The 56,501-nt window shown below is 65.7% G+C and carries 50 protein-coding genes, 1 tRNA gene and 6 pseudogenes (1 of these 57 running past the window's edge); 28 read left to right on the top strand and 29 right to left on the bottom strand.

The annotated features are described in order from the left end of the window. On the top strand, window positions 1–1,857 hold the 3' portion of the coding sequence (locus CLG96_RS14645; protein ID WP_107968911.1) for a membrane-bound PQQ-dependent dehydrogenase, glucose/quinate/shikimate family. It extends 537 nt beyond the left edge of the window; only the last 1,857 of its 2,394 coding nucleotides appear in the window; its start codon lies beyond the left edge, outside the window; it ends in the stop codon at window positions 1,855–1,857. A gap of 30 nt (window positions 1,858–1,887) precedes the next feature. Here CLG96_RS14645 and CLG96_RS14640 read toward each other — a convergent pair whose 3' ends face one another. Continuing rightward, window positions 1,888–3,237, bottom strand: coding sequence for a sensor histidine kinase (locus CLG96_RS14640; RefSeq protein ID WP_107968909.1), 1,350 nt, complete (start codon window positions 3,235–3,237; stop codon window positions 1,888–1,890). After that, window positions 3,237–3,965 (bottom strand): response regulator, encoded by a 729-nt coding sequence (locus tag CLG96_RS14635; protein ID WP_107968907.1) that lies wholly within the window; start codon window positions 3,963–3,965, stop codon window positions 3,237–3,239. The genes CLG96_RS14640 and CLG96_RS14635 overlap by 1 nt, the downstream gene beginning before the upstream one ends. 163 nt (window positions 3,966–4,128) lie before the next feature. Here CLG96_RS14635 and CLG96_RS14630 point away from each other — a divergent pair, with 163 nt between their 5' ends. The 3 genes from CLG96_RS14630 (at window position 4,129) to CLG96_RS14620 (ending at window position 5,875) form a co-directional block, all read left to right on the top strand. After that, window positions 4,129–4,539, top strand: coding sequence for a hypothetical protein (locus CLG96_RS14630; protein WP_107968905.1), 411 nt, complete (start codon window positions 4,129–4,131; stop codon window positions 4,537–4,539). A gap of 102 nt (window positions 4,540–4,641) precedes the next feature. Next, the gene (locus CLG96_RS14625) at window positions 4,642–5,064 is read left to right on the top strand and encodes an EF-hand domain-containing protein (protein ID WP_243395798.1); all 423 of its coding nucleotides are present in this window, start codon (window positions 4,642–4,644) and stop codon (window positions 5,062–5,064) included. A gap of 1 nt (window position 5,065) precedes the next feature. Then, on the top strand, window positions 5,066–5,875 hold the full coding sequence (locus CLG96_RS14620) for a sterol desaturase family protein (RefSeq protein WP_107968902.1): 810 nt from the start codon (window positions 5,066–5,068) through the stop codon (window positions 5,873–5,875). A gap of 10 nt (window positions 5,876–5,885) precedes the next feature. Here CLG96_RS14620 and CLG96_RS14615 read toward each other — a convergent pair whose 3' ends face one another. Further along, on the bottom strand, window positions 5,886–6,647 hold the full coding sequence (locus CLG96_RS14615; RefSeq protein ID WP_107968900.1) for a VOC family protein: 762 nt from the start codon (window positions 6,645–6,647) through the stop codon (window positions 5,886–5,888). A gap of 456 nt (window positions 6,648–7,103) precedes the next feature. Here CLG96_RS14615 and CLG96_RS14605 point away from each other — a divergent pair, with 456 nt between their 5' ends. The 9 genes and pseudogenes from CLG96_RS14605 to CLG96_RS14565 form a co-directional block, all read left to right on the top strand. Next, entirely contained in the window at window positions 7,104–7,613 is a 510-nt protein-coding gene (locus CLG96_RS14605; RefSeq protein ID WP_107968960.1) for a gluconokinase, read from the top strand. 72 nt (window positions 7,614–7,685) lie between these two features. Then, on the top strand, window positions 7,686–9,020 hold the full coding sequence (locus tag CLG96_RS14600; protein WP_107968896.1) for a GntT/GntP/DsdX family permease: 1,335 nt from the start codon (window positions 7,686–7,688) through the stop codon (window positions 9,018–9,020). Between the two features lie 28 nt (window positions 9,021–9,048). After that, the gene (locus tag CLG96_RS14595; protein ID WP_107968958.1) at window positions 9,049–9,726 is read left to right on the top strand and encodes a FadR/GntR family transcriptional regulator; all 678 of its coding nucleotides are present in this window, start codon (window positions 9,049–9,051) and stop codon (window positions 9,724–9,726) included. 41 nt (window positions 9,727–9,767) lie between these two features. After that, window positions 9,768–10,148: an SMU1112c/YaeR family gloxylase I-like metalloprotein gene (gloA2, locus tag CLG96_RS14590; RefSeq protein ID WP_107968894.1), complete on the top strand. Its 381-nt coding sequence runs from the start codon at window positions 9,768–9,770 to the stop codon at window positions 10,146–10,148. 384 nt (window positions 10,149–10,532) lie between these two features. Beyond that, the gene (locus tag CLG96_RS14585; RefSeq protein ID WP_243395797.1) at window positions 10,533–11,234 is read left to right on the top strand and encodes a fatty acid desaturase family protein; all 702 of its coding nucleotides are present in this window, start codon (window positions 10,533–10,535) and stop codon (window positions 11,232–11,234) included. 220 nt (window positions 11,235–11,454) lie between these two features. Continuing rightward, window positions 11,455–12,447: a KpsF/GutQ family sugar-phosphate isomerase gene (locus CLG96_RS14580; protein WP_243395796.1), complete on the top strand. Its 993-nt coding sequence runs from the start codon at window positions 11,455–11,457 to the stop codon at window positions 12,445–12,447. A gap of 13 nt (window positions 12,448–12,460) precedes the next feature. After that, a complete protein-coding gene (locus CLG96_RS14575; RefSeq protein ID WP_107968888.1) occupies window positions 12,461–13,297 on the top strand; it encodes a 3-deoxy-manno-octulosonate cytidylyltransferase in 837 nt (278 codons plus the stop codon). 6 nt (window positions 13,298–13,303) lie between these two features. Continuing rightward, window positions 13,304–14,164, top strand: a complete 861-nt coding sequence (gene kdsA, locus CLG96_RS14570; RefSeq protein WP_107968956.1) for a 3-deoxy-8-phosphooctulonate synthase — start codon at window positions 13,304–13,306, stop codon at window positions 14,162–14,164. Window positions 14,165–14,321: 157 nt separating this feature from the next. Then, window positions 14,322–15,187 (top strand): annotated as a pseudogene (locus CLG96_RS14565) (IS701 family transposase); the annotation flags it as partial. Between the two features lie 316 nt (window positions 15,188–15,503). Here the strand turns inward: CLG96_RS14565 and CLG96_RS19005 are convergent. Further along, on the bottom strand, window positions 15,504–15,761 hold the full coding sequence (locus CLG96_RS19005) for a hypothetical protein (RefSeq protein WP_207796711.1): 258 nt from the start codon (window positions 15,759–15,761) through the stop codon (window positions 15,504–15,506). Between the two features lie 118 nt (window positions 15,762–15,879). On the opposite strand from CLG96_RS19005, the pseudogene CLG96_RS14555 reads away from it, so the two are divergent. The 3 genes and pseudogenes from CLG96_RS14555 to CLG96_RS14545 form a co-directional block, all read left to right on the top strand. Then, window positions 15,880–16,296: pseudogene (locus CLG96_RS14555) on the top strand (transposase); the annotation flags it as partial. Window positions 16,297–16,336: 40 nt separating this feature from the next. Then, window positions 16,337–17,199 (top strand): annotated as a pseudogene (locus CLG96_RS14550) (IS5 family transposase). 65 nt (window positions 17,200–17,264) lie between these two features. Then, window positions 17,265–17,459: a hypothetical protein gene (locus tag CLG96_RS14545; protein ID WP_207796710.1), complete on the top strand. Its 195-nt coding sequence runs from the start codon at window positions 17,265–17,267 to the stop codon at window positions 17,457–17,459. 96 nt (window positions 17,460–17,555) lie between these two features. Here CLG96_RS14545 and CLG96_RS14540 read toward each other — a convergent pair. After that, window positions 17,556–18,626: pseudogene (locus CLG96_RS14540) on the bottom strand (IS256 family transposase); the annotation flags it as partial. A gap of 62 nt (window positions 18,627–18,688) precedes the next feature. Here CLG96_RS14540 and CLG96_RS14535 point away from each other — a divergent pair. Further along, window positions 18,689–19,306: pseudogene (locus tag CLG96_RS14535) on the top strand (IS630 family transposase); the annotation flags it as partial. Between the two features lie 12 nt (window positions 19,307–19,318). Here the strand turns inward: CLG96_RS14535 and CLG96_RS18820 are convergent. From CLG96_RS18820 to CLG96_RS14480, 12 genes are all read right to left on the bottom strand, one after another. Beyond that, on the bottom strand, window positions 19,319–19,465 hold the full coding sequence (locus tag CLG96_RS18820; RefSeq protein WP_165799663.1) for a hypothetical protein: 147 nt from the start codon (window positions 19,463–19,465) through the stop codon (window positions 19,319–19,321). A gap of 19 nt (window positions 19,466–19,484) precedes the next feature. Next, a complete protein-coding gene (locus CLG96_RS14530) occupies window positions 19,485–20,039 on the bottom strand; it encodes a CHAP domain-containing protein (protein ID WP_243395795.1) in 555 nt (184 codons plus the stop codon). 317 nt (window positions 20,040–20,356) lie between these two features. Beyond that, on the bottom strand, window positions 20,357–24,625 hold the full coding sequence (gene rpoC, locus CLG96_RS14525) for a DNA-directed RNA polymerase subunit beta' (RefSeq protein ID WP_107968884.1): 4,269 nt from the start codon (window positions 24,623–24,625) through the stop codon (window positions 20,357–20,359). A 101-nt stretch (window positions 24,626–24,726) separates the two neighbouring features. Then, complete coding sequence (gene rpoB / locus CLG96_RS14520; protein ID WP_107968882.1) at window positions 24,727–28,893, bottom strand: DNA-directed RNA polymerase subunit beta; 4,167 nt, start codon at window positions 28,891–28,893, stop codon at window positions 24,727–24,729. A 396-nt stretch (window positions 28,894–29,289) separates the two neighbouring features. Continuing rightward, window positions 29,290–29,667 (bottom strand): 50S ribosomal protein L7/L12, encoded by a 378-nt coding sequence (gene rplL, locus CLG96_RS14515; protein WP_107968880.1) that lies wholly within the window; start codon window positions 29,665–29,667, stop codon window positions 29,290–29,292. Window positions 29,668–29,724: 57 nt separating this feature from the next. Next, entirely contained in the window at window positions 29,725–30,240 is a 516-nt protein-coding gene (rplJ, locus tag CLG96_RS14510) for a 50S ribosomal protein L10 (protein ID WP_107968878.1), read from the bottom strand. 298 nt (window positions 30,241–30,538) lie between these two features. Further along, window positions 30,539–31,237 (bottom strand): 50S ribosomal protein L1, encoded by a 699-nt coding sequence (gene rplA / locus CLG96_RS14505; RefSeq protein WP_107968877.1) that lies wholly within the window; start codon window positions 31,235–31,237, stop codon window positions 30,539–30,541. Between the two features lie 3 nt (window positions 31,238–31,240). Continuing rightward, window positions 31,241–31,672 carry a 50S ribosomal protein L11 gene (gene rplK, locus CLG96_RS14500; RefSeq protein WP_107968875.1) on the bottom strand — a complete coding sequence of 144 codons (432 nt, stop codon included), beginning with the start codon at window positions 31,670–31,672 and terminating at the stop codon, window positions 31,241–31,243. A gap of 80 nt (window positions 31,673–31,752) precedes the next feature. Beyond that, window positions 31,753–32,292, bottom strand: coding sequence for a transcription termination/antitermination protein NusG (nusG, locus tag CLG96_RS14495; RefSeq protein ID WP_107968873.1), 540 nt, complete (start codon window positions 32,290–32,292; stop codon window positions 31,753–31,755). Between the two features lie 21 nt (window positions 32,293–32,313). Further along, a complete protein-coding gene (gene secE / locus CLG96_RS14490; RefSeq protein ID WP_107968871.1) occupies window positions 32,314–32,511 on the bottom strand; it encodes a preprotein translocase subunit SecE in 198 nt (65 codons plus the stop codon). 137 nt (window positions 32,512–32,648) lie between these two features. Then, window positions 32,649–32,724 (bottom strand) — tRNA-Trp (locus CLG96_RS14485). 93 nt (window positions 32,725–32,817) lie between these two features. Further along, a complete protein-coding gene (locus CLG96_RS14480) occupies window positions 32,818–34,542 on the bottom strand; it encodes a fatty acyl-AMP ligase (protein ID WP_107968954.1) in 1,725 nt (574 codons plus the stop codon). 202 nt (window positions 34,543–34,744) lie between these two features. On the opposite strand from CLG96_RS14480, the gene CLG96_RS14475 reads away from it, so the two are divergent. From CLG96_RS14475 to CLG96_RS19370, 6 genes and pseudogenes are all read left to right on the top strand, one after another. Then, window positions 34,745–35,266 (top strand): regulatory protein RecX, encoded by a 522-nt coding sequence (locus CLG96_RS14475; RefSeq protein ID WP_107968869.1) that lies wholly within the window; start codon window positions 34,745–34,747, stop codon window positions 35,264–35,266. 231 nt (window positions 35,267–35,497) lie between these two features. Next, window positions 35,498–36,034, top strand: a complete 537-nt coding sequence (locus CLG96_RS14470) for a cold-shock protein (protein WP_107968867.1) — start codon at window positions 35,498–35,500, stop codon at window positions 36,032–36,034. A gap of 24 nt (window positions 36,035–36,058) precedes the next feature. Further along, window positions 36,059–36,526, top strand: coding sequence for a DUF192 domain-containing protein (locus CLG96_RS14465; RefSeq protein WP_107968865.1), 468 nt, complete (start codon window positions 36,059–36,061; stop codon window positions 36,524–36,526). A gap of 93 nt (window positions 36,527–36,619) precedes the next feature. Then, window positions 36,620–37,009, top strand: a complete 390-nt coding sequence (locus CLG96_RS14460; protein WP_107968863.1) for an NADH:ubiquinone oxidoreductase subunit NDUFA12 — start codon at window positions 36,620–36,622, stop codon at window positions 37,007–37,009. A 3-nt stretch (window positions 37,010–37,012) separates the two neighbouring features. Continuing rightward, window positions 37,013–37,513, top strand: coding sequence for an outer membrane lipid asymmetry maintenance protein MlaD (gene mlaD, locus CLG96_RS14455; RefSeq protein ID WP_107968861.1), 501 nt, complete (start codon window positions 37,013–37,015; stop codon window positions 37,511–37,513). Beyond that, window positions 37,513–38,001: pseudogene (locus tag CLG96_RS19370) on the top strand (DUF2155 domain-containing protein); the annotation flags it as partial. The gene mlaD and the pseudogene CLG96_RS19370, both read left to right, overlap by 1 nt. Window positions 38,002–38,036: 35 nt before the next feature. Here CLG96_RS19370 and aat read toward each other — a convergent pair. The 6 genes from aat to aroQ form a co-directional block, all read right to left on the bottom strand. Continuing rightward, window positions 38,037–38,774, bottom strand: coding sequence for a leucyl/phenylalanyl-tRNA--protein transferase (gene aat, locus CLG96_RS14445; RefSeq protein WP_107968859.1), 738 nt, complete (start codon window positions 38,772–38,774; stop codon window positions 38,037–38,039). 82 nt (window positions 38,775–38,856) lie between these two features. Next, window positions 38,857–39,585: a ParA family protein gene (locus CLG96_RS14440; RefSeq protein WP_107968857.1), complete on the bottom strand. Its 729-nt coding sequence runs from the start codon at window positions 39,583–39,585 to the stop codon at window positions 38,857–38,859. Window positions 39,586–39,674: 89 nt separating this feature from the next. Further along, on the bottom strand, window positions 39,675–40,025 hold the full coding sequence (arsC, locus tag CLG96_RS14435) for an arsenate reductase (glutaredoxin) (protein WP_107968855.1): 351 nt from the start codon (window positions 40,023–40,025) through the stop codon (window positions 39,675–39,677). A 63-nt stretch (window positions 40,026–40,088) separates the two neighbouring features. Beyond that, on the bottom strand, window positions 40,089–41,438 hold the full coding sequence (gene accC / locus CLG96_RS14430) for an acetyl-CoA carboxylase biotin carboxylase subunit (protein ID WP_107968853.1): 1,350 nt from the start codon (window positions 41,436–41,438) through the stop codon (window positions 40,089–40,091). 5 nt (window positions 41,439–41,443) lie between these two features. Next, a complete protein-coding gene (gene accB, locus CLG96_RS14425; protein WP_107968851.1) occupies window positions 41,444–41,923 on the bottom strand; it encodes an acetyl-CoA carboxylase biotin carboxyl carrier protein in 480 nt (159 codons plus the stop codon). 55 nt (window positions 41,924–41,978) lie between these two features. After that, window positions 41,979–42,419 carry a type II 3-dehydroquinate dehydratase gene (gene aroQ, locus CLG96_RS14420; RefSeq protein WP_107968849.1) on the bottom strand — a complete coding sequence of 147 codons (441 nt, stop codon included), beginning with the start codon at window positions 42,417–42,419 and terminating at the stop codon, window positions 41,979–41,981. A 139-nt stretch (window positions 42,420–42,558) separates the two neighbouring features. On the opposite strand from aroQ, the gene thiS reads away from it, so the two are divergent. The 5 genes from thiS (at window position 42,559) to CLG96_RS14395 (ending at window position 50,157) form a co-directional block, all read left to right on the top strand. After that, window positions 42,559–43,563: a sulfur carrier protein ThiS gene (gene thiS, locus CLG96_RS14415; protein ID WP_107968847.1), complete on the top strand. Its 1,005-nt coding sequence runs from the start codon at window positions 42,559–42,561 to the stop codon at window positions 43,561–43,563. Between the two features lie 99 nt (window positions 43,564–43,662). Next, the gene (locus CLG96_RS14410) at window positions 43,663–46,491 is read left to right on the top strand and encodes a M16 family metallopeptidase (protein WP_107968845.1); all 2,829 of its coding nucleotides are present in this window, start codon (window positions 43,663–43,665) and stop codon (window positions 46,489–46,491) included. Beyond that, window positions 46,488–46,988 (top strand): 2Fe-2S iron-sulfur cluster-binding protein, encoded by a 501-nt coding sequence (locus tag CLG96_RS14405; RefSeq protein WP_107968844.1) that lies wholly within the window; start codon window positions 46,488–46,490, stop codon window positions 46,986–46,988. The genes CLG96_RS14410 and CLG96_RS14405 overlap by 4 nt, the downstream gene beginning before the upstream one ends. Continuing rightward, window positions 46,985–47,968 (top strand): FAD binding domain-containing protein, encoded by a 984-nt coding sequence (locus CLG96_RS14400; RefSeq protein WP_107968842.1) that lies wholly within the window; start codon window positions 46,985–46,987, stop codon window positions 47,966–47,968. Before CLG96_RS14405 ends, CLG96_RS14400 begins: the two co-directional genes overlap by 4 nt. Further along, window positions 47,965–50,157, top strand: coding sequence for a xanthine dehydrogenase family protein molybdopterin-binding subunit (locus tag CLG96_RS14395; RefSeq protein ID WP_107968840.1), 2,193 nt, complete (start codon window positions 47,965–47,967; stop codon window positions 50,155–50,157). The genes CLG96_RS14400 and CLG96_RS14395 overlap by 4 nt, the downstream gene beginning before the upstream one ends. A 4-nt stretch (window positions 50,158–50,161) precedes the next feature. Here the strand turns inward: CLG96_RS14395 and CLG96_RS14390 are convergent, their stop codons facing one another. The 6 genes from CLG96_RS14390 to CLG96_RS14365 form a co-directional block, all read right to left on the bottom strand. After that, the gene (locus tag CLG96_RS14390) at window positions 50,162–50,431 is read right to left on the bottom strand and encodes a hypothetical protein (protein ID WP_107968838.1); all 270 of its coding nucleotides are present in this window, start codon (window positions 50,429–50,431) and stop codon (window positions 50,162–50,164) included. Window positions 50,432–50,559: 128 nt separating this feature from the next. After that, on the bottom strand, window positions 50,560–51,450 hold the full coding sequence (mmsB, locus tag CLG96_RS14385) for a 3-hydroxyisobutyrate dehydrogenase (protein ID WP_107968952.1): 891 nt from the start codon (window positions 51,448–51,450) through the stop codon (window positions 50,560–50,562). A 33-nt stretch (window positions 51,451–51,483) separates the two neighbouring features. Continuing rightward, window positions 51,484–52,257, bottom strand: a complete 774-nt coding sequence (locus CLG96_RS14380) for an enoyl-CoA hydratase (RefSeq protein WP_107968836.1) — start codon at window positions 52,255–52,257, stop codon at window positions 51,484–51,486. Between the two features lie 58 nt (window positions 52,258–52,315). Beyond that, the gene (locus CLG96_RS14375; RefSeq protein WP_107968950.1) at window positions 52,316–53,362 is read right to left on the bottom strand and encodes an enoyl-CoA hydratase/isomerase family protein; all 1,047 of its coding nucleotides are present in this window, start codon (window positions 53,360–53,362) and stop codon (window positions 52,316–52,318) included. Between the two features lie 20 nt (window positions 53,363–53,382). Further along, window positions 53,383–54,543 (bottom strand): acyl-CoA dehydrogenase family protein, encoded by a 1,161-nt coding sequence (locus tag CLG96_RS14370; protein ID WP_107968834.1) that lies wholly within the window; start codon window positions 54,541–54,543, stop codon window positions 53,383–53,385. A gap of 12 nt (window positions 54,544–54,555) precedes the next feature. Then, a complete protein-coding gene (locus CLG96_RS14365) occupies window positions 54,556–56,055 on the bottom strand; it encodes a CoA-acylating methylmalonate-semialdehyde dehydrogenase (RefSeq protein WP_107968832.1) in 1,500 nt (499 codons plus the stop codon). Window positions 56,056–56,501: the final 446 nt, after the last annotated feature.

Genomic DNA, 56,501 nt, shown 5'->3' with positions numbered 1-56,501 from the left:
GGTCAGCGCTATTCGACGCTGGCGGACATCAGGCCGGAAAATGCCGGGCGGCTGAAGCTCGTCTGGACCTATAATAGCGGCGATCTGCAACGCCCGACCGATCCCAGGGAGACGACGTTCGAGGTCACGCCGCTCAAGATCGGCGACACCCTCTATCTGTGCAGCCCGCACGCGCATGCGATCGCGCTCGACGCGACCACGGGGAAGGAGAAATGGCGCTTCGATCCGCGGGTTTCCGCCAGCCAGGCGAACGAGCATCTGACCTGCCGTGGCCTTTCCTATCATGACGCGGCGCCCGGCGCCGTCCGCGCCCCCGCTGCGGCCATTCCCTTCTGCAGCCGGCGCCTGTTCCTGCCGACGGTCGATGCCCGACTGATCGCGCTCGATGCCGCGACCGGTCGTCCATGCCCGGGCTTCGGCAGGAACGGGACGGTGGATCTCAGCGCGAACATGCCGAACATGCGGCCGGGCTTCTATATGGCCACATCGCCGCCGGTCGTGACCCGCAATCTCGCCATCATCGGTGGCGCGATCAACGACAATGTCAGGACGGCCAATCCCTCGGGCGTGATCCGCGCCTATGACGTGACGACCGGCCGGCTGGTGTGGAACTGGGATCCCGGCAATCCGGACGCGACCGCGCCGATTGCGGCCGGGGCCAAATATAGCGCCGGCGCGCCCAATGCCTGGTCGGTGATGAGTGCCGATGAAGCGCTCGGCCTCGTCTATGCGCCGCTCGGCAACCAGTCGCCCGATCAGTGGGGTGGCCGCCGTAGCCCTGAGGTGGACCGCTTCTCGAGCTCGATCGTCGCGCTCGACATCGCTACGGGGCGGCTGCGCTGGGTAGTCCAGACGGTGCATCATGATCTGTGGGACCGTGATGTGCCTTCGCAGCCGACTTTGGTTGATCTCACCATTGGCGGCGCGCGGGTGCCGGCGCTGATCGGCCCGACAAAGCAGGGCGATATCTTCGTTCTCGACCGTCGCACCGGCCGGCCGATCTTTCCGGTGCGCGAGGTTCCGGTGGGCGGCAGCGCGGGCGAGGGCGACAGGGCATCGCCCACCCAGCCGGTTTCGGCCTTCAGCTACATGCCCTCGCCCTTGCGCGAAGCGGATATGTGGGGTGCCACGCCCTTCGATCAGCTCGCCTGCCGCATAAGCTACCGCCGCCTGCGTTATCATGGGCCCTATACGCCGCCTTCGGTGCAGGGCTCGCTGGTCTATCCGGGCAATACGGGCGTGTTCAACTGGGGCGGGATCGCGGTCGATCCGGTGCGCCAGATCATGATCGGCACGCCCGTCCGGCTCGCCTTCGTCCAGACATTGATCCCGCGCGCGACGACCGACGCGCGCGAGGTGACGAAGGCTACAACAAGCACGATGGGCGCCGATGTGGCGGCATTTGGCGAGAATTATGGCGCGCCCTTCGCGGTCCGCCTGGTGCCCTTCCTGTCCCTGATCGGCCTGCCCTGCCAGGCGCCGCCCTGGGGTTCGATCGTCGCGGCGGACCTGCGGACGGGGCGCACGCTCTGGCGCCACCGCAACGGCACGGCGCGCGACCAGACGCCGATCGTGCCGATTCCGCTCAACCTCGGCACGCCCAGCTTGGGCGGGCCGCTGGTCACGGCAGGGGGTGTCGCCTTCTATAGCGGCACGCTCGATTATTATCTGCGCGCCTATGATGTGGCGACCGGCCGCAAGCTCTGGCAGGCGCGGCTGCCCGCGGGCGGGCAGGCGACCCCCATGACTTATCGCGCGGCGGATGGACGGCAGATGGTGGTGGTTGCGGCGGGCGGCCATGGCACGTTCGGCACCAAGCATGGCGATGCGGTCCTCGCCTTCGCGCTGGAGCCGTGAGGTCGCGGGAAGCGGGCGGTCGGGCCGGCGCTATCCTTGCTGTTGCTGGATCAGGCTGGCCGAGAAACCGGTCGGCTGCCGGTTGGCGAGCAGGAGCTGCATCCCGTTGCGCTCCGCCAGGCCGCGCACGATGGCGAGGCCCAGCCCCGCGCCGCCCTTCTGGCGATCGCGCGACGGCTCGATCCGCTCGAACGGCTCGCCCAGGCGGGAGAGCGCCTCGGGCGGCACGCCGGGGCCGTCGTCCAGCACGCTGAGCCGGATCTCGCCGGCGCGCGCCTCGGCGCAGAGCGTCACATTCATGCCGTAGCGCAGGCCGTTGTCGATCAGATTGTCGATCATCCGGCGGAAGGCGAGCGGGGCGCAGCTCATGTCGATCCCGTCGCCGGAATATCGCGGGTCGAGCGACACGGCCTCGCCCATCTCGCCACGCAGCCGGGCGATCGCGCGAAGCTCCGCTCCGAGGTCGAGCCGCTCGCGGGCGGGGGCGGGCCCCTCATGCTCCCGCGCGAAGAAGATGGTGTCGTCCAGCAATTGCGACATCTCGTCCAGATCGGCGGCGGCGCGCCTGCGCTGATCGGCATCGTCGATGAATTCGGCCCTGAGGCGCAGCCGGGTGAGGTAGGTCCGCATGTCATGCGCGATCGCCGCGAGCAGGCGGGTGCGCTCGGTCATGAGCGTGCCGATCCGCGTCTTCATCTCGTTGAAGGCGGTGGCGAGTTCGCGCATCTCGCGCGATCCCGTCACCGGCACGTCGGGCGCGTCCAGCGCCCGGCCGAACAGCCGCACCCCGCGCGATAGGCTGACGATCGGCCGAGTGGTCTGCCGTACTGCCAGCATCAGGATAATGAGGACGAGGATGCCGCCCATCGCCCCCGTCAGTGCGCGCCGGCGCAGGAATGTGCTCAGCAGCGCGGACGGGCGCCCGTCGATCACCAGCAGCCCGCCGCTGCGCAGGCCGATCGTCAGCGTGACGGGCGCCACGAAGCGGGGCCATGGCCTGTCCCCGATGATCTCCCCCAGCACCGGCCGTTCGCGCGCGAGCCGTATCGGCCGCCCGTCGAGCACCGCCTCATAGCTCGCGTGTAGCGAGGCAAGGGGAGGCGGCTCCGGCGCGGTCCCGTCGATATGCGCCGGGACCAGCCGGACGCTGAACAGCGAGCCGTTGAACGCCTCGACGAGGGTGGGGCGGCGGGCGGACGGCGTCTGCTCGATCGCTTCCGCCATCGCACGGACATGGTCGGGGAGGGGAAGATTATAGGGTCGGTTCGGATCGCCCGTCGTGGGCAGCATCATCAGCAGAACCAGCATGAGCTGCAGTGCCACGAAGCCTGCGACCAGGATCGCGATGATCCTGAGCGAAAGGTTGGACGCCACCGGCATCAGTCGCGCTCGATGATCGACGTGAGCATATAGCCGCCGCCCCGGACGGTCTTGATCAGTGCCTCGCCCGTTGGATGTTCCGCGAGCTTGCGGCGCAGCCGGCTAAGCTGGACGTCGATGCTCCGGTCATAGGGCATGGCATCGCGGCCGCGCGTCCAGTCGAGAAGCTGATCGCGATTGAGCACGCGCTGTGGATGGGTGACGAAGCTCAGCAGCAGATCATATTCGCCGCCGGTCAGGTCGACGGGCATGCCGTCCGGATCGGTGAGGTTGCGGCTGCCGGCGTCGAGCGACCAGCCGTCGAAGCGATAGCGTTCCGGGCGCATCGTGGCCTGCACCCGGTTGGCGCCGCGCGTCCGCCGCAATATGGCCCGCACCCGTGCGATCAGCTCGCGCGGATTGAAGGGCTTGGGCAGATAATCGTCCGCGCCGATCTCCAGCCCGACGATCCGGTCGACATCGTCGCTCTTGGCGGTGACCATCAGCACCGGGATCTCGCCCGTCGCCCGGAGCCTGCGGCAGAGCGAAAGCCCGTCCTCGCCCGGCAGCATTACGTCGAGAATGGCGAGATCGATCCGCTGGCGCTCGCACAGCCGATCAAAATCCGCGGCGGTGCGGCATCCGGCGGCGGCGAAGCCTTCGCGTATCAGAAGCCGTGTCAGGAGCGCGCGGATTTCCGGATCATCCTCGACGACGGCGATGAAGCTGCTGCTACTGCTGCTGGTCATGATGCGCGCTTGTGCCACCGTGGCGGCACCATGGGGAGAGGCGGATGGCCCCGGTTACACTCCGTTACATATCGTTTCGAAGCTGCAGCAAGCCACTTACGCCACGCCGCCATTGGGGATCGGGACGGCCCGACCGTCCGATCAGTGAAGGAGCGTACCCCCAATGTTCAAGCCCATCGTCCCCCTGGTGGCCGGCATCACCCTCTCCGCCCTGGCCGTCGCAAGCGGCGCCGAAGCCCGCCAGTTCAACCGTTCGGCAAGCGTCAGCGGGGCCGACGGACACGGCTATTCCCGATCCCGCCAGGCTTCGCGCCAGTCCGGGAATGTCTCGGCCAGCCGGAACCTCCAGACCAATGACGGCCGTGGCATCAACAGCAGCCGCACGCGGACTTATGCCGATGGCAACTATTCGGCCGGCGCCACCCACAGGCTCAATGACGGACGCAGCTTCGGTCGCTCGCTGGATGTCAATCGCAACGAGGATGGCTCGACGAGCTACACGGGCAGCCGCACCGGGCTGGATGGCGAGACCCACACTATCTCCGGCACGCTCGATCGCGACGCCGGCAAATAACGCTTTCCCTCCCGGTCGCGTCCCACCCCCCGTGATGTGACCGGCGCCGGCCGCTCTTGTCCCCCGCGGGGGCGGCCGGCTATTTTCAGAGGAGTTTGGTCCGTGAAGATTACAGCCCCGCTCGCCGCTATTGCCGCGGCGTTGCTTTGTGCTCCCGCTTATGCCCAGGCCGGCCGCGATCCCGCCGCCCTGCTGGAACAGGCCGATGCCGATGGAAACGGCAAGGTCAGCCGCGCCGAATTCATCGCGGCGCGCAATGCCGAGTTCGGCCGGCTCGATCGCAATGGCGATGGCACCGTTTCCGATGGCGATTTCCCCGCGCTCGCGCGGTTCCGGCCCGAGGCGGCGAAGAAGATGATGGCACGGCTTTCCGTCGCCGATACCAATGGCGACGGCAAGACGACGCGCGCCGAGTTCGCCGCAGCACCCGCGCCGATCTTCGATCGGGCGGATGGCGACAGGGACGGTTTCGTCACCAGGGCCGAAATCAACGCCCTCAAAGCCTCGCTGAGCGCGGTGAACTGAGATGGAACAGCTCGCCCGTTCGCCCATCTTCCTGACCGTGGTCACGATCACGGTGCTTGCCGAGATCGTCTGGCGGCTGCGCACGGGAAGGGGCTATGATCACGCTACTGCGCTCACCTCGCTCGGCCTTGCCGCCGGCAATATTGTCATGGCGGCGCTCAAGGGCTCGATTCTGGGCGGCATTTACGCGGCCATCTGGTCGATCGCGCCGGTGCATCTGCCGATGGACGACTGGCGCGTCTGGGCGGCGGGCTTTCTCGCGGTCGAATTCGCTTATTACGGGTTCCACCGCGCGAGTCATCGGGTCCGTTGGCTCTGGGCCAGCCATGCGGTGCATCACTCGGCCGAGCAACTTACCGTGCTCGCCGCGCTCCGCCTCAGCTGGGCCAATTTCTTTTCGCTCGGCTGGATCTTCTATGTGCCGCTGATCCTGATCGGCTTCGATCCGCGCATGGTGGCGACGCTGCTCGCCGCCAATCTTCACTTCCAATTCTTCCTGCATAGCGAGGCCGTGGGCAGGCTCGGCCCCATCGAGTGGATCTTCAACACGCCCGCGCATCACCGTGCCCACCATGCCTCGAACGAGGCGCTGATCGACAAAAATTATGGCGGCGTGCTGATAATCTTCGACCGGCTGTTCGGGACGTTGGCGCCCGAGACGGACGAGCCGATCCGCTATGGCCTGGCGCACCGGCCGGCGGAGCTCAATCCGGTCAGGCTGGTGCTGCGCGAATGGCGGCTGATGTTCACCGACATGGGACGCCAGCACTCGATCAGGGCGGCGCTGAAGGTCGCGCTCAGCCCACCCTGATCGCGCCCGATCAGCCGCGCTTGCCCACCAGCGCGAACATGGCGCCCTGCGGATCGATGCTCTGGACGATCCAGTCGCCGCCCGGCACCTGCATCGGGCCGTTGAGGATCTGGCCGCCGCCGGCCTTCACCCGTTCGATGGCCGCATCGATATCCCCGATATTGACATAGAAGAGCCAAGCGGGCGCCGGCACCGTGGGGGGCTTGTTGAACATGCCGCCGATCGGCTGTCCGCCGGCGCTGAAGAGCTGGTAGATGCCCATCTCGCCCATATCGATCCCCTCGGCCTTCTGCCAGCCGAACAGCTCGGAATAGAAGGCGAAGGCCTTTTCCCAATCGACGGCGGCCAGCTCGTGCCAGCCGACACGGGCAGGCGCCCCCGGCGCGGCGGGCTGGTCCCTTTCCGGATGGAGCGAGGTGAACAGCGCGAGCACGGCGCCCTGCGGATCGGCGACGATCGAGAAGCGGCCGACATCCGCTATGTCGGTCGGCGGGACATGTACCGAGCCGCCGAGCCGCTTCACCTGCTCGACGGTGCCATCCACATCGTCGACCGCGACATAGCCGGTCCAGCCCGGGCGCGCATTCGGTTCGGGCAGGTCCATCAGCCCGGCCACCGGCGTCCCGTCGATATTGAACATGGTGTAGACCATGCCGGGCATTTGCGTGTCCTCGGCGCCCCAGCCCATCACGTCGCCATAGAAGCGTTTCGACGCCTCCCTGTCGGGCGATATGAGCTCGTACCAGACGAAGCGGCCATGAATGTCAGACATCTTCCCTATCTCCGATCGGATCTCTGTTTATCTGATGTGCCGTGGCCGCCGGGATATCGGCATCATGCCGGGCAATGATCGTGGCGGCCGGGCATCGCGTGGCGACGGCTCGATGGGCCGGACATGCGATCGATCCTCCGATTCCGGCCGCACCGATACGGCGGCGCATCCTCCCATATTTGGCCGCGCCGGACAAATGGCGTGTCGGCTCCGGTGAAACCCGGCGGGAGGTCGGGCCGGCAGGTTCGGCCTTTTCCAATATCTGTCTGACAGCATCCGATGCTGGCCAGGAAGGACGATGCTGTGCCGCTCGCCGCGGCTGCTTTACAGATCACCACAAATAGGCAATGCTTGTGAATAGATGAACCCGGAACCCGTGGCGCAGGCCGAGCGGAGATCCGGGCCAGAACAAAATTGGTCGGACAGAAGTCCGCGAATGAGAGGGAGGGATGGGGCATGATTATCGTCGCCATGGGACCGTCCGGCTCGGGCAAGACGACGGTGGGGCGTGCGGTCGCCGAATCCCTCGGATGGAATTTCCTCGAAGGCGACGAATTCCACCCGCCCGAGAATGTCGCCAAAATGTCCGCGGGCATTCCCCTGACCGATGCGGATCGCATTCCCTGGCTCGAGGCGATCGGCGTGCAGATCGGCAATTGGATCCGGTCCGGCAGTTCCGGCGTCATCACCTGTTCGGCGCTCAAGCGTGCCTATCGCGAGCAGTTGCGGAGGAGCGATCCCGATCTGCTGTTCGCCTTTCTCGATGTGCCGCCTGCGGTGGTGCAAGCGCGGGTGGCGTCGCGGACGGGCCATTTCATGCCCGCCTCCCTTGTCAGCAGCCAATATGCGACGCTCGAAAGGCCCGGCCCGGACGAGAATGTCATTCCCCTCGACGCATCCGACACCGTCGAAAACAATGTCGCGGTGATCCGCCGGGCACTTTCTGCGCGCATGCCGATCCCATGATGCCGCCGCCGGAATGAAGGCGGTGCAAGCAAGACCATAAGATCATCATAAGGAGAGGGTTTCTTGCAGAATATGAGCGACCTGCTGCTGATCGGCTCCGCCTTTCTGTGCGTCGCGATCGCGGTGCTGCTGATCGTCCGCTTCCGGATCCATCCCTTCATCGGCCTGCTGTGCGCGGCCTTCCTGCTGGCCATCATGCGCGGGCTGGGCGTGGAGGGTGCCGTGGGCTCGGTCGAAAAGGGATTCGGCAACATCCTCGGCGGTGCGGGGCTGGTCGTGGCGTTGGGCCTCACCTTGGGGGCGATGATGCAAGTGTCCGGCGCGGCGTCGGTCATCGCCACCGCCACGGTGGGCGCGGTGCGCGAACGCTATCGGCCGTGGAGCTGCCTCGGCGCCGCGATGCTGCTCGGTCTTCCCCTCTTCTTCGAAACCGGCGTCGTGCTGCTCCTGCCGATCATCGCGGCGGTTGCGGCGCAGAGCAGTCAGGGCGCGCATGATGCGCGGCAGAGCCATTTGCCGCTGATGCTGCCGGCGCTGTCCGGCCTGTCCGTGCTGCACGCGCTGCTGCCGCCGCATCCCGGGCCGATGATCGCGGTCGATCAGCTTCAGGCCAATGTCGGGATGACGATGCTCTATGGCCTGCTGGTCGGCATTCCGACCGCGATCGTCGCCGGGCCATTGTTCAGCCGCTATGCCGAGCGCTGGGTTCGGTCCGATCCGATCTTCGAGGATGGCGCTCCGCCGGCGCATCGCGTTCCGCTCGGCATTTCGCTGCTGATTGTGCTGCTGCCGGTGATCCTGATCGCGGCCAAGGCGTTCAACACACTGTTCGTCCTGCCGGCCGGCCCCGCCGCCACGATCGATTTTCTGGGGACGCCGGTGGTGGCGCTGCTGGTCGCGAACCTGCTCGCGCTCCTCCTCTTCTTCGCGCCGCCTGCGCGACGGACCGACGCGCAGGCGCTGTGGAGTGCGGCGATGGTGCCGGCGGGATCGATCCTGCTCAGCATCGGCGCGGGCGGCGCGCTCAAGCAGGTGCTGGTGGATGCCGGCCTTGCCGAGACCCTGTCCCGCATCGCGCGAGACGGCGGCATCTCTCCTATCATCATGGGCTGGACGATCGCGGTGCTGATCCGGCTCGCCACCGGCTCCGCCACGGTCGCGACGATCACTGCCTCGGGCGTCATGTCCACCGTGGCGCTCCAGGGCGGCGTGGCGGTCGAATGGGTCGTGCTCGCGATCGGCGCGGGATCGGTCTTCTTCTCGCACGTCAACGATCCGGGCTTCTGGCTGGTCAAGGGCTATTTGCGGACTTCGACGCTCGACACGTTCAAGAGTTGGTCCGTGCTGGAAACCTTGATTTCGGTGGTCGGCTTCGTGCTTATCCTGGTCGCCAGCCGGATCATCTAGGATCCGGGCAGGGGACATGCCCGTGTCGATGCCGACGGACAATCTGGCGAACAGGATCTATGCGTCGATTCTCCAGCTGATCGTCGAGCGCGACCTGCGCGAGGGAAGCCGCCTCCCGTCCGAATTGCGGATGGCCGAATTGTTCGGCGTGTCGCGCACCGTGATCCGCGAGGCGCTCGTCCGTCTCGCGGCCGACGAGATCGTCATCTCGCGGCGCGGGGCCGGATCCTATGTGAAGCGCCGCCCGGCGGAGCATCTCTCGGCCTATCTGCCCGATGCGAAACTGTCCGAACATCTGGGCACCTATGAGGTCCGCTTCGTGCTGGAGGCGGAAGCGGCCCGGCTGGCGGCGATCCGCCGGTCCGACCGGGATCTCGCCACGATCGAGGCCGCCATGGCCGCGCTTGGCGCCGCGCTCCTATCCGATCAGCCCGCGCATGACGAGGATTGGGCGCTCCATCGCGCGATCATGATCGCCACGCAGACGCCGGCCTTCCTGCTCGTCTTCGATCGCATGGCGGAGGAGATCGGCCTCATCATGAAGGCCGGCGTCCTCATCAGCCGGGCGCGGTCGGCCTCCGATGTCGAGGCGATGATGACCGAGCATGAGCATATCGTCGAGGCGATCCGCTGGCGCGATGCGGAGGGCGCGGCGCTTGCCATGCGCTGGCATCTCACCCAGGGGCGAAAGCGCCTTATGCGCTGATGTCGCTTCAATCGTCTTTCGGCTTCCGATAGGGAGGTTCAATGTTCGATACGCTTCACCATGTCGCGATCATCTGTTCGGATTATGCCCGCTCCAGACGTTTCTATACCGAGATTCTGGGCCTGCCCCTGATCCGTGAAGTCTATCGGGAGGAGCGGGATAGCTGGAAATGCGACCTGGCCGTGGGCGCGGCGCAGATCGAGCTTTTCTCCTTCCCCACGCCGCCAGCGCGGGTTTCGCGTCCCGAGGCGTGCGGCCTGCGCCATCTCGCCTTCAAGGTCGATGATCTCGCCGCCGCCGTGCGCCGGCTGGAGGATCATGGCGTGGAGGTCGAGCCCATCCGGACGGATCCCTATACCGAGAAGCTGTTCACCTTCTTCGCGGATCCGGACGGTCTGCCGCTGGAGCTTTATCAGAGCTAGGCTTCGGTCCGGCATGTGATGGCGGGGCCGCATATCGGCGCGTCCGGAGATGTGTTTCCCTGATCTCTGGCCGCTATCAGCCGATCAAATGCTCAAATTCCTTGCGGCAGTCTGCAGCCCGGCAGCCTTTATCCAAGTCTCGTCTCCGAATTCGAACCGGAATCGAGCCATGATGCCGATCAATAAGCCGTAGCCGGCCATTATCACCAAGCTTCTCGGCCGATCTTGGGATATTCGAGAACGGGTTGCAGCTTGAATTATATGCTGTCGTCCCGTACGAAGCGACCCAGTTGCTTACTGGTCCAGTCCGAATGATGAATCCCGAGATAATGGCCTGTCATCGCGACCTGTCCATGTCGTCTGGCCCCGATGAGGCTGGGACTCATGTGGACTAGGGCCGCTTTCCGTCTATTTCTGGCATCGCTTGCGCTCAACCTATTCTGGCTGATGGCGCCGCTCGATTGGCGCGTGGTGCCGGCGATGGTGGCGGGCTGGTATCTGGCCGATCTGATGTCCGGCATTGTCCACATGTATATGGATTATCGCCCGTGCCGGGCCGGCGTGGGGCTGGATGTCCTTTATTTCTACGAGGGCTCGCGCGAATCCGAGGAATTCCTTCGTCTCCGCGACGAGACGATGCGGCGGATCGGGCCGTTCGAACGGCTCGTCTTCGAATTCAAGAATCACCATCCGCGCCCGCATGCGCTGGGTCGGCGAACGCTGCTCCGCCAGATCGGATCGACGGTGATTGTCGCCTCGCTGCCTTTCTCGCTCCTGCTCAACATGGCCAACCTGCTCTGGCCGGTGCCGGCCTGGGCGACCGCGGGCGCGGTGACTTTCCTCCTGGGCGGGACCTTCGCGCAATATTTTCACGGCTCGCTTCATTGCGAGCGGGTGCCGGGCTTCATCACGCTCCTGCGCAAGGCGGGGCTGCTGATGACGCCGGCTGCCCACCAGCTTCACCATGATAGCCTGCAGCGTGATTTCGCGACCAATAATGGCTGGTCGAACCCGTTGCTCAACGCGGTCTTTCGCGCGCTGCGCCGCCGCGGCATGCTGGGCGATGCCGGGCTGGAGCCGTCCTGACCGACTTTGCCTGCAGCAGGCAACCCGATAGGCTGGTGCCGAGTTAATCGGCAGATTCGCGCGTTTACTGGCGTTCACCAAATATTAACGGCGGCGCTAGCGGTTACGCTGGCTGGATTTCGTCCGCCTAAAGATCATGCTTAATTTACTTGCCTGTCGTGTTAGATGGACTAAAGCGGAATATCCGCCAGTGAGTATAGGGTACAGTATGCATAGCGATGTGGTGCCGCTTGTTCGCAAGGCTCCGTTGGAGGCCGACAGCACCCTCGACTATGCGCGCAGCGTCATCCGGGCAGAGGCCTCCGCGCTCAGCCAGCTTGCCATGGCGGTGGATGAGAATTTCGTCGACGCCGTCGATCGGATCCTGGCGATCCGGGGGCGGGTCGTTGTCACGGGCATGGGCAAGTCCGGCCATGTCGGCCGCAAGATCGCGGCAACGCTTGCCGCCACCGGTACGCCCGCCATCTTCGTCCATCCCGCCGAGGCAGCGCATGGCGATCTCGGAATGCTGGTACGTGGCGATCTTCTGCTCGTACTGTCAAATTCCGGACGCACTGCCGAGCTGCAGGCGATCGTCGCGCATGCGCAGCGCCTGCGGGTCGAGATTGTGGCGATCGCATCGCGCGGCGATTCCGCGCTGATGCGTCAGGCGGACGTGCAGCTCCTGCTGCCGGCGGTTCGCGAGGCGTGCCCGGCGAATATCGCCCCGACGACGTCGACGGTACTGATGATGGCGCTGGGAGATGCGCTGGCGATCGCGGCGATGCGCGTTCGCGGCTATAGCTCCGCCGGGCTCAAAATATTGCATCCGGGCGGGCAGATCGGGGCGCGGCTGCGCGCGGTGGCGACGCTGATGCATATGGGGGAGAGCATGCCGCTCGTCTCCAGCGGGGATCCGATGCGCGAGGTGATCGTCACGATGACCGGCAAGAGCTTCGGGATTGCGGGCGTCGTCGATGATGGAGGCCGGCTGGTCGGCGTCATCACCGACGGCGATCTGCGTCGGCATGCGGATAGCCTGATGGAGGGCGTGGCGGCCGACGTCATGACGCAGCATCCGGTGACGATCGATGCTTCGGCGACTGCCGAAGAGGCGGTGGCGCTCATGAAGGAGCATCGGATCACGAGCCTGTTCGTGGGCACGCAGGAATCGCATGGCCGGCCTGTCGGTATCGTCCATGTCCATGATTTCCTGCGCCTGGGCATCGCCTGATTAAGCCGCCACGATGACCATTGCTTCGACGGCGGCCCGGGCCGATCGGTCCCGCGTCGCGATCATCATCCCCGCGCGCTTTGCCTCGCAACGCTATCCCGGCAAGCCGCTCGCCCTGCTGCGCGGCGCGGGCGGCCGGGCAAAGCCGCTGATCGAACGGAGCTGGGAAGCGGCCAGCTTGGTTTCCGGGATCGCGAAGGTCCTCGTCGCCACCGATGATGATCGTATCCGCGTGGCGGCCGAAGGATTTGGTGCGGCGGTGGCGATGACGTCGTCCGCCTGCCGCAACGGCACCGAGCGATGCGCCGAGGCGCTGGCTGCCTTGCCCGATCATGTGGATGTGATCGTGAACCTGCAGGGCGATGCGCCGCTCACGCCGCCCGGCTTCGTCGAGGCGTTGGCGGCCTATCTCGCGGATCATCCGGAGGCCGAGGTGGTGACACCGGTGGTCCGCTGCACGCCGGCGCTGCATGCGCGCCTGCTCGCCGATCAGGCGGCCGGCCGCGTGGGCGGCACCACCGCTGTTCTCGATCGCTATGGCCGGGCGCTTTACTTCTCGAAGCGCGTCCTGCCGCACGTGCCCGCCGAGCGCGTGGGCGAGGTCGGGCTTCCCATCTTCTTCCATGTCGGCGTCTATGCCTATCGGCGTGCTGCGCTCGAGCGTTATGCGGCGCTGCCGCCCTCACCGTTGGAATTGCTCGAAGGTCTTGAGCAGCTCCGTTTCCTGGAGGGCGGGATATCTGTCGCGACGGTCGAGCTTGCGCCGCCTGACGCCGATATCTGGGAACTCAACAATCCTTCGGATATCACGCAAGTGGAAGCCGGCCTGCGCGCCGCGGGGATCGATTGAGCCATGATGAAATTATGCGGCAGGCCGGTCGGCAATGACCGGCGTCTTTTTCTCATTGCGGGGCCATGCGTCATCGAATCGGAAGCGATGATCCTGGCGACCGCCGAGACGCTGCGCGGCATAGCGGAGCGGCTGGACGTCCAGCTGATCTTCAAAAGCTCGTTCGACAAGGCCAATCGCAGCTCGGGCGCGGCGTTCCGCGGTCTGGGGATGGATAAGGGGCTGCGCATCCTGGCGAAGGTCCGCGAGGAGACGGGCCTGCCGGTGATTACCGACGTGCATTCGGTGGATCAGGTGGCGCCTGTCGCCGAGGTTGTCGACATGCTCCAGACGCCGGCCTTCCTCGCGCGCCAGACCGATCTGATCGAGGCGGTTGCGGCGAGCGGGCGCCCGGTCAACATCAAGAAGGGTCAGTTCATGGCGCCGCACGACATGGCCAATGTCGTGGCCAAGGCGCGCGCAGCGGCGGCGCATGCCGGCGTGGACGAGGATTGCGTGCTGCTGTGCGAGCGCGGCGCCTCCTTCGGATATAATAATCTCGTCTCGGACATGCGCAGCCTGGCGATCATGGCGGAGACCGGATGCCCGGTCGTGTTCGACGCGACCCATTCGGTGCAGCTTCCGGGCGGCCTCGGCACGGCTTCAGGTGGACAGCGCGAATATGTCCCCCTGCTCGCGCGCGCGGCGGTCGCCGCAGGCGTGGCGGGCGTCTTCATGGAAACCCATCCGGATCCGGCCAATGCCAAATCCGACGGTCCCAACGCCTGGCCGCTCGATCAGTTCGAGGCGCTGGCCGAAATCCTGCTCAGGATAGATGACTGCGTGAAGGAGCAGCGGCTGACCGGATCGATAAGGACTGCCGCTTGATGTGGGACCGCATCCATCAATTCGATGCGGATAGTGCGCCTGCTGATTTATCACTACTTTGGCGGATTGATGATTTGAGGATTTCCTTGGCGGAGTTTCAGTGATTAGCTTTGCTGGACTGCGTCTCATAGGGAGCCAGCTTTTGTAGGGGCTGGCGATGGAAACGGATTGGACCGAGGATCTCGGGCGCTGGCTTGAGCCATTTTTGAGCGGACTTGGGCACAAGGCACGGCGCCGGATGTGCCCCACCTATATGGCAGGATTGATCGGCCCCGGAGATCGCAAGAGCATTCAGCCGATTGCGGCCAGGGCCGAGGCGATAAGCTATGGCTGCACCATTTCATCGGTGTCGGGCTGTGGGACAGTGCACCGCTGGAAGCGGCGCTTTGGCGGCCTGCGGATGCTCTGGTCGGCGGTGAGGAGGCTTGGCTGATCATTGATGGTGAGCCGCACGCCTATGATCCGGGGGATCATAGGACCGGCGAACGCTGCCGAAGAAGGGCCGCAGCTCGGTTGGCGTTGCTCCCCAATATGCATCGACGGTGGGCAAGAAGGCCAACTGCCAGACGATGGTTTCCGTGACGCTTGTGGGCGGCGAAGTGCCAGTCCTGCTGAGCTTGCGGTTTTTCCTGCTCGACAGTTGGACGAGTGATGAGGCACGCATGATCAAGGCGGGGGTGCCGGCAGAGCATCAGCAGCGCAGGACCAAGCCGGAAATCGCTATCGAGGAGATCGACCGGACAGCGCCGCCGGAGCACGCTTTGGTTGCGTGCTTGCCGATGCCGGCTATGGATTGTCCGCGTCATTCCGTCAGGCTCTGAGCGCGCGGGCTTTGCTGGACTGTCGGGATCCCCAAGCACCAGAAGGTCTACCCTGCCGCTGTGGCCCTGATCTTTCCGGTTGCCGGTCGCGGGCGACCGTGCCTGCGCGAACACCGCTCCAGCGGAGAACGAAAATACTCTCTTTCTCCAACCTTCCGGCCGACATGCCGATCAAGAACTGGCCGGCGCTATCAAGGCGCGCTGAGTCTGCGAGCAGGCGCACCAACAGCTCAAGGAAGAACTCGGCCTCGAGAACGATCTTAGGCAGGAACGCCCTGTAGGCGTTCGAAGTCTGCTCGTAGCGCGGGCCGGCCCGTCCGCCTCGATCCGCTTGAAGCGCCTCTGCCGGACGAGAAAGCCGATCGCCTCCAGAATGTGCAGCACCCTAGCGACCATCGCCCGCCCCAGGCTGGTCGCTTCAGTCAGGTGATCGTAGCTGGGAAACACGCGCCCCTTGTTCAGGCGGGAGAGAGTCAGGATTTCCTTGAAGGCGCGCACGCTCGTGCTCGTGAGAGTGGTCAGGAGGCGCTCTGTGGGGTGAGGACGCGCCCGTCGCGCCGCGTTTCGCTGCGGAGCTGACGGCCCGCGTCGAGAATGCAGCGCGCTGCGCGCAGCAGGCGACCCGTTTCGCCTTTGGCAGGCGGAACGAAGAAAACATGCTCGAAGGTTCCGGCCTCGACGCTGTCGCGCAGCACGTGGGCACCGGTCGGATGCGACGCGCCGGACTTCGTCTTGCGCCGCGGCGTCCTTGTCCTGGCCAGCTGTCGGATATTCACAGCAATCTCTGCGCGGCGGAAGGGCTAACGGTTCGTGCTTTCGAATAGGAATTGCGTAAGCGTTGGTCCTGCACCGTCAGCGGGAAGGCTGCCGGTCTTCACGCGACCCAAAATGGCTCTAGCCGAGGATCTGGCGGCCATCGACAAGGAGATCGCCGCGGACGCGCTCGATGATGCCTCTGTTGCTCGCTTGCTCACCATCACCGGCGTCAATCTCACCGTGGCGGCCGGGATCGTCGCGGCGATTGGCGACATCGGCCGCTTCTCCTCGCCCCAGAAGCTGGTGAGCTATTTCGGCCTCAATCCACGCGTTCGGCAGTCGGGCCCTGGCCCTGCTCATCACGGCCGGATCAGCAAGATCGGGCGCAGCCATGCTCGCGCCATGCTGGTCGAAGCAGCCTGGGCGGCCGCCAAAGCCCCTGGTCCGCTTCACGCCTTCTTTGTCCGGATCCGGGCAAAGCGTGGTCATCAGGTTGCGGCCGTCGCACTTGCGCGCAAGCTGGCGGTTCTTTGCTGGCACCTGCTGACTAGAGGCTGTTATGGACTTGTGAGTCTGAATGGATTCAAAGGCTTGGATGGAGAACCGTCGCAAGCCTTATCCGTCTGACGTATCCGATGAGGAATGGTCGCTGGTTGTGCCGTATCTGACGCTGCAGCGTGAAGATGCAGGGCAACGGGAACACAGCCTTCGTGAAGTGTTCAACGGGCTGCGCTATATCGTGAAGACCGGCGCGCCGTGGCGGTGGATGCCGAACGACCTGCCGCCCTGGGCGGCGGTCTACCAGCAGACGCAGCGCTGGATGGCGGCGGGATGCTTCGAGGCGCTGATCGACGACCTGAGGGCAGTACTGCGCCTGGCGGCGGGGCGCGCGGCTGAACCGAGCGCAGCGATCATCGATAGCCGGACATTGCGTTCCACGCCGGAAAGCGGTGAGCGTGCCGGTTACGACGGCGCCAAGCGCAAGAAGGGCTCCAAGCTGCATATCGCGGTCGACACGCTCGGCCATCTGCTCGCCCTTCATGTCACACCCGCCAGCGCCGAGGATCGCGGTCAGGTCGAGCAACTTGCCAGAACAATTCAGGCCGTCACAGACGAGAGCGTCGAAATCGCCTGGGTCGATCAGGGCTATACCGGCGAACGTGCCCGCCAGGCCGCCGACAAGCACGGCATCGACCTCAAGGTCGTCAAATTACCCGAGACAAAGCGCGGCTTCGTCCTGCTGCCACGGCGCTGGGCGGAGCCGGCCAAGAAGGTTCCGCGTGCAAAGCACGTGGAAAGCCGGCGGAGGGGGGCGAACGATCCTTCGCTTGGGCCACACGCTTCCGCAGGCTGGTCAAGGATTACGAAAGGTATGCCCAAACTCTCGCTGGCCTGCACCTCGTCGCCTTCGCAACACTCATGACCCAACAAGTCGCTGCTCTTGGCGGAGGTTCATAACAGCCTCTAGGCAGGCAGATTATCGCTGGGCCTGGCCGGCGCTGGTCGCAACCAAGCGGCGCGCGATGGAGCTGAAGTCCGGCATGCCGCAGAAGAAGGGAAATCAGCCTGGTCCTGCACATGTCTACAATAAAAAGTCACTGCGCAACCAGGAGATGGAAATCGCCCGACAGGCCGAGCGGGCTTATGAGCACTTCGTCACCCAGTGGGAGACATGGCCCAGGCAAGTGCGCGGACGCTCCAGATCGGCAGGACTATGATAAGGCGGCCTGACGGAACTTGCAGCCGGTGTTCCGCTCTTCGCCTCGGAGTCGCCCGCGCCCAAAACCCATAGCACATTTTGCGCGGGCGCTCTTGTCCATCTCATCTGTGGTGTAGATGATCCGGCGGATCGCCTCACTGAACGCGAAGAATGGGATGACCTGATCCCAATGGCGGCGCCAGCTTTGGGCGATGGCGGGATATTTCTTGCCCCAGTGGCTCTCCTCGAAAGCGTTCAGTGCCACCATGCCGGCCTCAGGTGTTTCCGCCCGATAGATGGCGCGCAGGCTCTGCGCGATCAGCTTGCGGTCTTTCCAGGAGGCGAAGCTCATCGAGTTACGGATCAGATGAACCACGCAGGTTTGGACCACCGTCTGCGGAAACACGGCATTGATGGCGTCGGGAAGCCCTCCGCCTGCCTTCCAGCGATGCTGCGCATCGCCGGAACCTTCCTGGCAGGCTCCGCCCTTGAGGCCGTCGACGACGGCGATCAGGATATCGGCCACGCCGCGGTTCTCGAGTTCGTTCATGACCCGCAGCCAGAATTTCGCGTCCTCGATTTGCTCGATCCAGATGTCGAGAATCTCCTTGGCACCGTCGGGAAGGATGCCGAGCGCGATGGAGGCCGCCTGGTTGCGAACGAACCCTTCGTCGCGGATTTTCAGCCAGATCGCGTCAAAAAACACCAGGGGATAGCTGGCGTCCAGCGGCCGACCCTGCCATTCCGACACGGTCTCGAGGACAGCGTCCGTGATCGTCGAAATGAGGTCCGGCGACACGTCGATGCCATACAGTTCCTCAAGATGCCCCCGGATCTCGCGCACCGTCATGCCGCGCGCGTACATCGAAATGATTTTCGCATCGAAATCGGGAAAGCGGCGCTGATATTTGGCGATCAGCTTCGGATCGAAGGTGCCCGCCCGGTCTCGCGACACCGCCAGCGTCACCTTCGACGTCCCGGTCACCATCGTCTTCTTCGAGCTGCCGTTCCGACGGTTGATGGCGCCTTCGGCGCTATCGTTTTCCAGATGATCGTCGAGTTCCACTGACAGAATGCGCTCCGACAGCGCCTTCTTCAGCTCGTCGAGCAGGCTGTCCTTGGCGAACAGGTCCTGCGGATCCCGGCCAGCCAGAAGCTGGTCCAGCACGTCCTTGTCGATAGCCATAACGATGGTTCTTTCCATTCCATCTTATGGCCCCGCGCACAAAATTCCGGACAGTCCCGAGGGGATCCGGTTCAAAAAAAACGCTGCTGCGATCCGAGCAAGACAGGCGCGACGTGGCGCGCAGGCGCGCGAGCTGGAAGCGCTATCAGGGCAGGATCGCCGCTGAGCGGCTCGTCTTCATCGACGAGACCTGGACCAAAACCAACATGGTTCGCACCCATGGCTGGGGACCCAAGGGACAGCGGGTGCGGGGCCGAGCGCCGCATGGTCATTGGAAAACCATGACCTTCCTCGCGGCGCTGCGCTCCGATCGGATCGACGCGCCGTGCCTGCTCGACGGCCCGATCAACGGCAGGAGTTTCACCGCCTACGTCGAGCAGTTCCTCGTCCCAACGCTCAAGCCCGGCGACGTTGTCATCATGGACAATCTTGGCAGCCACAAGGGGAAGGCCGTGCGCCGCGCTATCCGTTCCACCGGCGCCAGGCTGGTCTTCCTCCCACCCTACAGCCCGGACCTGAACCCAATCGAGCAGGTGTTCGCCAAACTCAAGACGCTGCTCCGCAAGGCAGGCGAACGCTCCTTCGATGCCGTCTGCGACCGCATCGGCGAACTCCTCCACCGCTTCCCGCCCGATGAATGCGCCAACTATCTCCGCAACAGCGGCTATGCAGCCACTTAAGTGAAAAACGCTCTAGGAACCGTCCTTTTCCCGTAGGCGCACAGCATCGTCCGCTTCCTCGGGCGGCGTTTCGCGCGGCAGGTTGCGCAGCCGGCGGAGCGCCGCATACATTGGAAGCAGCAGCAGCGCGAGGAGGAAGAGGGCGTAGAGGCCCTTCATCGCGGGACCTGACGGACGGTCAGGACTGAGCGGGGGCGAGCGCCGGTTCCACGTCGGGCTTGAGGAGCAGCGGCGCATCCTTCTCGGCAGCCTTTTCAACCGCGGAGGCGGCCTTGGCGGCGCCATCATAGATGAAGCCATAAACGGGGAAGGAATGGGTGCCGATCGCCTTGATCGGATCGTACCAGACGCGGACCTTGCTCCAGTCGCCCTTTTCGGAGGCGTCGACGACGGTCACATCCCGTTCGATCTGGCCGCGCGTGCCGTTGATGACCGACCAGTTGGCATGGGTGACCTTGATCATGCGATCGGAGATGATCTTGCTGACCACCGCGACATGGCCCGAGCGCATCGAGCCGATCGACTTGAAGACGAGGACCGCGCCGGCCTTGGGCGCCGAACCCTGCGCATAACGGCCGATGGCTTGGTTCCACCAGCTATAGGCGGCGCCGAAAAGCTGGATGCCGGAGAACATGCGGGCGAAGGGGGCGCATTGCCAATAGGTGCCGCTCGTCTTGGTGGCGGCTGTGGCAGGCGTGAAGGCGATCGTGGCAAGCATGATCGAGACCAGCATGGCTCTGGCGCATTTCAGCATATTGTCGCGATCCCCGCCCCCGGTGATGTTGCTGCAGCGTAACGGGAAGGGTGTCGCAGGAGAATGCGCGCGAGCCCATTCCTGCGACGGACTGGTCTCGTCGTGCGGCCGTCCGTGGAGCGATCCTGATATTTTCATGGGGAAAATTCGGGGCGCTCATGCGCGTCGGGGTGGTTTGCGTGGCGTTCAAATGATTTCGCCATCCCTGCGCAGGGGCGACATGGAGCAAAAAAGAACGCCGCCGCACCGGGGTGCGACGGCGTTCCTGTTCAGCCTGGGGCGGTCAGCCCCGATGCTCAGCCGTTGAGATAATCGCCGGCATCCGCATCCGAACCATGGCTCTCGCCCGTGACTTCGCCCAGCGGATCGCTGCCGAGATCGGCCTCGACCGGTGCGCGGAGCTCCGCGGCATGCTCCTCGGCCGCGGTCTGCGGCGCGATGAGCGAGGCCTGCCACGACTTCTGCTGCGCACGCAGCGCCGCGTCGCGGCTGGAGGCCGTCACGCGCAGGCGGTTCACGCCGGCGCCGGTGCCCGCCGGAATGAGCCGGCCGACGATGACATTCTCCTTGAGGCCGTTGAGGCTGTCGATCTTGCCCTGCACCGAAGCTTCGGTGAGCACACGGGTCGTCTCCTGGAAGGAGGCGGCCGAGATGAAGCTGCGGGTCTGGAGCGAGGCCTTGGTGATGCCGAGGAGGATCGGCTTGCCCTGCGCGGGCTCGCGATTCTCCGCGATCAGCTTGCCATTGGCCTCATCCATCTCCTCGCGGTCGATCTGCTCGCCGGGCAGGAAGGTGCTGTCGCCGGCATGGGTGATCTCGACCTTCTGCAGCATCTGACGAACGATCGTCTCGATATGCTTGTCGTTGATCTTCACGCCCTGCAGTCGATAGACTTCCTGGATTTCCGACACGAGATATTCCGCGAGCGGCTCGATGCCGAGCACTTCGAGAATATCGTGCGGATCCGGGCTGCCGCCGATCAGATTGTCGCCGCGCTTGACATAGTCGCCTTCCTGGACGTCGATCACCTTCGACTTCGGCACCAGATATTCGATCGGCTCCGAGCCATCGTCCGGACGGATCAGGATCTTGCGCTTGGCCTTATAGTCCTTGCCGAATTCGACACGGCCCGAGACCTTGGCGATGATCGCATTCTCCTTCGGCTTGCGCGCCTCGAACAGTTCGGCGACGCGCGGCAGACCGCCCGTGATGTCGCGCGTCTTGGCGGATTCGCGGGACACGCGGGCGAGCACCTCGCCGGCATGAACCGTCTGGCCGTCCTCGACCGAGAGCACCGCGCCGGGCGCCAGCATGTAGCGCGCGGCCTCGCCCGAATTCTCGTCCAGCAGCGTCAGGCGAGGACGCAGATCCTCCTTGCGGCTGGTGGCGCGATATTCGGTGACGATCTTCTGGGCGATGCCGGTGGCCTCGTCCGTCTGCTCGCTCAGCGTCACATTGTCGATCAGATCCTGATATTTCACCGTGCCGCCGGTCTCGGTGATGACCGGCATGGTGAAGGGATCCCATTCGGCGATGCGATCGCCCTTCGACACGACATGGCCGTCGTCGAACAGGATGTGCGCGCCATAGGGCAGGCGATGCGTCGCCCGCTCGCGGCCTTCCATGTCGACGATCGCGATCTCGGCGTTGCGCGACAGCGAAATACGGCGGCCGCGCGGATCGACGATGATCCGGAGGTCGCGATATTCGAGCGTGCCATCGGCCACCGCCTCGAGGTTCGACTGCTCGTTGAGCTGCGCCGCGCCGCCGATGTGGAAGGTCCGCATGGTGAGCTGCGTGCCCGGCTCGCCGATCGACTGCGCCGCGATGACGCCGACCGCCTCGCCGATATTGACCGGCGTGCCGCGGGCGAGATCGCGCCCGTAGCAGGTGGCGCAGACGCCGCCGCGGCTTTCGCAGACCAGCGGCGAGCGGATCTGGACCGACTGGACGCCGATCGCCTCGATCTTCGCGATCGCGGCTTCGTCGAGCAGCGTGCCCTGCGGGATGGCGATCTCGTTCGTCTTGGAATCGACGATGTCTTCCGCGGTGGTGCGGCCGAGGATGCGTTCGCCGAGCGAGGCGATGGTGGCGCCGCCCTGGACGATCGCCTTCATCTCCAGCGAGCGTTCGGTGCCGCAATCCACCTCGACGATGACGCAATCCTGCGACACGTCGACGAGACGACGGGTGAGATAGCCCGAGTTCGCCGTCTTCAACGCCGTGTCCGCGAGACCCTTGCGGGCGCCGTGGGTGGAGTTGAAATATTCAAGGACGGTGAGGCCTTCCTTGAAGTTGGAGATGATCGGCGTCTCGATGATCTCGCCCGACGGCTTGGCCATCAGGCCGCGCATGCCGGCAAGCTGCTTGATCTGCGCGGCCGAACCACGGGCACCCGAATGCGCCATCATGTAGATGGCGTTGATCGGCTTCTCGCGGCCATCCTCGCCGCGCTTCACGGCCTGGATTTCCTTCATCATCTCGGCCGCGACGCGATCGCCGCAGCGCGACCAGGCGTCGATCACCTTGTTATACTTCTCCTGCTGCGTGATCAGGCCGTCCTGATATTGCTGCTCGAAGTCCTTCACGAGGGCGCGGGTCTCCTCGACCAGCGGCTCCTTCGCCTCGGGGATCACCATATCGTCCTTGCCGAACGAGATGCCGGCCTGGAAGGCGTGGCGGAAGCCCAGCGCCATGATCGCGTCGGCGAACAGCACCGTCTCCTTCTGGCCGGTGTGGCGATAGACGATGTCGATGACGTCGCCGATCTCCTTCTTGGTCAGCAGGCGGTTGACCGTTTCGAACGGCACCTTGTGGCTCTTCGGGAGCGTCTCGCCGAGCAGCATGCGGCCCGGCGTCGTCTCGAAGCGCTTCATATAGCTGTTGCCGTCCTCGTCCGTCTGCGGGACACGGCTGATGATCTTGGTGTGGAGCGTCACCGCCTTGGCGTAGAGCGCCTGATGCACCTCGGTCATGTTGGCGAGCAGCATGCCTTCGCCCGGCTCGCCCTGCTTCTCCATCGAGAGATAGTAGAGGCCGAGGACCATGTCCTGCGACGGCACGATGATCGGCTTGCCGTTCGCGGGCGAGAGGATGTTGTTGGTCGACATCATCAGCACGCGCGCCTCGAGCTGGGCTTCCAGCGAGAGGGGGACGTGGACCGCCATCTGGTCGCCGTCGAAGTCGGCGTTGAAGGCCGAGCAGACCAGCGGATGGAGCTGGATCGCCTTGCCCTCGATCAGCACCGGCTCGAACGCCTGGATGCCGAGGCGGTGGAGCGTCGGCGCGCGGTTCAGCAGCACCGGATGCTCGCGGATCACCTCGTCAAGAATGTCCCAGACTTCCTTGCGCTCCTTCTCGACCCACTTCTTGGCCTGCTTCAGGGTCATGGACAGACCCTTGGCGTCGAGGCGGGCATAGATGAACGGCTTGAACAGCTCGAGCGCCATCTTCTTCGGCAGGCCGCACTGGTGGAGCTTGAGCTCCGGACCCGTCACGATCACCGAACGGCCCGAATAGTCGACGCGCTTGCCGAGCAGATTCTGACGGAAACGGCCCTGCTTGCCCTTCAGCATGTCGCTGAGCGACTTCAAGGGGCGCTTGTTGGCGCCGGTGATGACGCGGCCGCGGCGGCCATTGTCGAACAGCGCGTCGACCGCCTCCTGCAGCATGCGCTTCTCGTTGCGGACGATGATGTCCGGCGCGCGCAGCTCCATCAGCCGCTTCAGACGATTGTTGCGGTTGATGACGCGGCGATACAGGTCGTTGAGGTCCGACGTCGCGAAACGGCCGCCATCGAGCGGAACGAGCGGGCGCAGTTCCGGCGGGATGACCGGGATCACCTCGAGGATCATCCATTCCGGACGGTTGCCGGATTCGAGGAAGCTCTCGACGACCTTGAGGCGCTTGATGATCTTCTTGGGCTTCAGCTCCGACTTGGTCTCGGCCAGCTCCTTGAGAAGCTCCTCCTTCTCGCCCTCGAGATCGAGGCTTTCAAGCATGATGCGGACTGCTTCCGCGCCGATGCCGGCGGAGAAGGCATCCTCGCCATATTCGTCCTGCGCCTCGAGCAGCTCATCCTCGGTGAGGAGCTGATATTTTTCGAGCGCGGTCAGGCCCGGCTCGATGACGATATAGGCTTCGAAATAGAGGACGCGCTCGAGCTGCTTCAACTGCATGTCGAGCAGCAGGCCGATGCGGCTGGGCAGCGACTTCAGGAACCAGATGTGCGCGACCGGAGCGGCAAGCTCGATATGGCCCATCCGCTCGCGGCGGACCTTCGAGACGGTGACCTCGACGCCGCACTTTTCGCAGACGATGCCCTTATACTTCATCCGCTTATATTTGCCGCACAGGCACTCATAGTCCTTGATCGGACCGAAGATGCGCGCGCAGAACAGGCCGTCACGCTCGGGCTTGAACGTGCGATAGTTGATCGTCTCGGGCTTCTTGATCTCGCCGAACGACCAGGAGCGGATGCGCTCGGGCGAGGCGATGCCGATCCGGATCTGATCGAAGGTCTCCGGCTTGGCGACCGGATTGGCGAAGTTGGTCAGTTCGTTCATTTCTCTTCCTTCCGAAGAAGTAGGAATTCAGCGCGGAAGCAGGGGCGAGACGGGCGGGAAGGCGCCCGGGCCGCAAATGGCCCGGGTGCCTTCCGCTTCCGTCACTCGGCCGCCTGGGGCATGTCGTCGTCGCGATCCTGGATCGAGGAGAGGTCGACGTTGAGGCCCAGCGAGCGCATTTCCTTGACGAGCACGTTGAAGCTTTCGGGAATGCCGGCCTCGAACGTGTCGTCACCCTTGACGATCGCCTCATAGACCTTGGTGCGGCCGACCACGTCGTCCGACTTCACCGTCAGCATTTCCTGGAGCGTGTAGGCGGCGCCATAGGCCTGGAGCGCCCACACTTCCATTTCACCGAAGCGCTGGCCGCCGAACTGCGCCTTGCCGCCCAGCGGCTGCTGGGTGACGAGGCTGTACGGCCCGATCGAACGCGCATGGATCTTGTCGTCGACGAGGTGGTGCAGCTTCAGCATGTAGATATAGCCCACCGTCACCTTGCGATCGAACTGATCGCCGGTGCGCCCGTCGAACAGCTCGACCTGGCCGCTCTCGTCGAGGCCCGCGCGGCGGAGCATCTCGGCCACATCGGACTCGCGGGCGCCGTCGAACACCGGGGTGGCCATCGGCACGCCATTTTTGAGGAGCCTCGCCATCTCGACGATCTCCTCGCCGCTGCGGGCGTCGATGTCGGCATGATATTGCTCGCCATAGACGTCCTTCAGCCGATCGACGACCGCCTGCGGGGCGGTGCCGGCATCGACGGCGGGATTGGCCTCGCGCCAGGCTTCCAGCGCTTCGGTGACCTGCTTGCCGAGGCCGCGCGCGGCCCAGCCCAGATGCGTTTCGAAGATCTGGCCGACATTCATGCGCGAAGGCACGCCGAGCGGGTTGAGCACGATGTCGACGGGCGTGCCGTCGCCGAGGAAGGGCATGTCCTCCTGCGGCAGGATGCGGCTGATGACGCCCTTGTTGCCGTGACGGCCGGCCATCTTGTCGCCCGGCTGAAGCTTGCGCTTCACGGCCACGAAGACCTTGACCATCTTGAGCACGCCCGGGGGCAGCTCGTCGCCGCGCTGCAGCTTCTCGACGCGATCCTCGAAGCGCTTGACGATCACCGAGACGGCATCGTCATACTGCGCCTTGACCGCTTCGAGATCGGCCTGACGGGCATCGTCCGCCACCGCGAACTTCCACCAGTCGCGCTTCTCGACCGAGTCCAGCACCTCGTCCGTGATCTCCACGCCCTTCTTGACGCCCTTCGGCGCGGCCGTGGCGGTCTGGCCGAGCAGCATCTCGCGCAGGCGGGCATAGCTCGCACGGTTGAGGATGCCGCGCTCGTCCTCGCGATCCTTGGTGAGGCGCTCGATTTCCTCGCGCTCGATCGCCATGGCGCGCTCGTCCTTGTCGATGCCATGGCGGTTGAAGACACGCACATCGACGATCGTGCCGGCGACGCCCGGCGGCAGGCGGAGCGAGGTGTCGCGCACGTCGGACGCCTTCTCGCCGAAGATGGCGCGGAGCAGCTTCTCCTCCGGCGTCATCGGGCTTTCGCCCTTCGGCGTGATCTTGCCGACGAGAATGTCGCCCGGCTCCACCTCGGCACCGATATAGACGATGCCGGCTTCGTCGAGATTACGCAGAGCCTCTTCGCCCACATTGGGGATGTCTCGCGTAATATCCTCCGGCCCGAGCTTGGTGTCGCGGGCCATCACCTCGAACTCGTCGATATGGATCGACGTGAACACGTCGTCTTTCACGATCCGCTCGGAGATGAGGATCGAGTCCTCGTAATTGTAGCCGTTCCACGGCATGAAGGCGACGAGCACGTTGCGGCCGAGCGCGAGCTCGCCGAATTCGGTCGAGGGACCGTCGGCGATGACGTCGCCCTTGCGGACCACATCGCCCACCTTCACCAGCGGGCGCTGGTTGATGCAGGTCGACTGGTTCGAGCGCTGGAACTTCATCAGCGTGTAGATGTCGACACCCGACTTTCCGGCATGGACGTCGTCGGTCGCGCGGATGACGATGCGGGTGGCGTCGACCTGGTCGACCACGCCCGAACGCTTCGCCGAGATCGCGGCGCCCGAATCGCGCGCCACCGTCTCTTCCATGCCGGTGCCGACGAACGGCGCCTCGGCGCGGACGAGCGGCACGGCCTGACGCTGCATGTTCGAGCCCATCAGCGCGCGGTTGGCGTCGTCATTCTCCAGGAAGGGAATGAGCGAGGCCGCGACCGAGACGAGCTGCTTCGGCGACACGTCCATCAGCGTGATATGGTCGCGCGGGGCGATCAGGAATTCGCCCGCCTCACGCGAGGAGATCAGCTCCTCGATGAAGCGGCCCTCGCCGTCGAGCTCGGCATTGGCCTGCGCGATGGTGTGCTTGGCCTCCTCCATGGCGGAGAGATAGACGACCTCGTTGGTCACCTTGCCGTCGACGACGCGACGATAGGGCGTCTCGATAAAGCCATATTTGTTGACGCGGCTGAACGAGGCGAGGCTGTTGATCAGACCGATGTTCGGGCCTTCCGGCGTTTCGATCGGGCAGATGCGGCCATAATGGGTCGGATGGACGTCGCGCACCTCGAAGCCCGCGCGCTCGCGGGTGAGACCGCCCGGCCCGAGCGCCGAGACGCGACGCTTGTGCGTCACTTCGGACAGCGGGTTAGTCTGGTCCATGAACTGCGAGAGCTGCGACGAACCGAAGAATTCGCGCACCGCGGCGACCGCCGGCTTGGCGTTGATCAGGTCGTTCGGCATGACGGTCGACACGTCGACCGAGCTCATGCGCTCCTTCACCGCGCGCTCCATGCGGAGCAGGCCGACGCGATACTGATTTTCGAGCAGCTCGCCCACCGAACGGACGCGGCGATTGCCGAGATTGTCGATATCGTCGATCTCGCCCTTGCCGTCCTTCAGGTCGACAAGCGTCTTGACGACCGCGAGGATATCCTCGGAGCGCAGCGTCGTGACTGTGTCCTCGGCATCGAGATCGAGGCGCATGTTGAGCTTGACGCGGCCGACGGCCGACAGGTCATAGCGCTCCGGATCGAAGAACAGGCCGGCGAACAGCGCCTCGGCGGTCTCCTTCGTCGGCGGCTCGCCAGGGCGCATGACGCGATAGATTTCGGACAGCGCATGATCGCGGTCCTCGACCTTGTCGGCCTTGAGCGTGTTGCGGATCCAGGGGCCGGTCGAGACATGGTCGATATCGAGCAGCTCGAGCTTCTCGATGCCGGCCTTGTCGAGCTCCGCCAGATTTTCCGGCGAAACCTCGTCGCCCGCCTCGATATAGATGCGGCCGGTGGTCTCGTCGATCAGATCGAAGGCGGAATAGCGGCCGAAGATTTCCTCGGTCGGGATCAGCAGCGTGGCGAGCCCGTCCTTGGCGGCCTTGTTCGCCGCGCGCGGGGAGATCTTGGTGCCGGCGGGGAAGACGATCTCGCCCGTGTCGCCGTTGATGACGTCGAATGCCGGCTTCTGGCCGCGCCAATTTTCGGGGAGATAGGGGACCTTCCAGCCGCCCTCGCCGCGCACATAGGTGGCGGTCTTGTAGAAATGGTTGAGGATCTCCTCGCCGTTCAGGCCGAGGGCGTAGAGCAGCGTCGTGACCGGCAGCTTGCGCTTGCGATCGATGCGGACGTTGACGATGTCCTTGGCGTCGAATTCAAAATCGAGCCACGAGCCGCGATAGGGGATGACGCGCGCGGCGAAGAGATATTTGCCCGAGGCATGCGTCTTGCCGCGGTCATGATCGAACAGCACGCCCGGCGAACGGTGCATCTGCGAGACGATGACGCGCTCGGTGCCGTTGACGATGAAGGTGCCGTTCGACGTCATGAGCGGCATGTCGCCCATATAGACGTCCTGCTCCTTGATATCGAGCACGGAACGGGTTTCGGTGTCGGGATCCACCTCGAATACGATCAGGCGCAGCGTGACGCGCATCGGGGCGGCGAAGGTGATGCCGCGCTGGCGGCACTCGTCGGTATCGAATTTCGGCTCCTCCAGCTCATACTGGACGAAATCGAGTTCGGCCGTGCCGGCGAAGTCGCGGATCGGGAAGACCGAGCGCAGCGTCTTTTCGAGGCCGGAGACATAGGCGTCCTCGGGCCGCGAGCGGAGGAACTGCTCGTAGCTTTCGCGCTGGACCTCGATGAGGTTCGGCATCTGCACCACTTCGTGGATGTTGCCGAAGACCTTGCGGATGCGCTTTTTCGCGCTGCCTCGGAGGGCCGGGGCCTGGGGCGGAACTGCCTGAGTCGCCATGAATTTACCTCGCGTCCGTACAAATTTTTTCCGCCTCGCAGCGGATCTGCAGCCCGATTCGGGGGCATGCCCCACGAAAAAAAGTGCGGGCCCGGGCTATCGGAACCGCACTGCCAGCGTCTGATGACCCTCGCAAAACTCCCAATTCTTCGCGGTTCGTGCGCAACTCAAACCGTGTCCCGGGAGCAGGGAGGGCGGCTCTGCCCGCCGAGGAGGCGGGGGAAGGAGCCGTCTATTTCGAATGGCCATATAGGGATGCTGTTGGATTTGGGGAAGCCCCTTAATCCTGTGATGGGGTGGAGAGGGGCGATGGTCGACGCAAAAAAGGGGCGACCCTTGCGGGCCGCCCCTTTTCCGAAGTCGATGCCGGCCGCGGCTGCGGCCAGGCAAAGAAGCTTACTTGAGTTCGACGGTCGCGCCGGCGTCCTCGAGCTGCTTCTTGATCTTCTCGGCCTCGTCCTTCGAAGCGCCTTCCTTGACGGCCTTCGGAGCGCCTTCGACCAGCGCCTTGGCTTCGGTCAGGCCCAGGCCGGTGATGGCGCGGACTTCCTTGATGACGTTGATCTTCTTGCCACCGTCGCCGGTGAGGATCACGTCGAACTCGGTCTTCTCTTCGACGGCGGCGGCGCCATTGCCACCGGCGGCCGGAGCGGCAACCGCGACGGCCGCAGCGGCCGAAACGCCCCACTTCTCTTCGAGGAGCTTCGAAAGCTCGGCGGCCTCGAGAACGGTGAGGGCCGAAAGATCGTCAACAAGCTTCTGCAGGTCTGCCATTTTAAGTCTCCAATAGGGGCGCACGCCCCAGTCAGTTCAGTTGGTAACGATAAGAGGTCAGGCTTCTTCCTTGGCCGCATAGGCCCCGAAGACGCGCGCCAGCTGGCCCGCCGGTGCCTGGACGATCTGGACGACCTTGGTCGCGGGCGCCTGGACGAGGCCCACAATCTTGGCGCGCAGTTCGTCGAGTGACGGCAGTTCGGCCAGGGCCTTCACGCCGTTCACGTCGAGCACGGTTTCGCCCATCGCGCCGCCGACGATTTCCAACTTGTCGTTGGTCTTCGCGAAATCCACGACGACCTTGGCGGCCGCGACGGGATCGACGGAGGTGCTGAGCGCCGTGGGACCGGTCAGCAGATCGCTGATGTTCCCATAGGGCGTGCCTTCGACGGCAATACGGGCAAGGCGGTTCTTGGCCACTTTGTAGCTGGCGCCCGCTTCGCGCATCTTGTTCCTCAAGGCCGTGGACTGGGCCACGGTGAGGCCGAGATTGCGCGTCACGACGACGACGCTGGTCTCGGTGAAGGTGCGGTTCAGCTCGGCGACCAGCTCGGACTTTTGAGCTCGATCCATGCCAATCTCCACTACATGCCCGGCGAAACGGTCGCCGGGCGGTTGAGCCATGGGACTGATACGCCGTCCCGTGGCCCGTCCGAGGGGAGTGTCGCCTGACCTGACGGATCGCTCCGTATGGCAGACCCGGGGTCCATCGCACGGATGACCCGGTAAAACTCTTCCCCGTCTTGGCGGGAGATTAAGTGGGGCAGATCCCCACACCCGCTGTCTCGGACGGTACATGCCGGGGAAGGACGAGCCCGCCCCGGCAATCTCTTCCATCGTCCCGGCCACGGGGGCCGGGACGATGTCAATCTCAGGCGGCCGAAAGCTCGGCCACGTCCACCTTCACGCCCGGGCCCATGGTGGAGCTCACGGCGATCTTGCGGAGATATTTGCCCTTGGCGCCGGCCGGCTTCGCCTTGAGGATGGCGTCGACGAACGCGTCGAAATTGGCGCGCAGATCTTCCGCCGGGAAGCTCGCCTTGCCGATGCCGCTATGGATGATGCCGGCCTTCTCGACGCGGAACTCGACCTGGCCGCCCTTGGCGGCCTTGACGGCCTCGCCGACATTCATGGTGACGGTGCCGAGCTTCGGGTTCGGCATCAGGCCCTTCGGACCGAGAACCTTGCCGAGACGGCCGACCAGGCCCATCATGTCCGGGGTGGCGATGCAGCGATCGAAATCGAGCGTGCCGCCCTGGATCGTCTCGAGCAGATCTTCCGCACCCACGATCTCCGCACCGGCGGCCTTGGCTTCCTCGGCCTTGGCGCCACGGGCGAAGACGGCGACGCGAACGTCCTTGCCGGTGCCCTTGGGGAGCGTGACGACGCCACGGACCATCTGGTCGGCATGGCGCGGATCGACGCCGAGGTTCAGCGCGACCTCGATCGTCTCGTCGAACTTGGCGGTGGCATGCGCCTTGGCGAGGCCGATCGCCTCGTCAATGCCATGCAGCTTCAGCGAATCAACGGCAGCGGCCAGCGCCTTCGCCTTCTTGGTCAGCTTAGCCATCGATCAGCCCTCCACAACCTGCAGGCCCATCGCGCGGGCGGAGCCTTCGATCGTCTTGGTCGCGGCCTCGATGTCGTTGGCGTTGAGATCCTTCATCTTCGCCTCGGCGATCGCGGCGACCTGCGAGCGCTTGATCGTGCCGGCCGATTCCTTGCCCGGCGCCTTGGAGCCGGACTTCAGATTGGCGGCCTTCTTGAGCAGATAGCTCGCCGGCGGCGTCTTGGTCGCGAAGGAGAAGCTGCGATCCGCATAGACGGTGATGACGGTCGGCAGCGGCGTGCCGACTTCCTCGCCCGAGGTCTGCGCGTTGAACGCCTTGCAGAATTCCATGATGTTCACGCCGCGCTGACCGAGCGCCGGGCCGATCGGCGGCGAGGGATTGGCCTTTCCGGCCGGAACCTGGAGCTTGATATAGCCCGTAATCTTCTTTGCCATGACTAAGTCACCCTGCTTGGTTTAGCGGTCCAAGCGGCAGTGGCACTGCCTCCCGCACATATCCGGCTTCGACCCCGGAATTACTTGACCCGTTCGACCTGCTCGAATTCGAGCTCGACCGGGGTGGCGCGACCGAAGATCGACACCGAAACCTTGACGCGGCTGCGATCGAAATCGAGTTCCTCGACCACGCCGTTGAAGCTGGCGAACGGTCCTTCGAGCACCTTGACCTGATCGCCAATCTCGAAATCGACCTTGATCTTGCTCTTGGGCGCCGCGGCGGCGGCCTCTTCCTTGGTGGAGAGGATGCGCGCGGCCTCCGCATCGCTGATCGCCTGCGGCTTGCCGGAGGAGCCGAGAAAGCCCGTCACCTTCGGCGTGTTCTTCACGAGATGATAGACATCGTCGTTCATCGAAAGCTTCGCCAGCACATAGCCGGGGAAGAATTTCCGATCCGACGTCACCTTCTTGCCGCGGCGGACCTCGGTGACCTTCTCGGTCGGCACCTCCACCGCTTCGACCAGGCTTTCGAGGCCGAGGCGCGTGGCGTCCGCGAGGATCGCCTCCCTCACCTTATTCTCGAAGCCCGAATAGGCGTGGATGATGTACCAGCGCGACATGATCGACCTGTCTCCGAAAGCTTAACCGAGCAGCGTCAGCAGCGACTGGACGACCCAGCTGAAGAACTGGTCCACCCCGAAGAAGAAGATGCCGAGCAGCACCGTCATGATGACGACCATCACCGCGGTCATCATCGTCTCGCGGCGGCTGGGCCAGGAAACCTTTTTCCTCTCGGCCTGTACCTGCCGGATGAATTCCCTCGGTGAAACCTTCGCCACGCTCTTCCTCGACTCGCTTGCCGCCAAAACAGCGACGACGAGGCCGTCAGGCGCCGTCCGGCTCTTTTTGGAAGCCGGCGGCGCCCTGGACCTCGCCTATTCCCGAACCCTGAGCCTTAACTCGCGTCACCCGAAGGTGGCAGGAGTGGGGGGACTCGAACCCACGGCCCTCGGTTTTGGAGACCGATGCTCTACCAACTGAGCTACACTCCTCCGGGTCCGGGAGCGGCGCTAATAGCGGCAGGACAAGGGACATGCAAGCGATCGCTTATCCTGCCGTTTGCGCCCGTTTGCGCGAGCCGAAGCTCAGGCCGCTATGTCGTAAGGCTGGATCTCGCCCGAGAGATAGAGGTTGCGGGCCTTGGCGCGGCTGAGCTTGCCGGAGCTGGTGCGCGGCAGGGTGCGCGGGGGGACGAGCTCCACCACGCAATTCATGCCGGTGATCGCGCGCACCTTCTCGCGGATCGCGTCGCGCAGCTTGGCGCGCTCCTCATTGTCCGACGTGCGGCACTGGACGAGCACGGCGGGCGTTTCCTCGCCGCCGGGCGTGGTGATGGCGAAGGCGGCGATGTCGCCCGCCTTGAAGCCCGGCAACTGCTCCACTGCCCATTCGATGTCCTGGGGCCAGTGATTCTTGCCGTTGATGATGATCATGTCCTTCGCCCGGCCGACGATATAGACATAGCCATCCGACAGATAGCCCATGTCGCCGGTATCGAGCCAGCCATCGACCATGCAGGCGGCGGTGGCCTCCGGATCGCGGAAATAGCCTTCCATGATCGACGTGCCGCTGGCCCAGACCTTGCCGATCGCGCGTTCGGGCAGCGGCGTGCCATCCTCCTCGCGAATCTCGACCCGCATGTCGCGCACGGGCTTGCCGCAATTGACGATGGCGCGGAAACGCTGCGGCCGATCGGTCGCGGCGCCGCAGCCGGAAAGCTGCGTCTCCTCGACCAGCTCGACGACGATGCCTTCGCCCGGGGGCATGATCGAGACGGCGAGCGTCGCTTCGGCGAGGCCGTAGCTCGGCAGGAAGGCGGATGCCTTGAAGCCGGCCTCGGCAAAGGCGTCGACGAAGCTCTGCATCACGTCCGGCCGGATCATGTCCGCGCCATTGCCCGCAATCCGCCAGCGCGACAGATCGAAGCGATCCGAGGCCTTGGTCTGGCTCGACATGCGGCGCGCGCAGATGTCGTAGCCGAAGGTGGGCGAATAGCTGAGCGTCGTGCCCTGGTTGCGGCTGATGAGGTCGAGCCAGGCGAGCGGGCGCCGGGCGAAATCCTCGGTCTTGAGATAGTCGGTCGAAACCTGGTTGGCGACCGGCGACAGGAAGCAGCCGACCAGCCCCATATCATGATACCAGGGCAGCCAGGAGATGCAGCGATCGCTCTCGATCAGCTCCATGCCGTGCGAATGGGCGGCGAGATTGTCGAGCAGTGCCCGATGGGTGACGGCGACGCCATGGGGGAAGCGGGTCGAGCCGCTGGAATATTGCAGATAGGCAATGTCGTCCGGCTGCGCCCCGGGCAGGGTGGAGCGGGGCGCGCTCGACGCGGCGAACGTCTCCCACTCGATTCCCTCTATGCCCTTGGCGGACGCTGCGGCGCCCGCCATCTGGGCGATTTCGCCCGGATAGAAGAGCATCTTCGGATCCGAGCTGGCGAGCTGTACCGCGAGCTGGTCGATATAGGCTTCGCGCCCGCCGAAGCTGGTGGGCAGCGGCAGCGGCACGGGCCAGGCCCCGGCATAGATGACGCCGAAGAAGAGGGCAGCGAATTCCGCGCCCGTTTCCGCGATCAACGCGATGCGATCCCCCGGAACGACGCCGCGCGCGATCAGCCGATCGGCGTTCGCCAGCGCATCGGTGCGCAGCTCCGCGAAGGGATAGGCGCGCACCAGCGTGCCGCGCGCATCATGGAAATTGAGGCCGCGCACGCCCATGGCGGCATAGTCCAGCGCCTCGCCAACCGTCTCGAAATCCGAGAAACGGCGGGGCAGCGTGTCGAGCGTCGGCGTGGCGCCGTTCGTCATTTCGATCGTCGACGTGCCTGCAACAATATCGAGCACCGTCGGCAACTCCTTAAATTAATGGCCGGCAGCGCTATATCGTATCGCGTCCGGAGTGAAATGGGTTCAACAGATACGTGTAGCCGGCAAGGCGCGTTCAAAATCCGGCTCGACTGTGGCACAAACGTGGCGCGTGACACGGGCTCAGACAAATCGCAACCGTAGGATGGGCCGGCCGCCGCTGGACGCGGAGGGCGTCGAGCGGCTCGCTCTGTCCTATGTCGGCCGTTATGCCACGACGCGGGCGAAGTTGCGCGCCTATTTGATGCGCAAGCTCGACGAACGCGGCTGGGGCGGCGAGGGCGCGCCGCCGGTCGATGGGCTGGTCGATCGGTTCGCGGCGCTCGGCTATGTCGATGATCGCGCCTTCGCTGAGGCGCGCGCGGCCTCGCTCGGCCGGCGCGGCTATGGCGCGCGGCGGGTGGCCGATGCGCTGCGCGCCGCCGGCATCGAGGAGCCGGATGCCGCAGAGGCGCGGGATGCGGCCGCCGCGGATGCGCTCCGAAGCGCGCTCGCCTTCGCCCGGCGGCGGCGGATCGGGCCGTTCGCGCGGGAAGAGGCGGACCAGGATGTGCGCCGCCGCGCGCTCGCCGCGATGCTTCGCGCGGGCCATGATCTCGCCCTATCGCGCAAGATCGTCAACGCCGCGCCCGGCGAGGAGCTGGCCGACGAGGCGCTGTTCGACTGAAATGCGGTGCCATATCGGCCCGGTGCCCGGCTGATCGTCATCGTCGGTATGGCCTGTCGGCAGAAAAAGCCGAACAGAATATGTCGCCGGCGAGTGAAATACGGCATTTTTACTTCCGATTTTTGGCAGACATGATAGCTTGACCGTCTGGCAGGGGGGTTTGGGCCGGTTATGTCCGATCGTGGGGCGTTGTTGGGGGCCGATGTGACGGACAATGGTCTTCACATTAGCATGGGCCGGGGGTTCGAGGATCCGTGCGAGCGCATCGCCGGGGTCGTCAAATGGTTCGATGCGACGCGGGGATTCGGCTTCGTCATCGGCGATCAGGGGCAGGGCGATATACTCGTCCATTTTTCGGTATTGCGCGATCATGGGCGGCGCACCTTGCCCGAGGGCAGCCGTGTCGTGTGCGAGGCGGTGCGCCGCGAGCGGGGCATGCAGGCCCGCCGCGTGATCGAGATCGACCTCAGCACCGCGACCGGGCCGGATGCCGATCTCGTCGCTCGGCGCACCGCCGATCATGTCAATCCGATCGAACTGGTCGATACGGCGGGGCCGTTCGAGCCGGTCATGGTCAAATGGTTCAACCAGCTCAAGGGCTATGGCTTCGTCGTGCGGGGCAGCGACGGGCGCGATATCTTCGTCCATATGGAGACGGTGCGCCGTTCCGGGCTGGCCGAGCTCAAGACCGAGCAGCATCTGTTCGCGCGGATCGCGGACGGGCGGAAGGGGCCGCTGGTGGTCTCCCTCTCGATGACGGCCGATTAGGGCGGCGGAACAAGGATAGATGTAATGCGTAAGCTATTGTCGGCAGTCGCCGTGGCGCTGGCGCTGGTCGGTTGCGGCGCGCAGCCGGCGGCCGATGCGCGCGAGACGGGAGCCAGTGCAAGCGCGCTCGTGCCGTTGACCATCCAGACGGCGAAGGGCGCGCGCCGCTATTCGGTGGAGGTCGCCCGCACGCCTGCCGAGCAGGAGCGGGGGCTGATGTTCCGCACCGAGATGCCGGCGGACCAGGGGATGATCTTTCCCATGGACCCGCCGCGGCCCGCCACCTTCTGGATGAAGAATACGGTGCTGTCGCTCGACCTGATCTTCATCCGCGCGGACGGCACGATCGCGCGCATCGCGGAGCGCGCTATGCCCTATTCGCTGGACCTGATCGATTCGGGCGAGCCGGTGGCGGCGGTGCTCGAGCTGAACGGCGGCACCGCGGCGACGGACGGGATCGCCGAGGGCGACAAGGTGAGCTGGCCGCGCTGAGAACCCCGCTCGACCGGGTCGGATGGCGCCTTTGTGCAGGCGGTGATTCAGGACAGTTGCTTTCGCGCCGTTTCTGGCGCTAAGCCGAATCCCATGGGACTGCTCGCAAGCATCTTCACCTGGTGGAACGGCGCCACCGTCGGCACCACGATCTTCAGCCGCCGTCATGGCGAGAAGGTCGGCACCGACCATCTCGGCAATGTCTATTATCAGTCGAGGAAGCCGATAAACGGCGTGACGCGGCGCTGGGTGATCTATTCCGGATCGAACGATGCGAGCCGCGTACCATCCGAATGGTATGGCTGGCTGCATAATACGATCGACGAGCGGCCCGAGGATCTACCGCCCGCACGGCGTTGGGAGAAGCCCGCATTGCCCAATCTCACCGGCACGGACCAGGCCTATCGCCCGGCCGGCGCGCTGGAGAAGGGCGGGCGCCGCGCCGCCGCGACGGGTGATTATGAGGCCTGGAGCCCGAATTAAGCCATGAAGACCATTCTCAGGGAGAATGTGGTCGAGGCGATCGTCGGCCTGGCCGTCGTGTTGCTCGCCATCTGGTTCGTTCTGTTCGCCTGGGATCGTACCGGCGGCGGCGCCAAGGCCAATGCCATCACCGTGACGGCGCTGTTCCCCAATGCGGCTGGCGTGACCGTCGGTACGGACGTGCGCGTCGCGGGCCTGAAGATCGGCAGCGTCACGGACCAGAAGCTCGATCCGCAGACTTTTCAGGTGGCGGTGAAGCTCGCCATCGATCCTTCGGTGAAGCTGCCGGCGGACAGCAGCGCGTCGGTGACGTCCGAAGGGCTGCTCGGCAGCACCTTCATCGGCCTGACCCCGGGCGGCAGCGAGACGTCGCTCAAAAATGGTGACATGATCACCGATACGCAGGGCGCGATGGACCTGATGGCGCTGATCGGCCAATTCATCAATCGCCCGAGCAGCGACAGCGCCGCGACCGGCAACGGCACGGCGCCGACCGCCCCGTGATGCCGGCCGGCCGGCTGCGTCGCGTGGCGGCGGGCCTGATCGGCGGCGGTGCGCTGGCGATCGGTGGCTGGCAGGCCGTTTCCGCCATCCAGGCCGCGCCGCAGCCCGAGCTGACGGTGCCCGACGAGGAGGCGGTTCCCGCCGACGACGAGCTCCAGCCCGAGAGCGAAGCCCCGGCCGAAGCCTCCACCGTGCCGGCCGCGCAACGGCCGAAAGCGGCCCCGGCCCAGCCCGCCGTCCGCGTCGCGACGCCGATGGCGGAACGGGTGGCCGTGCTGGGCATCCTCAACAAGCGCAACGGCCTGTGGCGCGACGTGACGCTGAAGCCCGGCGGCGCGGTGCGCGTGGGCGATCTGGTGGTGCGGCTGCGCGCCTGTGAGACAACCGCGCCCTGGGAGCCGGAAAAGCTGACCGGCGCCTTCGTCCAGGCGGATATGCGCGGCACGGACGATAAATGGCGCCGCATCTTCTCCGGCTGGCTCTACAAGGAATCGCCGTCGCTCAACGTGATCGAGAACGCGCTTTACGACGTCTGGCCCAAGAGCTGTGCGATGCGCCACCCGGATATCGGACCGGAAACCGTATCGGCCGCGGCGCCTTCCTCCGGCCAGAGCCGGTCCAGCGCGAAGAAATCGGCCGGCGGCGAGAATGATGTCCCCGCCGCCCCGGCGCCGGCCCCGCCCGCCAATCCGAGCGCATCGTCCAACAACGCGACATAGGCAGCCCGCTCGATCTCGATCGCGCCCAGCGAGGCGAGATGATCGGTGATGAACTGGCAATCGAGCAGCCGGAAGCCGCCGACCTTCAGCCGCGCCACCAGATAGGCGAGCGCCACCTTCGAGGCGTCGCGCATACGGCTGAACATGCTTTCCCCGAAAAAGGCCGCGCCCAGCCGAACGCCGTAAAGGCCGCCGACCAGCCGGCCATGCTGCCAGCATTCGATCGAATGAGCGTAGCCGCGCGCATGAAGCTCGGCATAGGCGCGCTCGATCGAGGGGTTGATCCAGGTGTCGGGCCGGAGCGCGGTCGATTCCGCGCAGGCGGCGACGACTTGCGAAAAAGCCTTGTCGGCCGTCACCTGGAATTTATCCGCGCGCAACGTCTTGGCGAGCGAGCGGGACAGGTGGAAGCCGTTCAGCGGCAGGACGCCGCGTTTCTTGGGTTCGACCCAGAAGATGTCGCGCGCATTCCGGCTGTCAGCCATCGGAAACACGCCGATCGAATAGGCACGGAGGAGAAGATCGGGATCGATCGGAGCCACGCCATATATGGTATCGCGTGGCGGGGATGTTGCAAATGCCGAAAGAGATGAGGCCCGCGCTCGCCGGGTCGGAGGCAGGTCGCTATTTTGCCGCGAGCCGCCGCTCGATCCCGCTCCAGAGCGACTTGAAGGCGGCACTGGCGGGGGAGCGCGGGGCGGAGAGGCCGACCGGCACGCGATCGAGCGTCGCCGCCTCGACCGCGCTCGCCATGGGGATGACGGGCCAGTCGGGCTCGGCGGCGAGCGCCTGGCGGTGGAGCAGGCGGCGGCGGTCGACCAGCGAGAAGACAGGCATCAGCGGCCGATCACGGCCATGCTCGAGCGCCAGATGCGCCTCCAGCGTGCCGAGCGCATGCTGTGAAAGCGGGGAAGGGATGACGGGGACGACGATCAGCGCGGTGCCGCGTAATATCTGCTCGCTCGTTTCGGTGAGCCCGGGCGGGCAATCGAGGATGATCCGGTCATAATCCCCGGCCAGCGTCTCGACCAGCTTGGCCAGCCGCTTCTTCTTGTCGAGTTCGTGGAGGAACAGGTCGAGCGTGCGCAGCGACGGATCGGCGGGAAGGAGATCGAGTCGCTTGATCGCGGTGGAGCGGATCAGCCGATCCGGCCGGATATCCTTCGAAAAAAGGGCGCGGGCATCGCTGCCGACCGTCTCGTCGCCGCCGAGCAGCCAAGTGGAACCGCCCTGCGGATCGAGGTCCCAGAGCAGCGTCTTGCGGCCCGAGCGGGACGCGGCGAAGGCGAGATTGACCGCGATGGTCGTCTTTCCGACGCCGCCCTTGAGGCTGTAGATCGCAACCGCCGTCATGCCTGCTCCTCCCGATGTCCGGCCCTTTGCCGAATCCCCGTTACGATTCGAGGTAGGAGACCACAGCTTTTCCCCGGGGGGAGCCGCTATCAGATTATCTCCCGCACCTTTTCCTGCGGACGGCAGAGGCGGACGCCCTTGTCCGTCTCGACCAGCGGCCGTTCGATCAGGATGGGATTGGCCACCATCGCGTCGAAAATGGCGTCGTCGCCAATCTCCGGCCCGGTCAGCCCGAGCTCGGCAGCGAGCGGCTCCTTCGCGCGCAACCCCTCGTGCGGAGAGAGACCGGCGCGGGCATAGAGGGCGGCGAGCCGGTCGCGCGAGGGTGGGGTCTTGAGATATTCCACGATCTCGAGCTCGACGCCGGGCGTCTCCTGAAGGATCGCGAGCGTCTTGCGCGAGGTGCCGCAGCGCGGATTGTGCCAGATCGTCGCCTTCATGCCATCATCTTCCCGAGGTCGCTCCGACATTCACGTATCCGCTCATGCCGGAGTGACGAGACATCAATCCTTCTGCCGGGCCAGCCATTCTTCCAGCCACTTGATCGTATAATCGCCCTTCTGGAAGTCGGGATCGTCGAGCAGCGCCTGATGGAGCGGAATGGTGGTCTTCATGCCTTCCACCACAAATTCCTCCAGCGCGCGGCGGAGGCGACGGAGCGCGCCGTCGCGCGTCTGGCCATAGACGATCAGCTTGGCGATCATGCTGTCATAATAAGGCGGAACCTTATAGCCGGCATAAAGGCCGCTATCGACGCGGACATGCATGCCGCCGGGTGCATGAAAGCTCTTCACCAGGCCGGGCGAGGGGGCGAAGGTCTTCCAGTCCTCCGCATTGATGCGGCATTCGATCGAATGGCCGCGGAACATCACATCCTCCTGCCGGAGGGTGAGGCCCTTGCCCTCGGCGATGCGAATCTGCTCGCGCACCAGATCGAGGCCGGTGATCGCCTCCGTCACCGGATGTTCCACCTGCAGGCGGGTGTTCATCTCGATGAAGTAGAAGCGGCCGTCCTCATAGAGGAATTCGATCGTGCCCGCGCCGCGATAGCCCATCTCCGCCATCGCACGCGCCACGAGCGAGCCCATCTCCTCGCGCTGCTCCGCCGAGATGACGGGCGAGGGGGCTTCTTCCAGCACCTTCTGGTGGCGGCGCTGGAGCGAGCAGTCGCGCTCGCCCAGATGGATGGCATTGCCCCGCCCGTCACCGAAGATCTGGAATTCGATATGGCGCGGATTGCCGAGATATTTCTCCATATAGACGGTGTCGTCGCCGAACGCCGCCTTGGCTTCCGATTGCGCCTGGCCGATCAGGCTCTCGAGCTGGTCCTCGGACGGCACGACCTTCATGCCGCGACCGCCGCCGCCCGACGCGGCCTTGATGAGCACGGGATAGCCGATCTCGGCCGCGACGCGGCGTGCCTGCTCGACATCCTTGAGCGGTCCGTCCGATCCCGGCACCAGCGGCAGGCCGAGCGCGGCGGCGGTGCGCTTCGCCTCCACCTTGTCGCCCATGGTGCGGATATGTTCGGGCTTGGGGCCGATCCAGATCAGATTGTGCGATTCGACAATCTCGGCGAAGCGGGCATTTTCCGACAGGAAGCCATAGCCGGGATGGATCGCGTCCGCCCCCGAGATTTCGGCCGCCGAGATGATGTTGGGGATGTTGAGATAGCTCTCCCCCGCCGGCGGCGGCCCGATGCAGACCGCCTGATCGGCGAGGCGGACATGCATCGCATCCGCATCCGCCGTGCTGTGCGCCGCAACCGTCTTGATGCCCATTTCATGGCAGGCGCGATGGATACGGAGCGCGATTTCGCCGCGATTGGCGATGAGGATCTTTTCGATCGCCACGGGGCTTACTCGACGATGACGAGTGGCTGATCGAATTCGACGGGCTGGGCGTTGTCGACCAGCAGCGTCTTGACCGTCCCGGCGCGCGGGGAGACGATCGGGTTCATCACCTTCATCGCTTCCACGATCAGCAGCGTATCGCCGGCCGCGACCTTGTCGCCGGGCGAGACGAAATGCTTGGCGCCGGGCGTCGCCGCCAGATAGGCGGTGCCCACCATCGGCGAGCGCACCGTGCCCGGATGATCGGCCAGATCGACCGCCGGCGCCGGCGCCGGCGTGGCCGGGGCGGCAGGCGCGGGCGCGGCATCGACCGGCGCATAAGCGGGCGCCGCGGCGGCCGCGATGGTGATGTTGCGCGCGACGCGGATGCGCCGATCGCCATCCTGCACCTCGATCTCGGTCAGGCGGGTATCGTCCAGCAGGACGGCGAGCTGGCGGACGAGATCGGGATCGACCTGCATGGCGCCTCGGTTTTCCTCGGTCATCGGGACCCTTCTTATTGTTCAGAACTTCATTCTTGCGATCAAGCGCGCGCTACTGTCAGAGCTTGGCCGCCGCGTCCAGCGCCAGCACATAAGAGAGCGGGCCGAATCCGGCGATCGTGCCCTTCGCCGCCCGGCCTACAAAGCTCTGGTGGCGGAATTCCTCCCGCTTGTGCGGATTGGACAGATGCACCTCGATCACGGGCACGGCAATCGCCTTGATCGCATCATGCAGCGCGATGGACGTGTGGGTGAAGGCACCCGCATTGAGGATCACCGCCTTGGCCCCCCCGGCATTCGCCTCGTGCAGCCAATCGACCAGATGGCCCTCATGGTTGGACTGGCGCATATCGACCGAAAGGCCGATCTCGCGCGCATGATCCTCCAGCCTGTCGGCAATGTCGTCCAGCGTCTCATGGCCGTAAATTTCGGGCTCGCGCATCCCCAACAGGTTGAGATTGGGCCCGTTGAGGACGTAGACGATCGGCGTGTCGGCCATTCGGAGCCTTTCGGTTGCGGCGCAAGTCGGGTGCTTCCTATATGCTGGAACGCAACATGTACCAAACGGGCGCGGCCGCGACGGTCCGGCCGGGGCATGTTCCGCCTCCGAAGGCATGCGGGACGAACGGAGATTATTGATGCACAGCGACGGCACGATCAGCATCCGGGTGAATGGCGAGCATCGCCGCGTGATGGACGGGCTGACGCTGGCCGAGCTCGCGTCCGAACTGGGCCTCGTGCCCGAGAAGGTGGCGGTCGAGCGCAATTTGGAGGTGGTGCCGCGTTCCACCTTGGCCGAGGTGCGCGTCGAGGATGGCGACGAGCTGGAGATCGTCCATTTCGTCGGCGGCGGCGATCATGCGACCAAGCTGGAGGAAGATAGCTGGACGGTGGCGGGCCGCACCTTCCGCTCGCGGCTGATCGTGGGCACGGGCAAATATAAGGATTATGCGCAGAATGCGGCGGCGGTGGAGGCATCGGGTGCGGAGATCGTGACCGTCGCCGTGCGGCGCGTGAACATCGCCGATCGCAACGCGCCGATGCTGACCGACTATATCGACCCCAGGAAGATCACCTATCTGCCCAATACCGCCGGCTGCTACACCGCCGAGGAGGCGATCCGCACGCTCAGGCTGGCGCGCGAGGCAGGCGGCTGGAACCTCGTGAAGCTCGAAGTGCTGGGCGAGGCCAAGACGCTCTATCCCGACATGCTGGAGACGCTGCGCGCGACCGAGATCCTCGCCAAGGAGGGGTTCGAGCCGATGGTCTATTGCGCCGACGATCCGATCGCGGCGAAGCGGCTGGAGGATGCGGGCGCGGTGGCGATCATGCCGCTGGGCGCACCGATCGGATCGGGGCTCGGCATCCAGAATCCGGTGACGATCCGGCTGATCGTGGAAGGCGCCAAGGTGCCCGTGCTGGTCGATGCGGGCGTCGGCACCGCATCGGACGCGGCGGCGGCGATGGAGCTGGGCTGCGACGGCGTGCTGATGAACACGGCGATCGCGGAGGCCAAGAATCCGGTGCTAATGGCGGCGGCGATGAAGGCGGCGGTCGAGGCCGGGCGCCTCGCCTATCGTGCCGGGCGCATGGGACGGCGGCGCTATGCCGATCCGTCCAGCCCACTCGCCGGGCTGATCTGACGGGCTTTCCTTTTGCGTCATACCGGCGCAGGCTGACGATCCTTGTGACCCGTCCCGCGCGTCCGCGCCCGATGGGGCCATGAAAATTCGGGGATTGCCATGCGGTCGATATTGCTGCGTTCGCTTGTTTCGGGCCTGATGCTCTATGCGGTGGCGGGGAAGGCGCCGGCCGCGCCCGCCGCCAGCGCCGTCGCTCCGATCGCCTATCAGAGCCGCACGCTCGCCAACGGCCTGCGCATCTATTCCATTCCCGACAAGTCGACCGCCAATGTTGCCGTGCAGGTCTGGTACGATGTCGGCGGGAAGGACGATCCCGCCGGCCGATCGGGCTTCGCGCACATGTTCGAACATCTGATGTTCAAGGCCACGCGCAACATGGTGCCCGAGCAGATGGATCGGCTGACCGAGGATGTCGGCGGCTATAACAATGCATCGACCGGCGACGATTATACCAATTATTATGAAGTGGTGCCGGCCAATCATCTGCAGCGGCTGCTATGGGCAGAGGCCGAGCGGATGGGGGCGCTGGTGGTGGAGCCGGGCGTGTTCGCATCCGAGCGCGACGTGGTGAAGGAGGAGCTGCGCTCGGGCGAGGCGCGGCCCTATGGCCGGCTGTTCCAGACCTATTTCCCCAGGACGACCTATGCGACGCACCCTTATGCGCGCGGCGTGATCGGCAGCATCGCCGAGCTGGACGCTGCCACGATCGATGACATCCGTGCCTTCCACGCCACTTATTACCGGCCGGACAATGCCGTGCTGGTCGTCTCGGGCAATTTCGATCAGGCGCAGCTCGACAAATGGGTGGATCAATATTTCGGGCCGATCGCGCGGCCGAACCGGCCCATCCCGCGCGTATCCGTCGCCGAGCCCACCCGCGCCGGCCCGCGCAGCTATACCGTCTATGAGCCGAACACGCCGCTGCCGGCGGTGCTGATAAGCTGGCTGATCCCGCCGGCGCGCAGCGCGGACAATGCGGCGCTGACCGTGCTCGACGCGATCCTTTCCGGAGGTGAGAGCTCGCGCCTCTATCAGTCGCTCGTCTATCGCGACCAGATCGCGCAGCAGGCCTCGACCATATTGGACGACAAGCAGGGCACGGGCGCGTTCGGTGCGCTGGCGATCATGGCCGGGGGCAAGCGCGCCGAGGAAGGCGAGGCGGCGCTTCGCCGCGAGGTCGCCCGGCTGCGCGACGCACCCGTCACCGATGCCGAGCTGGCCGAGGCCAAGAACGGCCTGCTGACCGCCGCACTTGCCGAGCGCGAGACGGCGGAGGGCAAGGCATCCGCCATCGCCACCGCCGTCCTCATCGAGGGCGATGCCAAGGCGGCGGATCGCGAGATACAAGAGATAGCAGCCGTGACCGCCGCCGACGTGCAGCGCGTGGCGCGTATCTATCTGGCGGATGAGCGGCGCGTGGTGGTGCACTATCTGCCCGAGGAGGAGCGGCCGGCGGGCAAGGATGGCGACCGCATCGCGATCGCATCGACCGTGAAGACCGCGCCGCTCGCCGTGCCGCCGGGCGTGGCGAGCGTGACGCCTGCCCCGGCCGCCGAACGCATTAACCCGCCGGCGCCGGCCACGCCCGTTCCCGTTACCGTGCCGACGCCGATCGAGCGGCGCCTGCCCAATGGCCTGAGACTGGTGGTGGTCGAGAAGCGCGACCTGCCGCTGGTCAGCGCCGAGCTGGTGGTGGGCGGCGGCGCGGCAGCGGATCCCGCGAGCCGGGCGGGGCTGGCGGAACTGACCGCGACGCTGATGACCAAGGGCACGGCGACCCGATCGGCCACGCAGATTGCCGAGGCGATCGAGGCGCTGGGCGGATCGATCGGCAGCGGCGCGGGCTGGGACGGCTCCACTTTGTCGCTCACCGTCAAATCCGATCAGTTGGCGCCGGCGCTTGGTGTCTTCGCGGATGTGGCGCAAAATCCGGCCTTTGCGGAGGAGGAGCTGGAGCGCGCGCGCATCCAGGCGATCGACGAGGTCGGCATCGCGCTCAAAAATCCTGCCCGGCTCGCCCGGATGGTCGCTGCGCGCGCCGTCTATGGCGACACGCCCTATGGCCATCCCGCCGGCGGCACCCCCGCCTCGCTGAAGGCGATCACGCGGGCTGACGTGCAATCCGCCTATAGAGCGGGCTGGCGGCCGGAGGATGCAACGTTGATCCTGGTCGGCGACATAAGCGCCGATCGGGCGACCGAGCTTGCGACGAAATTGTTCGGCGGCTGGAAGGCATCGCCGGCGCCGGCCGTGCGGCCGGCCGTGACCGCCCTCCCGACCAGGCCGCGCGTCATCGTCGTCGATCTGCCGGGCGCGGCGCAGGCGGCGGTGACGGTGGCGCGCGCCACCATCGCGCGTAGCGACCCGCGCTATTATCCGGCGATCGTGGCGAATACGACCTTGGGCGGCGGCTTCTCCTCGCGGCTCAACCAGGAAATCCGCATCAAGCGCGGCCTGGCCTATGGCGCGGGCAGCAGCATCGATCCGCGCCGGAGCGTTGGACCGATCGCGGCATCGACCCAGACCAAGAATCCGACCGCGCCCGAGGTGATCGATCTGATCGTCGGCGAGATGCGGCGACTGGGCGCGGAGCCTGTGCCGGTCACCGAGCTGGCCACGCGCAAGGCGGTGCTCAACGGCGGCTTCGGGCGGGAGATAGAGACGACGGCAGGACTTGCCGAACGGCTGGCCGACCTCGCCAGCGAAGGCGTCGCTCTGTCCGAGCTCGGCCGCTATTCCGCCCAGGTGGAGGCGGTGACGCCGGATGCGGTGGCGGCGGTTGCCAAGTCGCTGTTCGATCCTTCCGCCGCGAGCATCGTGGTGGTGGGGGATGCCGACCAGTTCATGCCCCAGCTTCAGGCCAAGGGCGTGAAGGCGGAGCTGATCCCCGCCGATGCGCTCAAGCTCGATGGAGCGGCGCTCAAATGAGGCTGTCGCTGACGGTCAATGGCGAGGCGCGCGTGCTGGAGCTCGATCCGCGCACGACGCTGCTCGACATGCTGCGCGAGCATCTGCGCCTGACGGGAAGCAAGAAGGGCTGCGACCATGGCCAGTGCGGCGCCTGCACCGTGCTGGTGGAAGGGCGGCGCCTATATTCCTGCCTGAGCCTTGCGGTGATGCATGAGGGCGAGGCGGTCACCACGATCGAAGGCATTGGCGGCAAGGACGCGCTGCACCCGATGCAGCGGGCCTTTCTGCGCCATGACGGCTTTCAGTGCGGCTATTGCACGCCGGGGCAGATCTGCTCCGCTATTGCCGTGCTGGAGGAGATGGCGGCGGGGCGGCCGAGCCATGCGACCGAAGATCTGGAGGCCGCACCCCCGCTCACCGACGCGGAGTTGCGCGAGCGGATGAGCGGCAATCTCTGCCGCTGCGCCGCCTATCCCAATATCATCGCCGCGATCCGCGAGGTGGCGGGCGCATGAGGCCCTTCACCTATGAACGCGCCGAAAGCCCGGAGCAGGCGGCGCGTGCCGCCGCGGAGACTCCCGGCGCGCGGTTCATCGCGGGCGGCACCAATCTGATCGACCTGATGAAGCATGGGATCGAGACGCCTCCCCATCTGATCGATGTGACCCGCATCGGGCTCGACCGGATCGAGGAGACGGCCGAGGGCGGTTTGCGCATCGGGGCGATGGTGCGCAACGCCGATCTTGCCGCCGACATGCGCGTGCGGCGCGATTATCCCGTGCTGGCGCGCGCGCTGCTCGCGGGCGCGTCCGGCCAGCTCCGCAACAAGGCGACGACGGGCGGAAACCTGCTCCAGCGCACGCGCTGCCTCTATTTTTACGACGGCATCACGCCCTGCAACAAGCGTCGCCCGGGATCGGGCTGCGCCGCGATCGGGGGCGTCAACCGGATGCATGTGATCGTCGGCGCGAGCGACCATTGCATCGCGACCCACCCGTCCGACATGGCGGTGGCGCTCAGCGCGCTCGATGCGAGGGTCGAGACGGTGAATGGCGGCGGCGCGACCCGGACGATCGCACTGGCCGATTTCTACCGGCTTCCCGGCGATCGGCCGGAACAGGAAACGGTGCTGGCGCCGGGCGAGCTGATCACCGCGGTGACGCTGCCGGCACCGGTGGAGGGCGCGCAGCTTTATCGCAAGGTGCGCGATCGGGCTTCCTATGCCTTTGCGCTGGTCTCGATCGCGGCGATCATCCGGCGGGAGGGGAGGGCGATCGCCGAAGCGCGGCTCGCCTTTGGCGGCATCGCGCCCAAGCCCTGGCGCGTCGAGGCGGCGGAAGCGGCGCTTACCGGCAGCGATGGCGGGAGGGCTGCGGCCGATGCGGCGGCGGACGCGATCCTGGCCGATGCCGAGGGGCGGGGCGAGAATGACTTCAAGCTGCCGCTGCTCCGCCGCGTGCTGGCGACAGTGCTGGGCGAGGCGATGGCCCGATGAGATATGACAAGCCCATAAGCATGACGCCGCTCGACGCGCGGCGGATCGTGGCGCAGCCGGTCGACCGGGTGGACGGCCCGGCCAAGCTGAGCGGTGCCGCAACCTATTCCTATGAATATCATGAGGAGGTGCCGGGCGCCGCCTATGGCATGATCGTGCCGGCCGCGATCGCCAAGGGCCGCATCGTCGCGATCGACAGCGCGGCGGCGGAAGCGGCCGAAGGCGTGCTTATGGTGATGACGCATCGCAATGCGCCGCGCCAGGGGAGCGGCGGGGATGCGGCACCCCAGCTTGTGGGGTCGGAGATAGCGCATCATGGCCAGGCGGTGGCGCTGGTCGTCGCCGAGACATTCGAGCAGGCGCGTCATGCCGCCGGGCTGGTCCGCGTGGATTATGAACGGGAGCCGGGCCGGTTCGACCTGGCCGAGGCCGAGAGGCAAGCCAGGCCCCCCCGGGGCGGCGAGCATCGCATGGGCGATTTCGAGGCCGCTTTCGCCGCATCCCCTTTTGCGGTGGACGTCAGCTACACCACGCCCGACCAGGCGCATGCGATGATGGAGCCGCATGCCAGCATCGCCCGCTGGGACGGCGACCGGCTCACCCTGTGGAGCGCGCAGCAGCTTCCCGATTGGTCGGTGGGCGATATTGCCGCGACGCTCGCGATGCCGAGCGAGCATATCCGGATCATCTCCCGCTTCATCGGCGGCGGATTCGGCGGCAAGATCAGCGTCTATGCCGATGCGATCCTGTCCGCGCTCGCCGCGCGCGCGCTCGGTCGTCCGGTCAAGCTGGCGCTGACCCGGCAGCAGATATTCAACGGCACCAGCCATCGCCCGGCCACCATCCAGCGCCTCCGGCTGGGATGCGATGCGGAGGGTCGGCTGCTCGCGATCGGGCATGACAGCGTCAGCGGCAACCTACCGGGCAGGAGCTTCGAGGAGGGCGCCGCGAGCCAGACGCGGCTGCTCTATGCCGCGCCGAACCGGCTGATCCGCAATCGCAAGGCGGTGCTCGATCTCGCGCCCGCCGCCTCGATGCGCGCGCCGGGCGAGGCGGCGGGGCTGCTCGCGCTCGAATGCGCGCTGGACGAGCTGGCGGAGAAAGCGGGCATCGATCCCGTCGAGATGCGCGTCATCAACGATACGCCGCATGACCCCGAGCGCGGCCCGGCGCGGCCCTTTTCGTCGCGCAAGCTGGTGGAAGCATTGCGCGAGGGGCAGCGGCGGTTCGGCTGGGAGCGGCGCGATCCCGTGCCGTGCCGGGTGCGCGACGGGCGCTGGCTGGTGGGCATGGGCGTCGCATCCGCCATCCGCGAAAATTATGTCGTCGAGGCCAAGGCGCGCGTCCGGCTGGACGGGCAGGGGCGGCTGACGGTCGAGACGTCGATGACCGACATCGGCACGGGCAGCTACACCATATTGGCGCAGGTGGCCGCCGAGGCGATGGGCCTGCCGCTCGATGCGGTGACGGTCAGGCTCGGCGACACGCGCCTGCCGCGCGGGCCGGGATCGGGCGGCTCATGGGGTGCCAACAGCGCGGGCACGGCGGTCTATGACGCCTGCATGGCGCTGCGTGACATGCTCGCCCAGAAAGCGGGGCTGAATTCGACCGATGCGCGGTTCGAGGGCGGGATGATGCATGGCGGCGGCCGGAGCCTGGCTCTGGCGGAGCTTGCCGGCGAGGGCGTTTCCGCCGAGGGCGAGATGCTGCCCGGCGGACTCACCCAAAGCTATGCCCAGGCGAGCTTCGGCGCGCATTTCGCGGAAGTGGGGGTGGCGATCGACAGCGGCGAGGTGCGGTTGCGCCGGATGTTGGGCGTGTTCGCGGCGGGACGGCTGCTCAATCCCAAGACGGCGCGCAGCCAGGCGATCGGCGGCATGGTGTTCGGCGTGGGCGCGGCGCTGATGGAGGCGAATGTCGTCGACCGGCGGCACGGCCTGTTCATCAATCACGACCTAGCCGAATATCATGTGCCGGCCCATGCCGACCTGCCCGACATCGATGCCATCTTCCTCGACGAGGAGGATGACAAGTCGACCCCGCTCAAGACCAAGGGCGTGGGCGAGCTGGGCATTTGCGGCGCGGGGGCCGCGATCGCCAATGCGATCCACAATGCCTGCGGCGTGCGCGTGCGCGATTATCCCGTCACGCTCGACAAGCTGCTGGACGGCCTGCCGCCGATCGGCTGACCGATCAGCCGGCGATGCGGAGGATTGCGATCGCCGCGCCGATCAGAACGCCCCATAGCAGTCCCGTCGCGAGCAGCAGTGCGCCCAGCTTGCGCCGGGGCGACCAGCCATGCCGCGCGCTTTCCTCCGGCGGCGTGGCCTGCGTGACGCGGGCCTGCAATATGTCCTGAAGATCGCGCGCCGGGGAGGAGTGCGCGATTTCCTGCTGGGCAGGCAGCATCGGCTGCGCGGCCCGCATCGGATCGTCCTTCGTCAAACGCTGCGCTACCATCATACACCTCTTTCGGGGCCCGTTTATCAGACGATAGGATGACGAATTAGTAAATGCGGGGGGTCCCTTTACGTATTGTTTCGGGGGATAGGGAGACGAGTTAATCGTTGCTTTCCCGTATCTTTCCGGATTCAGCGCCGCCAGCTTCCGTCGAGCAGCTTGATGATCGCGGAGAAATCCCTGGATCCGCCGCCGAGATTGACAAACGCTTGATAGAGCGATTCGGCCTGGCCACCCATCGGCACGCTGGCGTCCACATCCTGCGCGGCTTCCATGGCGAGCTTCAGATCCTTGAGCATCAGCGCGGTGGCGAAGCCGCCTTCATAGCCGCGATCGGCCGGCGTTTCCGGGCCGACGCCGGGCACGGGGCAATAGCTCGTCATCGACCAGCTCTGGCCCGACGCCCGGGAGGCGATATCGTAAAAGGTCTGAAGATCGAGGCCGAGCTTCCCCGCCAGCACGAAGGCCTCGCAGGTGGCGACCATGGTGGCGCCGAGCAGCATATTGTTGGCGATCTTCGCGGCCTGTCCGGCGCCCGGCCCACCGGCATGGATCAGGGCCTTGCCCATGTTCGCGAGGATCGGTTCTGCGCGGGCGAAGGCCTCCGTCGAGCCGCCGACCATGAAGGTGAGCGTGCCCGCATTGGCCGCCGCGATCCCGCCCGAGACGGGGGCGTCGACCATCGCCAGGCCCCTGGCGGCGGCCGCTTCTCCCACCGCCTTCGCCGAAGCCATGTCGATCGTGGAGCAATCGATCAGCAGTGCGGCCTGCGGCACGGCATCGAATATTTCGCCCATATAGACGGCGCGGACTTGGCCGCCTGCGGGGAGCATCGTCACCACATAATCGGCATTGCGCGCCGCATCGGCCGAGGAGGTGGCGGTCAGGCAGCCGGCGGCCTCGGCCCGCTTCAGCGCATCCGTCGCGAGATCGAAGGCGCGGACCTCTTGCCCCGCCTTGGCAAGGTTCGCGGCCATGCCGCTGCCCATATTGCCAAGGCCGATGAAGGCGATCCGTGCCATTTCCTGCAAGCCCCGATCATTCATTCCATGGCGTCAGCGGCCCTTCCAGACGCCCGGGCGCTTTTCGACGAAGGCGGCCATGCCCTCCGCCTTGTCCTCGGTGGCGGCGAGGCCGTGGAACAGCCGCCGCTCGAACAATATGCCCTGCGCGAGCCCCGTCTCGAAGGCGGCATTGACCATCTCCTTGTTGGCGATGGCGGCGAGCGGCGGCATGGAGGCGATCAGCGCAGCCGTCTTCAAGGCTTCCCCGACCAGATCGGTCGTAGGGATGATGCGCGAGACGAGGCCCGCGCGCTCGGCCTCCGCCGCATCCATGAACCGGCCGGTGAGGCACATTTCCATCGCCTTGGCCTTGCCCACCGCGCGCGTCAGCCGCTGCGACCCGCCCATGCCGGGAGCGATGCCGAGCTTGACCTCGGGCTGGCCGAACTTCGCATTGTCTCCGGCAAGGATGAAATCCGCCATCATCGCCAGCTCGCAGCCGCCGCCGAGCGCGAAGCCGGCCACCGCTGCGAGCCAGGGCTTGCGCGTCGCCGTCACCCTTTCCCAGCCGGCGAACATGTTGCTGCCATACATGTCGGCGAAGCCCCGTTCCTGCATCTCCTTGATATCCGCGCCGGCGGCGAAGGCCTTTTCGCTGCCGGTGAGGACGGCCGCGCGCTGCGCCGGATCGGCATCGAACGCGGCGAAGGCATCGATCAACTCGCCCAATAGCTGCGAATTGAGCGCGTTCAGCGCCTGCGGCCGGTTGAGCTGGATCAGCGTGACCGCATCATGCCGTTCGACGAGGATCGTTTCATAGGACATCGGCTTCTCCCCAAATGTTCGTCATCTGCGCGGAACGCGATCCTGCAGCTCTGCCCGCTCATGCCAAGGGCGACCATTCCTCGGCGGTCGGCAGAGGCGCGAAAATCCCGTCGATCAGCGTATCGGACACGGCGTCCGGCGTCGGCGGATCCCAGCGCGGCCCATTATCCTTGTCGATCAGCAGCGCGCGGACACCCTCGGCGAAGTCCGGCCGCTGCACGACGCGGGCGGCAATGCGATATTCCATCCGCATTTCGTCCGCGAAATCATGAAGCTTCCTGCTTTCGGCCAGCTCGCGCAGCGCGACCTTGCAGGCCTGGGGCGATTTGGCGGTGAGGATCTCGCGCTGCTCCGCAGCCCATTCGCCGCCATCGGCCTCGAGCGCCGCCAGCACATGCTCATAGCGGTCGGAGACGAAGAGGCGATCGATATCCTCGCGCAATTCCAGTATCTTCGCGGGCGGCGGGGTGGTCTTCGCCGCCGCTATGATCCGGGCTGCGGCCGAAGGCTCCTCGATGATCCGCGCCTTCAGCGCCGCGATCCCCTCGCTTGGAACAAAGCCGGTCGCCAGCCCGAGCGCGAAACAGTTCGCGCCGTCGAGCCGTGCGCCGGTAAGCGCGACATAATGGCCGATGCGGCCGGGCAGGCGGGAAAGATAGCGGCCGCCGCCGACATCCGGAAACAGGCCGATGCTCGTTTCCGGCATGGCGAAGACGGTTCGCTCGGTGGCGATGCGATGGCGGCAGGGCTGGGAGATGCCGACGCCGCCGCCCATGGTGATCCCGTCCATCATCGCGACGGTCGGCTTGCCATAGGTGAAGAGCAGATGGTTCAGCCGATATTCGCTGTGGAAGAAGGCGCGCGCATCCGCTCCGTCGACGGCACCGCTCTTCGCAAGCGCCACCACATCGCCGCCCGCGCAGAAGCCGCGACCTGCCGCATGGTCGATCAGGACGAGGTCCACCGCGGGATCGTCGCGCCAGCTCAGCAGGGCGGCGATCATCGCCTCGCACATGGCGAAGGTGAGCGCATGGATCGCCTTGGGGCGGTTGAGGCGAATGCGGCCGACGCGGCCTTCGATACAGGTGAGGACATCCTCGCCCACTGGCCCGCTCACCGGCTCGCTCATTGGCGCACCATCTCCCGTCCCACGATCAGCCGCATGATCTCATTGGTGCCCTCCAATATGCGGTGGACGCGCAGGTCCCGCCAGAAGCGCTCGATCGGATAATCCCGCAAATAGCCATAGCCGCCATGAAGTTGAAGCGCGCGATCGACCACTGCCGAGCCCGTGTCGGTGGCGAGCCGCTTGGCCATGGCGGCGAAGCGGGTCTTATCGGGCGCATCGGCGCTGACCTTGGCGGCGGCGGCATAGAGGAGGAGGCGCGCGGCCTGGAGCTCGGTCTCCATGTCGGCGAGCGTGAACTGGGTTGCCTGCAGGTCGGCGATCGGAGCGCCGAACTGCCTGCGCTCTTTCGTATAGCGGATCGTCTCGTCGAGGCAGCGTTGCGCGCCGCCGAGCGAGCAGGCGCCGATGTTGAGCCGGCCGCCGTCGAGCCCCGTCATCGCGATGCGGAAGCCCTCGCCCTCCGCGCCGATGCGGTTTTCGGCCGGCACGCGCACGCCGTCGAAATTGACCATCGCGGTCGGCTGCGAATGCCAGCCGAGCTTCTTTTCCTGCGCGCCGAAGCTGACGCCCGCCATGTCCTTCTCGATGACGAGGCAGCTTATGCCGCCGGCACCTTCTCCGCCGGTGCGGACCATGGTGAGATAGAGGTCATTCTCGCCGGCGCCGGAAATGAACGCCTTGGTGCCGGTGACGACATAATGGTCGCCGTCGCGCACGGCCTTCGTCCTGAGGCTGGCCGCGTCGGAACCGGAGCCGGGCTCGGTCAGGCAATAGCTGGCGAGCTGGTCGCAGCTGACGAGCGAGGGGAGATATTTGGCCTTCGCCGCGGCACTGCCGAAGCGGTCTATCATCCAGCTCGCCATATTGTGGATCGAGATGAAGGCGGAGGTGGAGGGGCAGCCATAGGCCATCGCCTCCATGATCAGCGCCGCTTCCAGCCGGCCGAGGCCGATGCCGCCCGATTCTTCGGAGACATAGATGGCGCCGAAGCCCAGCTCGGCAGCGGCCTTCACCACGTCGCGCGGGAAGATATGTTCTTCATCCCATCGCGCGGCATGGGGGATGATCGCTTGCGCCGTGAAGCGCCGGGCCATTTCCTGGATGGTGCGCTGATCGTCGGTGAGGTCGAATTGGGTCGGGACGACGGGATCCGGCATGGCGGGGGCTCGTCACAGGGTCGGGATGATGAAGGCGCTGTCGCCCGTGGCGCCGCCATCGGGCCAGCGCTGGGTGACGGTCTTCGCCTTGGTCCAGAACCGTACGCCTTCCATGCCATGCTGGTTGGTGTCGCCGAAGGCCGAGCGTTTCCAGCCGCCGAAGCTGTGATAGGCGACCGGCACCGGGATCGGCACGTTGATGCCGACCATGCCGACATTGACGCGCGCCGCGAATTCGCGCGCGGCATGGCCGTTGCGCGTGAAGATGGCGACGCCATTGCCATATTGATGATCGGACGGGAGCCTGAGCGCTTCCTCGAAGCTATGCGCGCGGACGATCTGGAGGACGGGGCCGAAAATCTCGTCCCTGTAGCTCCGCATCGTCGGCTTCACATGATCGAACAAGCTAGGGCCTATGAAGAAGCCCTTCTCATGCCCCTGAAGCGTGAAGCCGCGTCCGTCGACGACCAGCTCGGCGCCTTCCTCCACGCCCGTCCGGATATAGTCCTCGATCCGTGCCTTGTGCTGCGCGGAGACGACCGGGCCATAATGCGCCTCGCTGTCGGTCGAAACGCCGACGCGCAGCGCCTCGATCGCGGGGATCAGCTTCTGGCGGAGCCGGTCGGCCACATCCTCGCCCACGGGCACGACGACGGGAAGCGCCATGCAGCGTTCGCCCGCGGAACCGAAAGCGGCGCCGGCGACATCCTCCACCACCTGATCGAGATCCGCGTCCGGCATGACGATGCCATGATTCTTGGCGCCGCCCATCGCCTGGACGCGCTTTCCCGCCGCGACGCCGCGGCTGTAGACATAATGGGCCACATCCGACGAGCCGACGAAGCTCACCGCGTTGATCTCCGGATGGTCGAGAATCGCATCAACCACGGTCTTGTCGCCCTGCACGACCTGCAAAATGCCTTCGGGCAGGCCGGCCTCGATCATCAGCTCGGCAAGCCGGACGGGGACGGAGGGATCGCGTTCTGAGGGCTTGAGGATGAAGGCGTTGCCCACGGCGATGGCGATGCCGAACATCCACATCGGGATCATCGCCGGGAAGTTGAACGGGGTGATGCCGGCGACGATGCCCAGCGGCTGGCGCATCGAATAGACGTCGATACCGGGGCCCGCGCCCTGCGTATATTCGCCCTTCAGCAAATGGGGGACGCCGCAGGCGAATTCGATTACGTCCAGCCCGCGCTGGATGTCGCCGCGCGAATCGGCGATCACCTTGCCATGTTCGGAGGAGAGGAGATGCGCCAGCGCCGCCATATTCGCCTCGACCAGCTCCTTGAAGCGGAACAGCACACGGGCGCGGCGCTGCGGATTGGTCGCGGCCCAGCCGGGCTGCGCGGCGCGGGCGGCGGCGACCGCATGTTCTAGGTCCGCCGCCGTGCCGAGCGCGACGCGCGCCTGTATCTCGCCACTGTTCGGGTCGAACACATCGGCGAAGCGGTCGACGGGTTCGCCGCTTTGGCCGACATAGAAATGGGAAATATCGCGAAGGGCCATCCTCTCACTCCTGCCAGCCCTCTTCGGGGCGTTCAGGCCGCTATCGCGCTTTGCGGGGCGGAGGCCAAGCCCCTGGGCGTGTAGGTGGTCGCCCGTTCGGAACTGGGCCCGTTTTTTGGCGCAGGGAAGGAAGGGGAGGGGGCGTCGGGCGCCCGGGCGTTCAGCGAAGCGGCTGGAAATGCCTAATTTTTCGGGTGCAGCCCGCCAAAATGCGTAAAAATGTCATCGACCTGAATTTTTCCCTTGCGCCGACTCGAATCCAGGCCTAGATGCCCCTCCACCGGCGGCGACGCTCTCACAGCAACGCTCCGGTCACCTGATAAGCCAAGCAGGTAACCCTAGCAAATAGGGAATGCCTGCTTGTCGGCTCTTTCTCATTGTAGGATTTGATGAAGGGACATGTGGGCGGCGGCTCCGGGTCTCATGGGCTTCGAGGCCATGGGTAT

Source organism: Sphingomonas oleivorans (assembly GCF_003050615.1).
GTDB classification, from domain to species: Bacteria; Pseudomonadota; Alphaproteobacteria; order Sphingomonadales; family Sphingomonadaceae; genus Sphingomonas_H; species Sphingomonas_H oleivorans.
Note: the sequence above shows the minus strand (reverse complement) of the source record. Positions and strands in the feature narration are given on the sequence as shown.

What these genes read in the sequence shown, in the direction of transcription:
- CLG96_RS14640 (WP_107968909.1), bottom strand. Translation starts at nt 3,237, where the DNA reads ATGCCGGTGGCGTCCAACCTTTCGCTCAGGATCATCGCGATCCTGGTC.
- CLG96_RS14635 (WP_107968907.1), bottom strand. Translation starts at nt 3,965, where the DNA reads ATGACCAGCAGCAGTAGCAGCAGCTTCATCGCCGTCGTCGAGGATGAT.
- CLG96_RS14630 (WP_107968905.1), top strand. Translation starts at nt 4,129, where the DNA reads ATGTTCAAGCCCATCGTCCCCCTGGTGGCCGGCATCACCCTCTCCGCC.
- CLG96_RS14620 (WP_107968902.1), top strand. Translation starts at nt 5,066, where the DNA reads ATGGAACAGCTCGCCCGTTCGCCCATCTTCCTGACCGTGGTCACGATC.
- CLG96_RS14615 (WP_107968900.1), bottom strand. Translation starts at nt 6,647, where the DNA reads ATGTCTGACATTCATGGCCGCTTCGTCTGGTACGAGCTCATATCGCCC.
- CLG96_RS14605 (WP_107968960.1), top strand. Translation starts at nt 7,104, where the DNA reads ATGATTATCGTCGCCATGGGACCGTCCGGCTCGGGCAAGACGACGGTG.
- CLG96_RS14600 (WP_107968896.1), top strand. Translation starts at nt 7,686, where the DNA reads ATGAGCGACCTGCTGCTGATCGGCTCCGCCTTTCTGTGCGTCGCGATC.
- CLG96_RS14595 (WP_107968958.1), top strand. Translation starts at nt 9,049, where the DNA reads ATGCCGACGGACAATCTGGCGAACAGGATCTATGCGTCGATTCTCCAG.
- gloA2 (WP_107968894.1), top strand. Translation starts at nt 9,768, where the DNA reads ATGTTCGATACGCTTCACCATGTCGCGATCATCTGTTCGGATTATGCC.
- CLG96_RS14585 (WP_243395797.1), top strand. Translation starts at nt 10,533, where the DNA reads ATGTGGACTAGGGCCGCTTTCCGTCTATTTCTGGCATCGCTTGCGCTC.
- CLG96_RS14575 (WP_107968888.1), top strand. Translation starts at nt 12,461, where the DNA reads ATGACCATTGCTTCGACGGCGGCCCGGGCCGATCGGTCCCGCGTCGCG.
- kdsA (WP_107968956.1), top strand. Translation starts at nt 13,304, where the DNA reads ATGAAATTATGCGGCAGGCCGGTCGGCAATGACCGGCGTCTTTTTCTC.
- CLG96_RS14545 (WP_207796710.1), top strand. Translation starts at nt 17,265, where the DNA reads ATGGAGCTGAAGTCCGGCATGCCGCAGAAGAAGGGAAATCAGCCTGGT.
- CLG96_RS18820 (WP_165799663.1), bottom strand. Translation starts at nt 19,465, where the DNA reads ATGAAGGGCCTCTACGCCCTCTTCCTCCTCGCGCTGCTGCTGCTTCCA.
- CLG96_RS14530 (WP_243395795.1), bottom strand. Translation starts at nt 20,039, where the DNA reads ATGCTGGTCTCGATCATGCTTGCCACGATCGCCTTCACGCCTGCCACA.
- rpoC (WP_107968884.1), bottom strand. Translation starts at nt 24,625, where the DNA reads ATGAACGAACTGACCAACTTCGCCAATCCGGTCGCCAAGCCGGAGACC.
- rpoB (WP_107968882.1), bottom strand. Translation starts at nt 28,893, where the DNA reads ATGGCGACTCAGGCAGTTCCGCCCCAGGCCCCGGCCCTCCGAGGCAGC.
- rplL (WP_107968880.1), bottom strand. Translation starts at nt 29,667, where the DNA reads ATGGCAGACCTGCAGAAGCTTGTTGACGATCTTTCGGCCCTCACCGTT.
- rplJ (WP_107968878.1), bottom strand. Translation starts at nt 30,240, where the DNA reads ATGGATCGAGCTCAAAAGTCCGAGCTGGTCGCCGAGCTGAACCGCACC.
- rplA (WP_107968877.1), bottom strand. Translation starts at nt 31,237, where the DNA reads ATGGCTAAGCTGACCAAGAAGGCGAAGGCGCTGGCCGCTGCCGTTGAT.
- rplK (WP_107968875.1), bottom strand. Translation starts at nt 31,672, where the DNA reads ATGGCAAAGAAGATTACGGGCTATATCAAGCTCCAGGTTCCGGCCGGA.
- nusG (WP_107968873.1), bottom strand. Translation starts at nt 32,292, where the DNA reads ATGTCGCGCTGGTACATCATCCACGCCTATTCGGGCTTCGAGAATAAG.
- CLG96_RS14480 (WP_107968954.1), bottom strand. Translation starts at nt 34,542, where the DNA reads ATGACGAACGGCGCCACGCCGACGCTCGACACGCTGCCCCGCCGTTTC.
- CLG96_RS14475 (WP_107968869.1), top strand. Translation starts at nt 34,745, where the DNA reads ATGGGCCGGCCGCCGCTGGACGCGGAGGGCGTCGAGCGGCTCGCTCTG.
- CLG96_RS14470 (WP_107968867.1), top strand. Translation starts at nt 35,498, where the DNA reads ATGGGCCGGGGGTTCGAGGATCCGTGCGAGCGCATCGCCGGGGTCGTC.
- CLG96_RS14465 (WP_107968865.1), top strand. Translation starts at nt 36,059, where the DNA reads ATGCGTAAGCTATTGTCGGCAGTCGCCGTGGCGCTGGCGCTGGTCGGT.
- CLG96_RS14460 (WP_107968863.1), top strand. Translation starts at nt 36,620, where the DNA reads ATGGGACTGCTCGCAAGCATCTTCACCTGGTGGAACGGCGCCACCGTC.
- mlaD (WP_107968861.1), top strand. Translation starts at nt 37,013, where the DNA reads ATGAAGACCATTCTCAGGGAGAATGTGGTCGAGGCGATCGTCGGCCTG.
- CLG96_RS14440 (WP_107968857.1), bottom strand. Translation starts at nt 39,585, where the DNA reads ATGACGGCGGTTGCGATCTACAGCCTCAAGGGCGGCGTCGGAAAGACG.
- arsC (WP_107968855.1), bottom strand. Translation starts at nt 40,025, where the DNA reads ATGAAGGCGACGATCTGGCACAATCCGCGCTGCGGCACCTCGCGCAAG.
- accB (WP_107968851.1), bottom strand. Translation starts at nt 41,923, where the DNA reads ATGACCGAGGAAAACCGAGGCGCCATGCAGGTCGATCCCGATCTCGTC.
- aroQ (WP_107968849.1), bottom strand. Translation starts at nt 42,419, where the DNA reads ATGGCCGACACGCCGATCGTCTACGTCCTCAACGGGCCCAATCTCAAC.
- thiS (WP_107968847.1), top strand. Translation starts at nt 42,559, where the DNA reads ATGCACAGCGACGGCACGATCAGCATCCGGGTGAATGGCGAGCATCGC.
- CLG96_RS14410 (WP_107968845.1), top strand. Translation starts at nt 43,663, where the DNA reads ATGCGGTCGATATTGCTGCGTTCGCTTGTTTCGGGCCTGATGCTCTAT.
- CLG96_RS14405 (WP_107968844.1), top strand. Translation starts at nt 46,488, where the DNA reads ATGAGGCTGTCGCTGACGGTCAATGGCGAGGCGCGCGTGCTGGAGCTC.
- CLG96_RS14400 (WP_107968842.1), top strand. Translation starts at nt 46,985, where the DNA reads ATGAGGCCCTTCACCTATGAACGCGCCGAAAGCCCGGAGCAGGCGGCG.
- CLG96_RS14395 (WP_107968840.1), top strand. Translation starts at nt 47,965, where the DNA reads ATGAGATATGACAAGCCCATAAGCATGACGCCGCTCGACGCGCGGCGG.
- CLG96_RS14390 (WP_107968838.1), bottom strand. Translation starts at nt 50,431, where the DNA reads ATGATGGTAGCGCAGCGTTTGACGAAGGACGATCCGATGCGGGCCGCG.
- mmsB (WP_107968952.1), bottom strand. Translation starts at nt 51,450, where the DNA reads ATGGCACGGATCGCCTTCATCGGCCTTGGCAATATGGGCAGCGGCATG.
- CLG96_RS14380 (WP_107968836.1), bottom strand. Translation starts at nt 52,257, where the DNA reads ATGTCCTATGAAACGATCCTCGTCGAACGGCATGATGCGGTCACGCTG.
- CLG96_RS14370 (WP_107968834.1), bottom strand. Translation starts at nt 54,543, where the DNA reads ATGCCGGATCCCGTCGTCCCGACCCAATTCGACCTCACCGACGATCAG.
- CLG96_RS14365 (WP_107968832.1), bottom strand. Translation starts at nt 56,055, where the DNA reads ATGGCCCTTCGCGATATTTCCCATTTCTATGTCGGCCAAAGCGGCGAA.